The sequence below is a fragment of the Streptococcus infantis genome (assembly GCF_047460405.1).
Classification (GTDB): domain Bacteria; phylum Bacillota; class Bacilli; order Lactobacillales; family Streptococcaceae; genus Streptococcus; species Streptococcus infantis_Q.
Window position 1 is genome coordinate 1 of the sequence record NZ_JASHGH010000014.1, and the last position, 57,671, is coordinate 57,671.

General features: G+C 39.2%; 51 protein-coding genes, 8 tRNA genes and 1 pseudogene (1 of these 60 running past the window's edge). 52 read left to right on the top strand and 8 right to left on the bottom strand.

The window, feature by feature from the left end:
- Window positions 1–53: 53 nt before the first annotated feature.
- The 30 genes and pseudogenes from QM928_RS07055 (at window position 54) to QM928_RS07200 (ending at window position 25,467) form a co-directional block, all read left to right on the top strand.
- Window positions 54–126: transfer RNA gene (locus tag QM928_RS07055), tRNA-Phe, on the top strand.
- Between the two features lie 12 nt (window positions 127–138).
- Window positions 139–219: transfer RNA gene (locus tag QM928_RS07060), tRNA-Tyr, on the top strand.
- A gap of 11 nt (window positions 220–230) precedes the next feature.
- Window positions 231–301: transfer RNA gene (locus QM928_RS07065), tRNA-Trp, on the top strand.
- A gap of 13 nt (window positions 302–314) precedes the next feature.
- Window positions 315–387, top strand: a tRNA-His gene (locus QM928_RS07070).
- A gap of 13 nt (window positions 388–400) precedes the next feature.
- Window positions 401–472 (top strand) — tRNA-Gln (locus tag QM928_RS07075).
- A gap of 9 nt (window positions 473–481) precedes the next feature.
- Window positions 482–565, top strand: a tRNA-Leu gene (locus QM928_RS07080).
- A 155-nt stretch (window positions 566–720) separates the two neighbouring features.
- Entirely contained in the window at window positions 721–1,872 is a 1,152-nt protein-coding gene (gene nagA, locus QM928_RS07085) for an N-acetylglucosamine-6-phosphate deacetylase (RefSeq protein WP_414294904.1), read from the top strand.
- 139 nt (window positions 1,873–2,011) lie between these two features.
- Window positions 2,012–3,070, top strand: a complete 1,059-nt coding sequence (locus QM928_RS07090; protein ID WP_414294903.1) for a zinc-dependent alcohol dehydrogenase family protein — start codon at window positions 2,012–2,014, stop codon at window positions 3,068–3,070.
- A gap of 135 nt (window positions 3,071–3,205) precedes the next feature.
- Window positions 3,206–3,583: a DUF1033 family protein gene (locus tag QM928_RS07095; protein WP_414294902.1), complete on the top strand. Its 378-nt coding sequence runs from the start codon at window positions 3,206–3,208 to the stop codon at window positions 3,581–3,583.
- A gap of 57 nt (window positions 3,584–3,640) precedes the next feature.
- Window positions 3,641–4,579: a competence type IV pilus ATPase ComGA gene (gene comGA / locus QM928_RS07100; protein WP_414294901.1), complete on the top strand. Its 939-nt coding sequence runs from the start codon at window positions 3,641–3,643 to the stop codon at window positions 4,577–4,579.
- Window positions 4,503–5,546 carry a competence type IV pilus assembly protein ComGB gene (gene comGB, locus QM928_RS07105; RefSeq protein ID WP_414294900.1) on the top strand — a complete coding sequence of 348 codons (1,044 nt, stop codon included), beginning with the start codon at window positions 4,503–4,505 and terminating at the stop codon, window positions 5,544–5,546. Before comGA ends, comGB begins: the two co-directional genes overlap by 77 nt.
- Window positions 5,547–5,870 (top strand): competence type IV pilus major pilin ComGC, encoded by a 324-nt coding sequence (gene comGC, locus QM928_RS07110; RefSeq protein WP_320692970.1) that lies wholly within the window; start codon window positions 5,547–5,549, stop codon window positions 5,868–5,870.
- Window positions 5,833–6,267: a competence type IV pilus minor pilin ComGD gene (comGD, locus tag QM928_RS07115; protein WP_414294899.1), complete on the top strand. Its 435-nt coding sequence runs from the start codon at window positions 5,833–5,835 to the stop codon at window positions 6,265–6,267. Before comGC ends, comGD begins: the two co-directional genes overlap by 38 nt.
- On the top strand, window positions 6,230–6,532 hold the full coding sequence (comGE, locus tag QM928_RS07120; protein WP_414294898.1) for a competence type IV pilus minor pilin ComGE: 303 nt from the start codon (window positions 6,230–6,232) through the stop codon (window positions 6,530–6,532). Before comGD ends, comGE begins: the two co-directional genes overlap by 38 nt.
- Complete coding sequence (gene comGF, locus QM928_RS07125; protein WP_414294897.1) at window positions 6,495–6,956, top strand: competence type IV pilus minor pilin ComGF; 462 nt, start codon at window positions 6,495–6,497, stop codon at window positions 6,954–6,956. Before comGE ends, comGF begins: the two co-directional genes overlap by 38 nt.
- The gene (comGG, locus tag QM928_RS07130; RefSeq protein WP_414294896.1) at window positions 6,934–7,368 is read left to right on the top strand and encodes a competence type IV pilus minor pilin ComGG; all 435 of its coding nucleotides are present in this window, start codon (window positions 6,934–6,936) and stop codon (window positions 7,366–7,368) included. The genes comGF and comGG overlap by 23 nt, the downstream gene beginning before the upstream one ends.
- A gap of 109 nt (window positions 7,369–7,477) precedes the next feature.
- Entirely contained in the window at window positions 7,478–8,179 is a 702-nt protein-coding gene (locus tag QM928_RS07135) for a histidine phosphatase family protein (protein ID WP_414294895.1), read from the top strand.
- 190 nt (window positions 8,180–8,369) lie between these two features.
- Window positions 8,370–10,076 (top strand): ABC transporter ATP-binding protein, encoded by a 1,707-nt coding sequence (locus QM928_RS07140; protein WP_414294894.1) that lies wholly within the window; start codon window positions 8,370–8,372, stop codon window positions 10,074–10,076.
- A gap of 1 nt (window position 10,077) precedes the next feature.
- Window positions 10,078–11,844 carry an ABC transporter ATP-binding protein gene (locus QM928_RS07145; RefSeq protein ID WP_414294893.1) on the top strand — a complete coding sequence of 589 codons (1,767 nt, stop codon included), beginning with the start codon at window positions 10,078–10,080 and terminating at the stop codon, window positions 11,842–11,844.
- A gap of 288 nt (window positions 11,845–12,132) precedes the next feature.
- Window positions 12,133–12,822, top strand: coding sequence for a gamma-glutamyl-gamma-aminobutyrate hydrolase family protein (locus QM928_RS07150; protein WP_414294892.1), 690 nt, complete (start codon window positions 12,133–12,135; stop codon window positions 12,820–12,822).
- Window positions 12,823–12,990: 168 nt separating this feature from the next.
- The gene (locus QM928_RS07155) at window positions 12,991–14,340 is read left to right on the top strand and encodes a glucose-6-phosphate isomerase (RefSeq protein ID WP_000018248.1); all 1,350 of its coding nucleotides are present in this window, start codon (window positions 12,991–12,993) and stop codon (window positions 14,338–14,340) included.
- Between the two features lie 130 nt (window positions 14,341–14,470).
- Window positions 14,471–15,931 carry a glutamate--tRNA ligase gene (gltX, locus tag QM928_RS07160; protein ID WP_320694049.1) on the top strand — a complete coding sequence of 487 codons (1,461 nt, stop codon included), beginning with the start codon at window positions 14,471–14,473 and terminating at the stop codon, window positions 15,929–15,931.
- 550 nt (window positions 15,932–16,481) lie between these two features.
- Window positions 16,482–17,696 (top strand): pyridoxal phosphate-dependent aminotransferase, encoded by a 1,215-nt coding sequence (locus QM928_RS07165; protein WP_414294891.1) that lies wholly within the window; start codon window positions 16,482–16,484, stop codon window positions 17,694–17,696.
- Between the two features lie 397 nt (window positions 17,697–18,093).
- Window positions 18,094–18,534, top strand: a complete 441-nt coding sequence (locus QM928_RS07170; RefSeq protein WP_186823212.1) for a DUF2625 family protein — start codon at window positions 18,094–18,096, stop codon at window positions 18,532–18,534.
- Between the two features lie 504 nt (window positions 18,535–19,038).
- Window positions 19,039–19,932: pseudogene (locus tag QM928_RS07175) on the top strand (helix-turn-helix domain-containing protein); the annotation flags it as partial.
- A 61-nt stretch (window positions 19,933–19,993) separates the two neighbouring features.
- Window positions 19,994–20,527, top strand: a complete 534-nt coding sequence (locus tag QM928_RS07180; RefSeq protein ID WP_414285148.1) for an ABC transporter permease — start codon at window positions 19,994–19,996, stop codon at window positions 20,525–20,527.
- 71 nt (window positions 20,528–20,598) lie between these two features.
- Entirely contained in the window at window positions 20,599–21,063 is a 465-nt protein-coding gene (gene nrdI, locus QM928_RS07185) for a class Ib ribonucleoside-diphosphate reductase assembly flavoprotein NrdI (RefSeq protein WP_414273773.1), read from the top strand.
- A gap of 18 nt (window positions 21,064–21,081) precedes the next feature.
- A complete protein-coding gene (locus QM928_RS07190) occupies window positions 21,082–21,951 on the top strand; it encodes an Rgg/GadR/MutR family transcriptional regulator (protein ID WP_414273772.1) in 870 nt (289 codons plus the stop codon).
- A gap of 346 nt (window positions 21,952–22,297) precedes the next feature.
- Window positions 22,298–24,238 (top strand): kinase, encoded by a 1,941-nt coding sequence (locus QM928_RS07195; RefSeq protein ID WP_281335511.1) that lies wholly within the window; start codon window positions 22,298–22,300, stop codon window positions 24,236–24,238.
- Window positions 24,235–25,467 (top strand): transporter, encoded by a 1,233-nt coding sequence (locus tag QM928_RS07200; RefSeq protein ID WP_281335510.1) that lies wholly within the window; start codon window positions 24,235–24,237, stop codon window positions 25,465–25,467. The genes QM928_RS07195 and QM928_RS07200 overlap by 4 nt, the downstream gene beginning before the upstream one ends.
- Window positions 25,468–25,840: 373 nt before the next feature.
- Here QM928_RS07200 and QM928_RS07205 read toward each other — a convergent pair whose 3' ends face one another.
- Entirely contained in the window at window positions 25,841–26,089 is a 249-nt protein-coding gene (locus QM928_RS07205; RefSeq protein ID WP_414273771.1) for a MarR family transcriptional regulator, read from the bottom strand.
- Between the two features lie 399 nt (window positions 26,090–26,488).
- Window positions 26,489–28,180 (bottom strand): arginine--tRNA ligase, encoded by a 1,692-nt coding sequence (argS, locus tag QM928_RS07210; protein WP_414294890.1) that lies wholly within the window; start codon window positions 28,178–28,180, stop codon window positions 26,489–26,491.
- A gap of 143 nt (window positions 28,181–28,323) precedes the next feature.
- On the opposite strand from argS, the gene argR reads away from it, so the two are divergent.
- Entirely contained in the window at window positions 28,324–28,770 is a 447-nt protein-coding gene (gene argR / locus QM928_RS07215) for an arginine repressor (protein WP_001231485.1), read from the top strand.
- Between the two features lie 47 nt (window positions 28,771–28,817).
- On the top strand, window positions 28,818–31,352 hold the full coding sequence (gene mutS, locus QM928_RS07220; RefSeq protein WP_414294889.1) for a DNA mismatch repair protein MutS: 2,535 nt from the start codon (window positions 28,818–28,820) through the stop codon (window positions 31,350–31,352).
- A 40-nt stretch (window positions 31,353–31,392) separates the two neighbouring features.
- On the opposite strand, the gene QM928_RS07225 is transcribed toward mutS, so the two are convergent.
- Window positions 31,393–31,851 carry a DUF3021 domain-containing protein gene (locus QM928_RS07225; RefSeq protein ID WP_414294888.1) on the bottom strand — a complete coding sequence of 153 codons (459 nt, stop codon included), beginning with the start codon at window positions 31,849–31,851 and terminating at the stop codon, window positions 31,393–31,395.
- On the bottom strand, window positions 31,848–32,288 hold the full coding sequence (locus QM928_RS07230; protein ID WP_414294887.1) for a LytTR family DNA-binding domain-containing protein: 441 nt from the start codon (window positions 32,286–32,288) through the stop codon (window positions 31,848–31,850). Before QM928_RS07230 ends, QM928_RS07225 begins: the two co-directional genes overlap by 4 nt.
- 343 nt (window positions 32,289–32,631) lie before the next feature.
- Between QM928_RS07230 and rpsL the strand changes: the two genes are divergently transcribed.
- From rpsL to QM928_RS07310, 16 genes are all read left to right on the top strand, one after another.
- On the top strand, window positions 32,632–33,048 hold the full coding sequence (gene rpsL / locus QM928_RS07235; protein ID WP_001142333.1) for a 30S ribosomal protein S12: 417 nt from the start codon (window positions 32,632–32,634) through the stop codon (window positions 33,046–33,048).
- A 19-nt stretch (window positions 33,049–33,067) separates the two neighbouring features.
- The gene (gene rpsG / locus QM928_RS07240; RefSeq protein WP_000087876.1) at window positions 33,068–33,538 is read left to right on the top strand and encodes a 30S ribosomal protein S7; all 471 of its coding nucleotides are present in this window, start codon (window positions 33,068–33,070) and stop codon (window positions 33,536–33,538) included.
- 276 nt (window positions 33,539–33,814) lie between these two features.
- A complete protein-coding gene (gene fusA, locus QM928_RS07245) occupies window positions 33,815–35,896 on the top strand; it encodes an elongation factor G (RefSeq protein ID WP_414294886.1) in 2,082 nt (693 codons plus the stop codon).
- A gap of 113 nt (window positions 35,897–36,009) precedes the next feature.
- Window positions 36,010–40,404 carry a PolC-type DNA polymerase III gene (locus QM928_RS07250; RefSeq protein ID WP_414294885.1) on the top strand — a complete coding sequence of 1,465 codons (4,395 nt, stop codon included), beginning with the start codon at window positions 36,010–36,012 and terminating at the stop codon, window positions 40,402–40,404.
- Between the two features lie 75 nt (window positions 40,405–40,479).
- Entirely contained in the window at window positions 40,480–40,995 is a 516-nt protein-coding gene (locus QM928_RS07255; protein ID WP_414294884.1) for a DnaA ATPase domain-containing protein, read from the top strand.
- A gap of 15 nt (window positions 40,996–41,010) precedes the next feature.
- On the top strand, window positions 41,011–41,961 hold the full coding sequence (locus tag QM928_RS07260) for a helix-turn-helix transcriptional regulator (RefSeq protein WP_414294883.1): 951 nt from the start codon (window positions 41,011–41,013) through the stop codon (window positions 41,959–41,961).
- Window positions 41,962–42,355: 394 nt separating this feature from the next.
- A complete protein-coding gene (locus QM928_RS07265; protein WP_257375148.1) occupies window positions 42,356–42,478 on the top strand; it encodes a hypothetical protein in 123 nt (40 codons plus the stop codon).
- A 64-nt stretch (window positions 42,479–42,542) separates the two neighbouring features.
- Window positions 42,543–43,856, top strand: coding sequence for a DUF262 domain-containing protein (locus QM928_RS07270; protein WP_414294882.1), 1,314 nt, complete (start codon window positions 42,543–42,545; stop codon window positions 43,854–43,856).
- Window positions 43,850–45,727 (top strand): DUF262 domain-containing protein, encoded by a 1,878-nt coding sequence (locus QM928_RS07275; protein ID WP_414294881.1) that lies wholly within the window; start codon window positions 43,850–43,852, stop codon window positions 45,725–45,727. Before QM928_RS07270 ends, QM928_RS07275 begins: the two co-directional genes overlap by 7 nt.
- Window positions 45,728–45,854: 127 nt before the next feature.
- Window positions 45,855–47,096: an aminopeptidase gene (locus QM928_RS07280; protein ID WP_414294880.1), complete on the top strand. Its 1,242-nt coding sequence runs from the start codon at window positions 45,855–45,857 to the stop codon at window positions 47,094–47,096.
- A gap of 9 nt (window positions 47,097–47,105) precedes the next feature.
- Window positions 47,106–47,336, top strand: coding sequence for a GlsB/YeaQ/YmgE family stress response membrane protein (locus tag QM928_RS07285; RefSeq protein WP_049504434.1), 231 nt, complete (start codon window positions 47,106–47,108; stop codon window positions 47,334–47,336).
- A gap of 171 nt (window positions 47,337–47,507) precedes the next feature.
- Window positions 47,508–48,416: a LysR family transcriptional regulator gene (locus QM928_RS07290; protein ID WP_025171295.1), complete on the top strand. Its 909-nt coding sequence runs from the start codon at window positions 47,508–47,510 to the stop codon at window positions 48,414–48,416.
- Between the two features lie 39 nt (window positions 48,417–48,455).
- Window positions 48,456–49,484, top strand: coding sequence for a tRNA preQ1(34) S-adenosylmethionine ribosyltransferase-isomerase QueA (gene queA / locus QM928_RS07295; RefSeq protein ID WP_414294906.1), 1,029 nt, complete (start codon window positions 48,456–48,458; stop codon window positions 49,482–49,484).
- Between the two features lie 219 nt (window positions 49,485–49,703).
- A complete protein-coding gene (locus QM928_RS07300) occupies window positions 49,704–50,255 on the top strand; it encodes a DUF6287 domain-containing protein (RefSeq protein ID WP_414285161.1) in 552 nt (183 codons plus the stop codon).
- 513 nt (window positions 50,256–50,768) lie between these two features.
- Complete coding sequence (locus QM928_RS07305) at window positions 50,769–52,058, top strand: DUF308 domain-containing protein (protein WP_414294879.1); 1,290 nt, start codon at window positions 50,769–50,771, stop codon at window positions 52,056–52,058.
- A gap of 9 nt (window positions 52,059–52,067) precedes the next feature.
- Entirely contained in the window at window positions 52,068–53,156 is a 1,089-nt protein-coding gene (locus QM928_RS07310) for an AI-2E family transporter (protein WP_084881667.1), read from the top strand.
- A 140-nt stretch (window positions 53,157–53,296) separates the two neighbouring features.
- On the opposite strand, the gene QM928_RS07315 is transcribed toward QM928_RS07310, so the two are convergent.
- The 4 genes from QM928_RS07315 to QM928_RS07330 form a co-directional block, all read right to left on the bottom strand.
- Window positions 53,297–53,369: transfer RNA gene (locus QM928_RS07315), tRNA-Lys, on the bottom strand.
- 62 nt (window positions 53,370–53,431) lie between these two features.
- Complete coding sequence (locus QM928_RS07320) at window positions 53,432–53,947, bottom strand: DUF308 domain-containing protein (RefSeq protein ID WP_000672739.1); 516 nt, start codon at window positions 53,945–53,947, stop codon at window positions 53,432–53,434.
- A 354-nt stretch (window positions 53,948–54,301) separates the two neighbouring features.
- A tRNA-Lys gene (locus QM928_RS07325) sits at window positions 54,302–54,374 on the bottom strand.
- 264 nt (window positions 54,375–54,638) lie between these two features.
- Entirely contained in the window at window positions 54,639–55,910 is a 1,272-nt protein-coding gene (locus QM928_RS07330; protein WP_125442973.1) for a replication-associated recombination protein A, read from the bottom strand.
- Window positions 55,911–56,025: 115 nt separating this feature from the next.
- Here QM928_RS07330 and QM928_RS07335 point away from each other — a divergent pair, with 115 nt between their 5' ends.
- The 4 genes in view from QM928_RS07335 to QM928_RS07350 are tightly spaced (at most 55 nt apart) and all read left to right on the top strand, a layout consistent with a single transcriptional unit that may run on beyond the window.
- Window positions 56,026–56,496, top strand: coding sequence for a DUF3013 family protein (locus tag QM928_RS07335; protein ID WP_414294878.1), 471 nt, complete (start codon window positions 56,026–56,028; stop codon window positions 56,494–56,496).
- Window positions 56,497–56,551: 55 nt separating this feature from the next.
- Window positions 56,552–57,094 (top strand): hypothetical protein, encoded by a 543-nt coding sequence (locus QM928_RS07340; protein WP_414294877.1) that lies wholly within the window; start codon window positions 56,552–56,554, stop codon window positions 57,092–57,094.
- Between the two features lie 49 nt (window positions 57,095–57,143).
- On the top strand, window positions 57,144–57,578 hold the full coding sequence (locus QM928_RS07345) for an NUDIX hydrolase (RefSeq protein WP_414294876.1): 435 nt from the start codon (window positions 57,144–57,146) through the stop codon (window positions 57,576–57,578).
- On the top strand, window positions 57,575–57,671 hold the beginning of the coding sequence (locus tag QM928_RS07350) for a GNAT family N-acetyltransferase (RefSeq protein ID WP_414294875.1). 377 nt of this gene lie beyond the right edge of the window; only the first 97 of its 474 coding nucleotides appear in the window; it begins with the start codon at window positions 57,575–57,577; its stop codon lies beyond the right edge, outside the window. Before QM928_RS07345 ends, QM928_RS07350 begins: the two co-directional genes overlap by 4 nt.

Below are 57,671 nucleotides of genomic sequence, written 5' to 3' on the forward strand. Positions count from 1 at the left end.
TCGTCGGGCTCATAACCCGAAGGTCGTAGGTTCAAATCCTGCTCCCGCAATAAGGCTCGGTAGCTCAGTTGGTAGAGCAATGGATTGAAGCTCCATGTGTCGGCGGTTCGATTCCGTCTCGCGCCATTTAAATATTTTGGAAGGGTAGCGAAGAGGCTAAACGCGGCGGACTGTAAATCCGCTCCTTCGGGTTCGGGGGTTCGAATCCCTCCCCTTCCATAACCTTAACTACGGGCATAGTTTAAAGGTAGAACTAAGGTCTCCAAAACCTTCAGTGTGGGTTCAATTCCTACTGCCCGTGTTTTAAAATTATGGCGGGTGTGGTGAAGTGGTTAACACACCAGATTGTGGCTCTGGCATGCGTGGGTTCGATCCCCATCACTCGCCTATTTTATATTATTGGGGTATAGCCAAGCGGTAAGGCAAGGGACTTTGACTCCCTCATGCGTTGGTTCGAATCCAGCTACCCCAGTTACTATTTGCCGGCGTGGCGGAATTGGCAGACGCGCTGGACTCAAAATCCAGTGTCCGCAAGGACGTGCCGGTTCGACCCCGGCCGCCGGTATAGTTGAAAAGACAAGGTTTATAAGCCTTGTCTTTTTTCTTTATTTATAAAAATTTTAGTAAAAATAGGTCTATACCATTTACAAATTGTTTTGAAAGGTTTATAATGTAATTGACATAATAAATAGTAGATTATTTCTTAAGGGGGTTATCATTATGCCTAAGTATATTAAAGCTGATCAATTTTTCTATCCACATGGTATTCGTCGTGGAGGTTATTTGGAACTTATTGATGGCAAGTTTGGTAAGCATGTTGAAGAGATTTCTGGGGATGCTGAAATTTTAGATTATTCTGGTTATAGTATTGCACCTGGTCTCGTTGACACCCACATTCATGGTTTTGGTGGTGTCGATGTTATGGATAATAATATTGAAGGGACTCTTCATACGATGAGTGAAGGTCTTCTTAGTACAGGTGTTACTAGTTTCCTACCAACTACACTAACTTCATCATACGAACAATTGCTGGCTGTTACTGAAAACATTGGTGCACGCTATCAAGAAGCATCTGGTGCTAAGATTCGTGGTATTTATTTTGAAGGACCTTACTTCACCGAAGAATTTAAGGGGGCTCAAAATCCCGCCTATATGAAAGATCCACGTATGGATGAGTTCCGCGCTTGGCAGAAGGCTGCTAATGGTCTTCTTAATAAAATTGCTCTTGCACCTGAACGTGATGGAGTTGAGGACTTTGTACGTACTATTACTGGTGAAGGTGTAACTGTTGCTCTTGGTCACTCTAATGCTACATTTGATGAAGCTAAAAAAGCTGTTGATGCCGGGGCTAGTGTTTGGGTTCATGCTTATAATGGAATGCGTGGCTTAACACACCGCGAACTTGGTATGGTTGGTGCGATGTATGAGTTACCACACACTTATGCAGAATTGATTTGTGATGGTCATCACGTGGATCCTAAGGCTTGCGAAATTCTTCTTAAACAAAAAGGAACTGAAAATATTGCCCTTATCACTGACTGTATGACAGCAGGCGGTTTGCAAGATGGCGATTATATGTTAGGTGAATTTCCAGTTGTAGTTGCAAATGGGACTGCTCGCCTTAAATCTACAGGTAACTTGGCAGGTTCCATTCTCAAACTTAAAGATGGTTTGAAAAATGTCGTTGAGTGGGGACTTGCAAATCCTCATGAAGCAGTCATGATGGCTAGTCTAAACCCAGCTAAATCAGTTCATATCGATGACGTCTGTGGACAAATTCGTGAAGGCTACGATGCAGACTTTATCGTGTTAGATAAAGATTTGGAATTAGTAGCAACTTATCTAGACGGTGAAAAACGTTATCAAGCATAATTTCTAAAGAAGAAACTAGTTTAGTTTCTTCTTTTTTAAAATAAATTTGTTATTTCTTTCACAAATCACTTGATTTTTTCAATGAAAAGGCTTACGATTATGATATAAATAATACAAATAAAAAAGCGGAGGATTGCTTATGAAAGCTTATACTTACGTTAAACCAGGCCTTGCGTCATTTGTTGATGTAGACAAACCAGTTATTCGCAAGCCAACAGATGCTATTGTGCGTATCGTTAAGACTACTATTTGTGGTACAGACCTTCATATTATTAAAGGGGACGTTCCTGCTTGTAAGAGTGGAACTATCCTAGGACATGAAGGAATTGGTATTGTAGAGGAAGTCGGAGCAGGAGTTTTAAACTTCAAAAAGGGTGATAAGGTTTTGATTTCTTGCGTTTGTGCATGTGGCAAGTGTTACTATTGTAAAAAAGGAATCTATGCTCACTGTGAAGACGAAGGGGGTTGGATTTTTGGGCATTTGATCGACGGTATGCAAGCAGAATATCTTCGTGTGCCTCATGCTGATAATACTCTTTATCATACTCCATCTGACTTGTCTGATGAAGCCTTAGTTATGTTATCTGATATCTTGCCAACTGGCTATGAAATTGGTGTCTTAAAAGGGAAAGTTGAGCCTGGCTGTAGTGTAGCTATCGTTGGTTCAGGGCCAGTTGGGTTGGCAGCTCTTTTGACGGCACAATTCTATTCACCAGCTAAATTGATTATGGTGGACCTAGACGATAACCGTTTGGATACTGCAGTTTCTTTCGGTGCTACTCATAAGATTAATTCTTCAGACCCTGAAAAAGCAATACAAGAAATTTATGATTTGACAGATGGTCGAGGTGTAGATGTCGCTATTGAGGCGGTAGGAATTCCTGCAACGTTTGATCTCTGTCAAAAGATTATCGGTGTAGATGGAACAGTAGCCAACTGTGGTGTGCATGGTAAACCAGTTCAGTTTGATTTGGACACTCTTTGGATTCGTAACATTAACGTGACTACTGGATTGGTTTCTACCAATACAACTCCTCAGCTTTTGAAAGCTTTAGAAAGCCATAAAATTGAACCTGAAAAATTGGTAACTCATTATTTCAAACTTAGTGAAATAGAAAAGGCCTATGAAGTATTTAGTAAGGCCGCTGATCATCATGCGATTAAAGTAATTATTGAAAACGATATTTCAGAAAGTTAATCTTATCTTTGAATCCAGTTATTTTTTTTGAATAGCTGGATTTTTTGAAAAAGTTTTATAATTCGTGAAAATGAGCAAATTTCTTTCATTATTCTAAAAAATTCGCTATAATATACGGTACAAAGGAAGTAAGAAATGTATCGAGTTATAGAAATGTATGGAGATTTTGAACCGTGGTGGTTTATAGAAGGCTGGGAAGACGACGTCATTGCGAGCAAAAAATTTGATAACTATTATGACGCCTTGAAATATTATAAGTCTTGTTGGTTTGAGTTAGAAAAGGAGATTCCCCTTTACAAAAGTAGAGGAGACTTGATGACTATTTTTTGGGATCCAGAAGATAAACGCTGGTGTGAAGAATGCGATGAATTTCTTCAGCAATATCATTCTTTGGCTTTGTTGGAAGATGGTCAAGTTATTCCTGATGAAAAATTTAGACCTGGTTACGAAAAGCAGACTGGTTTAGAAATCCACCGTACTTGTCGCATAAAAAAAGAAGAAACAACTTTTTAATGAAGTTGTTTCTTCTTTTTTATATTTTCTTCGAATAATAAGAATGAGGAGGAAGATATGGTACAAACACTTGCACAAGAATTGATTACACTGGCCAAAAAACAAGGAGCTCAGGACATCTATTTTGTTCCTAAAGAAAAGATTTATGAGCTACATATGCGAGTTGGAGATGAGAGACATTTGATTAACACCTATGACTTTGAAAAGTTGGGGGCTGTCATAAGTCATTTTAAGTTCATCGCAGGGATGAACGTTGGAGAAAAACGCCGTAGTCAGCTTGGTTCCTGTGATTATCAGCATGGAGACAAGGTTTCTTCATTACGTTTATCGACGGTGGGAGATTATCGTGGTCATGAGAGTCTAGTAATCCGACTTTTGCATGATCAAGAACAAGAGTTGCGCTTCTGGTTTCAGGACCTTATAGAACTGGAAAAGGGCTTTAGGCAACGCGGGCTTTATCTTTTTGCAGGCCCCGTAGGAAGTGGTAAAACTACTTTGATGCATGAATTAGCCAAGTCATTGTTTAAGGGACAACAGGTCATGTCCATTGAAGATCCAGTAGAAATTAAGCAAGAAGAAATGCTACAATTACAGCTCAATGAAGCTATCGGACTTAGCTATGAGAACTTGATAAAACTTTCCCTACGACATCGTCCAGATCTTTTAATCATTGGAGAAATTCGAGATAGCGAAACAGCCCGCGCTGTTGTACGAGCTAGTCTGACAGGTGCAACGGTATTCTCGACAATCCATGCCAAGAGTGTTCGTGGGGTTTATGAGCGCCTCTTAGAACTTGGTGTCAGTGAAGATGAACTGGCAGTTGTTTTACAAGGTGTTTGTTACCAGAGACTAATCGCGGGAGGAGGAATTATTGATTTTGCAAATGGAAATTATCAAGAACACCAGGCAGAAAAGTGGAATGGACAAATTGACCAGCTTCTTAAAGAAAGACATATCACTGCCCTTCAAGCTGAAACGGAGAAAATTAGCTACTAGTAAGCAGAAGAAAATCATCACTCTCTTTAACAATTTATTTTCTAGTGGTTTTCATCTGGTAGAAATCATTTCCTTTCTAGATAGAAGTCTCTTGTTGGAAAAGGAATATGTATCGCAGATGCGTCTAGGACTCTCGCAGGGAAAATCCTTCTCGGAAATGATGGGGACTTTAGGTTTTTCAAGTTCGATTGTCACGCAACTTTCCTTGGCTGAAGCTCATGGGAATCTCCATTTGAGTTTAGGGAAAATTGAAGAGTATCTAGATAATCTTGCTAAGATCAAGAAAAAGTTAATCGAAGTTGCGACCTATCCAATCATTTTGTTAGCTTTCCTACTGCTCATTATGTTGGGGTTGCGAAACTATCTCTTGCCCCAACTGGATAGTAGTAACATAGCTACCTTAGTGATTAGTAATCTACCACAAATTTTTCTTGGGATTGTTCTAGCGTTAGGTCTAGCATCTTTAACGGGATTGGTCTTCTACAGAAAATCTAGGAAGATACAAGTCTTTTCTTTTCTAGCTAGAATCCCCTTTCTAGGTGTGTTTATTCAATATTATCTAACGGCCTATTATGCTCGGGAATGGGGCAATATGATTGGTCAAGGTCTGGAGCTATCACAGATTTTCCAGATGATGCAGGAGCAAGGCAGCCCCCTTTTTAAGGAAGTCGGACATGATTTATCCCTGTCCTTACAAAATGGGCATGAATTTTCTAAAGTTGTTCAAGATTATCCCTTCTTTAGAAGAGAATTGGGATTAATCATTGAATATGGAGAGGTTAAATCCAAGTTGGGAAGCGAATTGGAAATCTATGCGGAAAAAACGTGGGAGGCATTTTTTACTCGAGTTAATCGTACTATGAACTTAGTTCAACCACTGGTCTTTATTTTTGTAGCTCTGCTAATCGTTTTATTGTACGCAGCTATGTTGCTACCTATGTATCAAAATATGGAGGTAAATTTTTAGATGAAAAAAATGTTGATGAAATTAAAGAAAGCCAAGGCAAAAGCTTTTACACTGGTAGAAATGTTAGTCGTATTGCTCATCATTAGTGTTCTACTCTTACTGTTTGTTCCAAACCTAACTAAGCAAAAGGATGCAGTGAATGACAAGGGTAAAGCAGCAGTCGTCAAGGTGGTAGAAAGCCAAGCAGAACTCTATACTCTAGATAAAAATGAGGATGCTAGTCTAAGTAAACTAGAGGCAGATGGACGCATCACTGCTGAGCAAGCAAAAGCCTATAAGGAATACCATGCAAAACAAAAGACAAGTCAAACAGTTGCGGATTAGGGCTTTTACTATGTTAGAAAGTTTATTGGTCTTAGGGATAGTTAGTCTGTTAGCCTTGGGTTTGTCAAGTTCAGTTCAGTCCACTTTTGCGGCTGTGGAAGAGCAAATTTTCTTTATGGAGTTTGAGGAACTTTATCGGGAAACCCAGAAGCGAAGTCTGGCTAGTCAGCAGAAGATCAACTTGATTTTAGAAGAGAGAAGCATTAGTAATGGCTATCAGAAATTGGCCATCCCTAAAGGGATTCAGCTTCAGTCCAATCAGTCAATCACCTTTGATAAGGCAGGGGGGAGTTCATATCTGGTTAGCATCAGATTTCAAACAAGGAAAGAAGTAGTTCGCTACCAACTATATCTAGGAAATGGAAAGATTAAACGTATTCAAGAAGCAAAAAATTAAGGCGGTTATTTTACTGGAGGCAGTGATTTCACTAGCCATTTTTGCCAGTATTGCAACCCTCTTGCTGGGGCAGATTCAAGAAAGTAGAAAAATAGAAGCAGAACTTCTAAAACAGGAAGAAGTCTTGCGAGTGGCTCGTATGGTTTTGCAGACGGGACAAAAGCAGTTGACGGTTAATGGGCTTACGATTGATGTTGTCTCGAATGAGCGAGGTTTGGAGGTGTATCATGGAACTGAGAAATTACTGGCGATTCAAGACAAGTAGAGTCAGGGCTTTTACGCTTTTAGAATCCCTGGTTGCTCTTCTTGTTATCAGTGGAAGTTTGCTCCTCTTTCAAGCCATGAGTCAACTCTTGGTTTCAGAAGTTCGCTACCAGCAGAAAAGTGAGCAAAAAGAATGGCTCTTATTTGTGGATCAGCTGGAAGCAGAGTTGAATCGAACTCAATTTGAAAAAGTGGAGAATGATAGACTTTATCTCAAACAGGATGGGAAATCTATCTCTATGGGGAAATCAAGGTCAAATGATTTTCGGAAAACAGATGCCAGCGGACGTGGCTATCAACCTATGGTCTACGGTCTGAAATCAGCTCATATTTACCAAAATGGGCAAAATGTTCATTTTAATTTTCAGTTTGAAAAGGGACTTGAGAGGGAGTTTATCTATCGTGTGGAAAAAGAAAAAAGTTAGGGCTGGAGTTCTCCTTTACGCCGTTACTATTGCTGGAATTTTTAGTCTCTTGTTACAGTTTTATCTGAATCGACAAGTGGCTCATCATCAGGATTATGCACTGAATAAAGAAAAACTCCTTGCCTTTGCAATGGCTCAGCGAACCTATGAAATAGCTAGTTCTGAGAGTGGTCAGCAGTCATTTAATGCAGGAAAGGCAACTTATCGTAATGATCAAAAGGGTTTTACAGCGATTGTTGACACTGGGAAAAATCAATTTGAATTTCGTTTTCCACCTTTGAAAAGGACCGACGATAAGACGAAGAAAACAGAAAAAAAGTCAAAAGAAGAAAGCGAGAAGAAAAAAGAAGAGGTTAAAAAAGAGGCCACCGAGCCATCTAAAGTTGCTCCTTCTAAGAATGATAAGACATAGATTATCAGATTTGTAAAATCTAGTTTAAGTGGTGATGTTGGACTCAGTGGGTTAGGACAAGGTTTTTGTCTGAAATCATGCTATAATAGATACATATGGAGGACCAAAAATGGCAAGTGTAAAATTGTATCTAGTACGTCATGGGAAAACAATGTTTAATACGATTGGGCGTGCTCAAGGTTGGAGTGATACTCCACTGACAGCTGAAGGGGAACGAGGCATTCATGAATTGGGGATTGGCTTGCGTGAGTCAGGTTTAACCTTTGAACGTGCTTATTCAAGCGACTCTGGGCGGACTATTCAGACTATGGGAATTATCCTTGAGGAACTAGGTTTAACAGGGCAAATTCCTTATCGTATGGATAAGCGAATCCGTGAATGGTGCTTTGGTAGTTTTGATGGTGCTTATGATGGGGACTTATTTATGGGGATTATTCCTCGTATCTTTAATGTCGACCATGTGCATCGTTTGTCCTATGCTGAGCTAGCTGAAGGTCTGGTAGAAGTAGACACAGCAGGCTGGGCTGAAGGCTGGGAAAAACTAAGTGGTCGCATCTGGGAAGGTTTTGAAGCCATTGCTAAGGAAATGGAAGCTAATGGGGGAGGAAATGCTCTCGTAGTCAGCCATGGAATGACTATTGGAACCATTGTTTATTTAATTAACGGCATGCATCCGCATGGCCTTGATAATGGAAGTGTGACGATTCTTGAGTACGAAGATGGTCAGTTCTCAGTCAAGATTGTTGGGGACCGTAGCTACCGTGAAATTGGACAAGCTAAACTAGAGGAGCAAGCTAGTTCAGAGAAATAAAAATTCTGTTCTCAATTAGAAGATTTTTAAATGATTTTATAGAATGCTGATGTCGTGATTCACAAGCTTGCGAGAGCTGAGTGCTTTGACAATAGCATTCTTTTTTGTTAGAATAGCATCAACATGAAAGCATAAGAAGGGGCTGACAGAGTTGTCGTTCCCTTTTATCTATCTTATAAAGGGGGAAAATATGCTGTTTCAGAAAATAAAAGCCTATAGATGGCAGGCTCTAGCTTCCTTAATTATGACAGGTCTAATGGTAACGAGCTCACTCCTGCAACCACGTTATCTACAGGAAGTCTTAGAGGCACTGCTAATAGGTGATAATGAAGCTATTTATACTATCGGTTTTTGGTTAATCCTTGTTGCCTTGATTGGTTTGATTGCAGGTGGCATCAATGTTGTGTTAGCCGCCTACATTGCTCAAGGAGTTTCGTCAGACTTACGGGAAGATGCCTTTCGTAAGATTCAAACTTTTTCATATGCCAATATTGAGGAATTTAACGCAGGGAATCTTGTTGTGCGTATGACCAATGACATCAACCAGATTCAAAACGTAGTCATGATGACCTTCCAAATTCTCTTTCGACTACCACTTTTGTTTATCGGTTCCTTTATTCTAGCAGTTGTCACCCTACCTTCTCTATGGTGGGTGCTAGTTCTCATGGTCGTTCTTATTGTTGTCATAATGGGTTTTATGATGGGAGTGGTGGGACCACGCTTTTCAAAGTTCCAGACCTTACTAGAGCGTATCAATGCCATTGCTAAAGAAAATTTACGTGGTGTACGCGTGGTTAAGTCTTTTGTCAGAGAAAAAGATCAGTTTGATAAATTTACGCAGGTGTCAGATGAATTGTTGGGAGAAAACCTTTATATCGGTTATGCCTTTTCTGTTATGCAACCTGCAATGATGTTGATTTCTTACGGGGCTGTTTTTCTCTCAATCTGGCTTGTAGCAGGTATGGCAGAGTCAGATCCATCAGTCGTTGGTTCCATTGCTTCCTTCGTGAATTATCTGAGTCAGATTATCTTTACTATCGTTATGGTTGGATTTTTGGGGAATTCAGTTACTCGTGCCATGATTTCCTTCCGTCGTATTCGTGAAATCCTGGATACAGAACCGGCTATGACCTTCAAGGATGTGGAAGATGAAGAATTGGAAGGAAGTCTCAGTTTTGAAAATGTGACCTTCACCTATCCAAATGATGCAGAACCTATCCTAAAAGATGTATCCTTTGATATCGCAGCTGGTGAGATGGTTGGGGTTGTTGGAGCAACTGGTGCAGGGAAATCAACCTTGGCTCAGTTGATTCCACGATTATTTGATCCTCAGCAAGGTTCGATCAAGATTGGTGGAAAGGACATTCGGACAGTTAGTGAAGGGACGCTTCGTAAGACAGTTTCTATCGTCTTACAGAGAGCCATTCTTTTTAGTGGAACCATCGCAGATAACCTCAGACAAGGAAAGGGAGATGCGACAGTTTCAGAACTGGAACGCGCAGCTCGTATCGCCCAGGCCAGTGAATTTATTAGTCGTATGGACTTAGCCTTTGAAAGTCCGGTTGAAGAACGTGGGACCAACTTTTCTGGTGGACAAAAACAAAGAATGTCCATTGCGCGTGGGATTGTCAGCAATCCTAAAATCTTGATATTTGATGATTCTACTTCTGCCCTTGATGCCAAGTCAGAGCGCTTGGTTCAAGAGGCTCTTAACAAGGATTTGAAGGGGACGACTACGATTATCATCGCGCAAAAGATTAGCTCTGTTGTTCATGCTGATAAAATTTTAGTGCTTGACCAAGGTCGCTTGATTGGTCAAGGTAAACATGCTGACTTGGTTGCAACAAACCCAGTTTATCGTGAAATTTACGAAACGCAAAAAGGAAAGGAGGAGTAAGATGAAGACATTTGAATTTTTTTGGAACTATTTTAAAGTTTACAAGACCTCCTTTATCGTTGTCATTGCTATGATTATCATTGCAACGGTAGCCCAAGCCCTCTTTCCAGTATTTGCAGGTCAAACAGTCACAGAGCTGGCTAACTTGGTTATAGCCTATCAAAATGGTAACCCAGATATGGTTTGGCAAAGTCTCCTAGGACTCCTGCTCAATCTTGCCTATATTTTAATCGTTTTAGTAGTTTCTAGTCTTATCTATATGGTCTTGATGAGCCGCATTATTGCCGAATCTACAAATGAGATGCGTAAGGGACTTTTTGGCAAGCTTTCTCGCTTAACTGTTTCCTTCTTTGACCGCCATCAAGATGGGGATATCCTGTCACGTTTTACCAGTGATTTAGATAATATTCTCCAAGCTTTCAACGAAAGTTTAGTGTCTGTCATGACAAATATTGCCCTTTTTATTGGCTTGCTGATTGTTATGTTCGCAAAAAATGTCACCTTGGCTTTAATCACAATTGCCAGCACTCCAATAGCTGTTATCATGGTCTTCTTTATCTTAAAGCTAGCGCGAAAATACACCAATCTCCAACAAAAAGAAGTTGGGAAACTCAATGCTTATATGGATGAGAGTATCTCTGGACAAAAAGCCGTTATTGTTCAAGGTATCCAAGAAGATGTGATTGCAGGTTTTGTTGAGCAAAATGAGCGTGTTCGAAAGGCAACTTTCAAGGGAAGAATGTTCTCAGGAATTCTTTTCCCTGTTATGAACGGGATGAGTTTGGTCAATACAGCTATTGTTATTTTTGTAGGTTCAGCTATTTTACTAAATGATCAGAATATCGAGACAGCGACAGCTCTGGGTTTGATTGTCATGTTTACCCAGTTCTCGCAACAGTATTACCAGCCCATTATCCAATTAGCAGCGAGCTGGGGAAGCTTGCAACTGGCCTTTACAGGTGCGGACCGTATCCAAGAAATGTTTGATGCAGAAGAAGAAATTCGTCCTCAAGATGCTCCAGTCTTTAATGAATTAAAAGAAGGTGTAGAGATTCGTAAGGTGGACTTCTCCTACCTGCCAGGAAAACCCATTTTGAAAGATGTTAGCATTTCAGCTCCAAAAGGGAAAATGATTGCGGTTGTTGGTCCGACAGGTTCAGGGAAAACAACTATCATGAACTTAATCAATCGTTTTTATGATGTGGATGCAGGTAGTATCAGCTTTGATGGAACAGATATTCGCGAGTTTGATTTAGACAGTTTGCGAAGTAAGGTAGGAATTGTCCTACAGGATTCTGTTTTGTTTAGCGGAACTATTCGGGACAATATTCGATTCGGTGTACCGGATGCTAGTCAAGAGATGGTAGAAGCAGCTGCTAAGGCTACACACATCCATGACTACATCGAAAGCCTGCCAGATAAGTATGATACTTTGATTAATGATGACCAGAGCGTCTTCTCAACTGGCCAAAAACAGTTGATTTCCATCGCCCGTACCTTGATGACAGATCCACAGGTCTTAATTTTGGATGAGGCAACATCAAACGTGGATACTGTAACAGAGAGCAAGATTCAAAATGCCATGGAGGCAATTGTAGCAGGAAGAACTAGTTTTGTGATTGCCCATCGCTTGAAAACCATTCTCAATGCCGATCAGATCATTGTCCTTAAGGATGGTGAGGTTATCGAACAAGGAAATCACCATGAATTACTCAAGCTTGGAGGCTTCTACTCTGAACTTTATCACAATCAATTTGTCTTTGAATAATACTCTTCGAACATCTCTTCAAACCACGTCAGCGTCCCCATGCAGTATATGTGTTACTGACTTCGTCAGTTCTATCCACAACCTCAAAACTGTGTTTTGAGCAACCTGCGGCTAGCTTCCTAGTTTGCTCTTTGATTTTCATTGAGTATAAGCAAAAAAGTTGTCCTAATTTTGGGCAACTTTTTCTGATAAAAAAATTTTATCACGGACTTAAAAAATACATATTAGACAGGAGTGGGCAAGGATGATAAGATAAGATTATCAATAGAAAAGGAAAGGAAATCAGTGATGGCAAGAACAGTTGTTGGAGTAGCGGCAAACCTATGTCCTGTAGACGCGGAAGGAAAAAATATTCATTCATCAGTCTCTTGTAAATTTGCTGAGAGTATTCGTCAGGTTGGCGGACTTCCTTTGGTCATCCCAGTTGGTGATGAGTCTGTGGTCCATGACTATGTAGAAATGATTGATAAGCTTATCTTGACTGGGGGACAAAATGTTCATCCTCAGTTTTATGGTGAGGAAAAAACAATTGATAGCGACGACTATAACCTAACTCGCGACGAGTTTGAGCTAGCTCTTCTACAAGAAGCCTTGCGTCAGAATAAACCAATTTTAGCCATTTGCCGTGGAGTTCAGCTTGTCAACGTTGCCTTTGGTGGGACACTCAATCAGGATATTGAAGGTCATTGGCAAGGTCTACCTTTTGGGACTTCACATTCTATTGAGACAGTGGATGGCAGTGTAGTGTCTAAATTATTTGGTAAAGAAAGTCAGGTTAATTCAGTGCATCGTCAGAGCATTAAAGAACTGGCACCCAATTTCCGCGTGACGGCTGTGGATCCACGTGATCAAACTGTTGAAGCAATCGAATCTATCGACGAACACCGTATTATTGGTCTCCAGTGGCATCCAGAATTCTTGGTCAATGAAGAAGATGGCAACTTAGAATTATTTGAGTATTTATTGAATGAATTGTAACGACTAGAAAATTAGTCGTTTTTTATTCATTGTTTACGAATATTTATAGAATTGTATTTTTACGCAAACGTTTGAATTGTGATAAAAATTGGAAATTTTTAGTATAAAAACTTGAAAAAATTGTTAGTAAGCGTTATGATAGAAAAGAAGAAATTTTGGAGGAATACTATGTCACATATTAAATTTGATTATTCAAAAGTTTTAGACAAATTTGTTGCACCACATGAAGTGGAATACATGCAAGCACAAGTTACAGCAGCAGACGAATTGATCCGTAAAGGAACTGGTGCTGGGAGCGACTTCTTGGGTTGGTTGGACCTTCCTGAAAACTACGACCGCGAAGAATTTGACCGCATCTTGAAAGCTGCTGAACAAATCAAATCAGACAGCGACGTTTTGGTGGTTATCGGTATCGGTGGATCATACCTTGGAGCGAAAGCTGCGATTGATTTCTTGAACCACCACTTTGCGAACTTGCAAACAAAAGAAGAACGCAAAGCGCCACAAATCCTTTACGCTGGAAACTCAATCTCATCTACTTACCTTGCTGACTTGGTAGAGTACGTTGCAGATAAAGACTTCTCAGTAAACGTGATTTCTAAATCAGGTACAACAACTGAACCAGCCATCGCTTTCCGTGTCTTTAAAGAACTTTTGGTTAAGAAATACGGTCAAGAAGAAGCTAACAAACGTATCTACGCAACTACTGACCGCCAAAAAGGTGCTGTTAAGGTTGAAGCAGATGCTAACGGTTGGGAAACATTTGTGGTTCCAGATGATATCGGTGGACGCTTCTCAGTATTGACAGCAGTTGGTTTGCTTCCAATCGCAGCATCAGGTGCAGATATCAAAGCCCTTATGGAAGGTGCTAATGCTGCTCGTAAAGACTACACTTCAGACAAACTTTCAGAAAACGAAGCTTACCAATATGCTGCAGTGCGTAACATCCTTTACCGTAAAGGCTATGCAACTGAAATCTTGGTAAACTACGAGCCATCACTTCAATACTTCTCAGAATGGTGGAAACAATTGGCTGGTGAGTCAGAAGGAAAAGACCAAAAAGGTATCTACCCAACTTCAGCTAACTTCTCAACAGACTTGCACTCATTGGGTCAATTTATCCAAGAAGGAACTCGTATCATGTTTGAAACAGTTGTCCGCGTTGACAAACCTCGTAAGAACGTGATCATCCCTACTTTGGAAGAAGACCTTGACGGACTTGGTTACCTTCAAGGAAAAGATGTTGACTTTGTAAACAAAAAAGCGACTGACGGTGTTCTTCTTGCCCACACTGACGGTGACGTACCAAACATGTACGTGACTCTTCCTGAGCAAGATGCCTTCACTCTTGGTTACACAATCTACTTCTTCGAATTGGCCATCGCCCTTTCAGGTTACTTGAATGCCATCAACCCATTTGACCAACCAGGTGTTGAAGCTTACAAACGTAACATGTTTGCCCTTCTTGGTAAACCAGGATTTGAAGAATTGAGCAAAGAACTCAACGCTCGTCTATAATAGAGCTGAAAAGAGTGGTTTTACCACTCTTTTTGCTTTTTCTCGAAAAGAGAAATTGGACTCTGGCAAGACTTGTGATATAATATAGAGAGCAAAAAGGCAGACGCCTAGAGACTTTATAGGAGAAGATATGTCAAAAGATATTCGTGTGCGTTATGCACCAAGTCCAACAGGACTACTACACATCGGAAATGCCCGTACAGCATTGTTTAACTACCTTTACGCACGTCATCATGGTGGAACTTTTATCATCCGTATCGAAGATACTGACCGTAAGCGCCACGTCGAAGATGGAGAACGTTCACAGCTTGAAAACCTTCGTTGGTTGGGTATGGATTGGGATGAAAGTCCAGAAACTCATGAAAACTACCGCCAGTCTGAGCGTTTGGAACTCTATCAAAAATACATCGACCAACTCTTGGCTGAAGGAAAAGCCTACAAATCTTACGTTACAGAAGAAGAATTAGCAGCAGAACGTGAACGCCAAGAAGCAGCCGGTGAAACCCCTCGCTACATTAACGAATACCTTGGCATGAGCGAAGAAGAAAAAGCAGCTTACGTTGCAGAACGTGAAGCAGCGGGGATTATCCCGACTGTTCGTTTGGCTGTCAATGAGTCAGGTATCTACAAGTGGCATGATATGGTCAAAGGTGATATCGAATTTGAAGGTGGCAATATCGGTGGTGACTGGGTTATCCAAAAGAAAGATGGCTACCCAACTTACAACTTTGCCGTTGTCATCGACGACCACGATATGCAAATTTCTCACGTTATCCGTGGAGATGACCACATTGCCAATACACCAAAACAACTCATGGTCTATGAAGCGCTTGGTTGGGATGCACCTGAATTTGGTCACATGACCTTGATTATCAACTCTGAAACTGGTAAGAAGTTATCTAAACGTGATACGAACACCCTTCAGTTTATCGAAGATTACCGTAAGAAAGGGTACCTTCCAGAAGCAGTCTTTAACTTCATCGCTCTTCTTGGCTGGAATCCTGGTGGGGAAGATGAAATCTTCTCTCGTCAAGAACTCATCAACCTCTTTGATGAAAACCGTCTCAGCAAGTCTCCAGCAGCCTTCGACCAGAAGAAAATGGACTGGATGAGCAATGAGTACATTAAGAATGCGGATCTTGAGACTATCTTTGAAATGGCAAAACCATTCCTCGAAGAAGCAGGACGTTTGACAGACAAGGCTGAGAAATTGGTGGAGCTCTACAAACCACAAATGAAGTCAGTGGATGAAATCGTTCCATTGACGGATCTCTTCTTCTCAGACTTCCCAGAATTGACAGAAGCTGAGCGAGAAGTCATGGCTGGCGAAACTGTTCCGACTGTACTTGAAGCCTTTAAAGCCAAACTCGAAGCCATGTCAGACGATGAGTTTGTGGTAGAAAATATCTTCCCACAAATCAAAGCGGTCCAAAAGGAAACTGGTATCAAAGGGAAAAATCTCTTCATGCCAATCCGTATCGCCGTTTCAGGGGAGATGCATGGTCCCGAATTGCCAGATACCATCTACTTGCTTGGACGTGAAAAGTCCATCCAACACATCGAAAAAATGTTGGCAGAAATTGCAAAATAAGCTAAGTTTCGACTACTTTTAATTATAGTAATTGTAGGACTTAGTTCAGAGAGAATCAGATGGTTCTCTCTTTTTTGTTGCCAAAGTAGAATCATATTCAATTAAATGTTTAGGTGGCACTTTAAAAAAGAGTTCCTTTTATATGTACTTATTTGAAAATGCAAAAAGTTTTGGTGTATAATATTAAGTGACAGGGCAAGGGAAAGAAGTCAGTGATATGGTAAAATTCTTTACAAACAGACTCGAATTAGCCCAGACATCGTCTATGTTGTTTGTTGAGTCGACTTATTTTTTCTTTGCGTTTTGCTGATCACAGGAAGAAATTCGTGCGTTCATGCAACTATCATCCATAACGATGCCTTCGTTTTCGATTCGTAGTTGATATGCAACTGTGTATCTACTCTTTCTTTTCCAGAGAATAGAAAGGAATCGACCTTGCTCTGTTTACCTTGCGTTAAGCAAGGTTTTTTTGTGGAATGCTATCGCGAAATTTACGATTTTTCTATCAAGTGGTATAATATTAAGTATCCTGATGAATTGAGGAACTCAAATGAAAGAATTTAACAAATCAATCAAATTAGAGCATGTGGCTTACGACATTCGTGGTCCAGTCCTTGAGGAAGCCATGCGTATGCGAGCAAATGGGGAAAAAATCCTCCGTTTGAATACAGGAAACCCAGCTGAATTTGGCTTTACAGCACCAGATGAGGTCATCCATGATTTGATTATGAATGCGCGTGATAGTGAAGGTTATTCGGACTCAAAAGGTATCTTTTCAGCCCGTAAAGCAATTATGCAATATTGCCAATTGAAAAAATTCCCTAATGTAGGCATCGATGATATCTACCTTGGCAATGGTGTGAGTGAGTTGATTGTCATGTCCATGCAAGGTCTCTTGGACAATGGCGATGAAGTCTTGGTTCCTATGCCTGACTATCCTCTCTGGACAGCTGCAGTTAGCTTGGCTGGAGGAAATGCCGTTCACTACGTCTGTGATGAAGAAGCTGAATGGTATCCTGACTTAGATGATATCAATTCTAAGATTAGTTCAAATACTAAGGCTATCGTTTTGATCAATCCAAATAACCCAACTGGAGCCCTCTATCCTAAGGAACTCTTGTTAGATATTATTGAGATTGCTCGTCAAAATGACTTAATTATCTTTGCGGATGAAATCTACGACCGTATGGTTATGGATGGCAATGTTCATACACCGGTAGCTAGTTTGGCTCCAGACCTTTTCTGTGTTAGCATGAATGGTCTGTCTAAATCGCACCGTATCGCTGGTTTCCGTGTGGGTTGGATGGTCTTGTCTGGACCTAAACATCATGTAAAGGGCTATATTGAAGGTCTCAACATGCTTTCAAACATGCGCCTTTGTTCCAACGTCTTGGCTCAACAGGTTGTTCAAACTTCACTCGGTGGTCACCAATCGGTGGACGAATTGCTCTTGCCAGGTGGTCGTATCTACGAGCAAAGAAATTTCATTTATAATGCCATTCAAGATATTCCTGGTTTGTCAGCGGTTAAACCTAAAGCGGGTCTTTATATCTTCCCTAAAATTGATCGCAATATGTATCGTATCGATGATGATGAACAGTTTGTTCTTGATTTCTTGAAGCAAGAAAAAGTACTTTTGGTTCACGGACGAGGCTTTAACTGGAAAGAGCCAGATCACTTCCGTATCGTTTATCTGCCACGTGTAGATGAGTTAGCCCAAATCCAAGAAAAGATGACCCGTTTCTTGAAGCAGTATCGTAGATAAGAACGATCTAGGTTTCGAGTACAATCAGCAAATTTTATCTCAGAGAAATCAAATGTTTTGATGATTTTAACATTGTTTCTCTGAGTTTTTTCATATTTTAAAAAAATGTATTGATTATCTGCAATATCCTAAGAAGTTTGAATTTGTTGATTTAGATAATGAAGTATCTGCGATTGAGCTTCTTTAATGTTATGTATATAAATAAAAATGAAGCAAGAGTGAAAAATTGAATGGGATAGGGTAGATGAATAAAATGTTAACTACGAAAAAGATTATTGCGGAATTTGAGGAAAGTTCTAATGATATTAAATTCCTTGAATTTAACAAAAAACTAACGGATAGTATATAAAGACCACAAGAACTGAAGTTTATCTTAGAACATTTTTCTTATGTAACTGTGAATGGTTATTTAAAAATCTTGGGGAATGATTCAGAGAATGGCTTCAGCTACTGTAATAAATTGTTTTCAAAATGTTATAATTCGAATCGTTGTTTGATAGCTTATGATATCTTGGGTGGTCTATTTGCAATAAATATTGAAAAATTAAATGCAATAGAATATTTCGCTCCCGATACATTAGAATGGGAGGATTTGGAGATAGATTATAAGGACTTTTTATATTGGGTGACGACAAATCAGTTAGACATATTTTATCAAGAGCTGATAGTATCAGATTTGTTCACATTAGATTTATCGCTTGAATCAAATGAAGTTGTTTTGACCTATCCTTTTATTTGGTCAATGGAGTACACTCCATCAGGTGCAGCTAGAAAAATAGTCCCTTTTAAAGAATTGTTAGAAATGAATGCTGATTTTTATAGACAGTTAAGGATGTGATAAATAAAGGGGACAATGCATGAAAAAGATATTTGAAATTAGTACATACAGTAAAATAGTATTAAATGGGGAATAATCATTAATGTAAACTGTTATTATTAAAGACTTCCATAGCAAAAAGTTTTTTTGTATAAATGTGTATTACGAATGTGTGACTGATAGACAAATATTAAAATATATGATAAACAAAAATAGAAAAAAATTAAAAGGAGAATCCTTATGTCAGTAATTTCATCAGTGGGCCTCACCTATTGCTTGACAAAAGAAAAAAGCAAATAATGTAGATAACAAATCTCACAATGAAATGAGGTCGGGCAAAAAGTCTTTAAAATAAAAGAAAAGTATATTATCAGATGTTTCAAAACCTTGATTTAACAAGATTATTGAATTTTAAAATTTCGATGTATTGCAATAAAAATTAACCGAAAAACTACATTCTTTGTGAAATAAATTAGATGCTTGGATATATAGAAAACGCTCTAGTCAAAATTTCATGAGCCCGAAATATTGAGTCAGCAACTCGATGAAGAAGCCTTCAAGACTCATCTCAGCCAAAAAGAAAATTGGTGGATTGGACTTTCAAAAGAAAAACAAGGGAATTTTGTCATTCCTTACTACGTCCTAGGTCAAGACTGGCAGATTGTCCTTGCTGATCAGGAATTTGAGGGATTGTTGGTCATGCCTTTTGAAGTACCTTATCAATCCAACTTTGAAAAATGGAAGCGTGATGTTGAAAAGACTCTCTTTTATGGTTCGGTCAATTTAGATCAGTCTGAAAGTCTCTTTTCTTACTACGAACCTATCTATCGGGTGATTATTCAAGGAAATCTCCAGCAAATTATTGATGAATTGACCTTGCTTGAGAAGATCGTCCTTGAAAACACACCGAGGGTTTCCATTACCAAGCAGCTCTTTACCCAGTTTGTCATGGATGTTTTCCATCTTTTTGAACATTTGAAAGCAGACGATATGACAGATATTGTCAAGAACATCCATGCCATTACAACTTTTGAGGACTTAGTCGCTTATACCAAGGAGACCTTGACTTCCTTTTTTGGTCAATACCGCATGAATGAAAATGTAGTCAGCGTACTTGAAGTTATTGGTAGAGACTACAAAAAAGAGCTTTCCCTCAAGGATATCAGCAAGGATCTCTTTATCAATTCCGTTTATTTGGGTCAGCTAATCAAGAAGGAAACCAATTCCACCTTTGCGGAGCTTCTCAATAAGCAACGCATCAAGGCTGCCCAGCAACTCTTGCTATCTACAAATGATAGTATTGAGGATATTTGCTATACGGTTGGATACAGTAATGTAGGTTATTTCTATAAGGTTTTTCGAAAACTGTGTGGGAAGTCTCCTAAAGCCTACCGTAAACAGGTGGAAACGAACTTGTAACAGTTGTTCTCCTTCGTAAAATATGCTATAATAATTAAAAAATTATGAGGAGGTTACTTTTATGAAAAAGAAACCAATCTATCTTTGGGTATTGCTGATTTTATCAGCCTTACTCTCAGCAATGTCACTATTTGGAATCATATCTCCAGTACCTACTGCGGAGGGTATGAGCAATTTAGAAACATCAGCATCAGGTGTTAATGCTACTTATGCTAAGGAGCTCGTTGCTTACACCATTAAGGTATCGGAGCATGGTCATTCTGTCTTCAGCATTCTCTTGGTTGTCTTATCTGTTATTCTAGTTGTTGTGGCTTTGGTTTTCCTTATTCGTAAAAACATCCAATTGGCTAACTACACTTATCTTGCTTATGTCTTCGTTGCCATCGTTGGTTCTATCTACAACTTTATCGGCGTTCAGGATGCGGTTTCACTTTTTACAGACCCTAACATCCGTATGGGAGCGGAGCTTGGTGCCAAAGGTTCTGCTATTTTGGGGATCGTACTCAATGTTATCTTCCTAGCAATCGTCTTCTATAAGATGTGGCGTCAGCAAAAAGAATTAACAGAAGCTCAAGAAGAGGAAGAAATTGCCTAAGAGTTGACAAAGCATAACTATCAAGATACAATCTTGGTAGTTATTTTTTATGATTCAAAAAGGAGGAGAAAATGAAAAAAATTTCCTTAGTCTATATCAGTCTGAGCGGAAATACGGAGAGTTTCGTAACACGATTGAAGGCTTACCTATTAGAACAGTATGGGAACATTGAAGTGGAAAAGATCCATATTAAAGATTTGGTCAAGGAGGGGGAAAATTTCTTTGAGATGTCCAATCCATATGTGGCTTTCCTACCGACTTATCTAGAAGGTGGCAATGGTGTTGATAACGGAGATGTGGAGATTTTGACCACTCCAGTAGGGGATTTTATCGCCTATGGTGACAATGCCAGCAAGTGTTTTGGTGTTGTAGGATCCGGTAATCGTAACTTTAACAATCAATACTGTTTGACGGCTAAACAATACAGCCAACGCTTTGGTTTCCCTGTTCTAGCTGACTTTGAGATGCGTGGAATGCTGGGAGATATTAAAAAGGTTGCAGGGATTATTGCGGACTTGTATGAGTTAGATAGTTAAGAAGTGTGAGGAGTCAATATGCAAAATATGGGAGAGATTTTTAAAGAGTTACGAAAGAGTCGGAATATATCCTTACAAGAGGCGACGGGAGGAGAGTTTACTTATTCCATGTTGAGCAAATTTGAACGAGGGGAGGCTGATTTATCATCTGTGAAATTAATTACTGCTTTAGATCATATTCATTCTGATTTGAATGAATTTATGTATTTGGTACGTGGTTTTGCTCAGAAAAAGAATTTGACTTTTACAGAAAATCTTTGGAACACATATGAAAAAGAAGGTCTTGCTTCTCTTCAAGCATTGTACGAAAGGACATCTAAAAAGTATGCCTCAAGTGCTGAAAAAAGCTATCTTTTACAAATGATTCGTATCAAAAGTGTTCTGGTATTTTTTGATTTAGAAGCAACAGCAACTGATGAAGAGTTGGATTTTCTTTATGACTATTTTTTTACTATTGATATTTGGGGAAATTACGAATTAGAACTATTTTCAACCATTTCTACCTTGTTTCCTCTTCCGCTCTATTTTAAATATGCTAGGGAGATGCTACAAAAAACAGATTTATTAGGTTCTTTACCGGATAATAAAGTTAGTATTGATACGATTTTAATTAATGGACTATTTAAAGCAGTAGAGGAAAAAGATAAGTTAAAGGCAGATTATTTCATCTTTCAGATTGAAAAGCGAGATTTACCAGAGCAAGAAGCCTATCTTAAAATTATTTATATGATTGCCAAAGGTTATTACGATACTATTTTTACATTATCGGATAAAGGGGGTGTAAGAATTAAGAGAGGTATTGAGATTTTGAAGGATTTAGAATACGTAGATGGTGCGACATACTATGAAAACTACTTTTTAAATCAATTTTCATGCAAGGAGTTGTAATATATTCTTATGGTGTTAGCTGACAAAAAATAAATTCGATTCTTAATGTTGCATATTTAATAGTTTCTAGAATATAATTTATCTATTTTGAAGAAAAATATATTACAAAAAAGTGGGGACTCCCGCTTTTTTTGTTATACTTGATTCATAAAATAAAGGAGGTAACAGAAATGACAAAATTTGCAATGATTGCATCAACACATGCAGAACCAGTCAAAGAATTTGTAGCAACATACAAGTGCACAGTTCATAAAGGATAATGAACTAAGGTATAGATTGGTAGTGTTTTATAAGGAGTATGGACTTGTATATCATACTCCTTTATCTATTTGTAAAAAGGTGAACTATGGATAGAACGGATTTTACATATTGTAATGAAAATTTATATGAATTGGAAGAGTTTGGTTTTAAAATTCATATTTCTGCCACTATAAATAATTATAAACAAGTATTTGATGTAGTTAGTGAGTTGTTAGAGCAAGAAGGAGCTATGTACAAGTATTTGTCTGACTTTAATAAAATTTATAAAAATTTTTCTGAAACTGAATCATTGGCGGAATCAGGGAAGTTTATAACAATTTATCCAAGGAATAGAGAGAATTGTATAAAGTTACTTGAAAAGATTTATCAAAAATTACCTTGTAATTTACAAGGCATTTATATACTAAGCGATAGAAACTATAAAAATTCTAATAATATTTTCTACAGATTTGGATGCAACATAGTTAATGAAAATAATTTAATTGATGGTTTTCCAACTATGTATGGACCAGATGGTGAAATTTGGCAAGATTATCAAAAAGTCTATTTTGATTTACCTAAATGGATTGAAGATATTCAAGAGCCTCAGAGATTTATAGATACGTATATGTCTGATAATTATGAAATAAATTCTATTCTAAAAAGTAGCAATGGTGGTAATATTTATTTGGCTAATCAAAAGGAATCTACTGAGAGAGTCATTATAAAGGAATGTCGAAACCATATATTGTCCCATGAGAATATAGAAAGAAGAAAATTAAGAGAAAAAGAGTGGATTATATCTAGTAAATTTATTAAATACAGTCCTAAGCCATTGGAAAAAATTAATGAGTGGACAAATGGATATTTTATATATGAATTCATAGATGGAGTTGCATTAAAAGATTTTGTAGATGATTATAATTTATATTCCTACTCTAAAAACGACATCACTAAAAATTATTTTAAATTTCTTACTCTTTTAAAAATTTTCGAAAAACTAATAGAATTAGTCGGATACTTTCATCAAGAAAATATTGTTTTGAATGATATTCATCCAGACAATATTATAATTACAAATATGTTGGAACTATACTTTGTTGACTTAGAAAATTCTTATTTATCAAATGAGAGTCCATTAGTAGGAATCTACAACGATATCTGTCTAGAAAAATGGAATTATATAGAAGGTAAAAAAGCAGATTGTTATAAAATCGCAAATTTGATATTATTTTTACTAGGTAGATTACAGTTAAAAGGAGAAAGAGACTCTAAAATTGATAACATCAAAGAATTACTGCTTCAAAAAGGTATTGATACTAATATAGATATTCTGATAAAATATTTATTCAGTGATGAACCAGATATATTTACTTCTAAAAAAATATTTTCAAATATATATGTTAGAAAAAATAAAGAAAAAAAAATTGATGCTTGGATAAATACTGAATTATTGCCACTAAGCAATCAAGAATTTTTTAATCTATTAGAATCAAGAGTAATCTTCTCTGTAACTACAAATACAACATCTGCTGAAATATTAACCTTATTTAATAACTTTCGTGATTTTGGATTAGAAGGTTTATCTGGTTTTTTAATTTTCTTACATAATATTTCTTTTGATAAAAAAATTATAAACAAAGGTGTTGAGATTGTACTATCAAATACGTTAGATATAGACGGTAAAAAATTTTTAAAAAATTCTTCAACAACGGCCTCTCCGTATTTATTGGATGGAACATCGGGTATTATTCGAATGTTACTATACATCGATCCATTTGAGTACAAGGATATTATTTTGGATTTGAGTTCGAGCTTGTTGGTTGAATATGCTCAGTTTTCTGGATATTGGGGAGGGATGATTGGCCTTGCAGATACTTTATTAGCAGTTTGTAAATATTTTCCTAATGATGATTTTATTTTAATAGCAAAAGAACTACTAATAAGTGGGTTTATTCTGCAAAGGGTTGCGCTCCGAAATTTAGAAGAATCTCCTCAAATCATAAATATGTATAAAATTTTAAACTATAGGAGCGATCTGTTATGAGACTATTTTTAAAACATCATCTATTTAGAATACTTACTTTATCAAGGTTTTTAAGTTCAAGTGGAGCATATATTTATAATTTGGTGTTTGTCGTCTATGCTGCTAGTTTGCCATTTAAAAGTCTAGCTGTATTTGTGGCAAATATGATTACGATTTTGCCATTCTTATTTACTTTTTATGTGGGAATTAAGGCTGATCAGACTCAAAATAAAGCAAGGATGATTATTTGGGTTGGATGCTTGCAAAGTATTTTATTTCTCTTGATTGCGATAGTAATTCGTGATTCTAATTTTTTTACTTTTGCCTTTATTTGTTTAATGAATATATGTTCAGATGTCTTATCAGATTATACAGCGGGATTACGTATGCCGATTATTCAGTATAATATTTCAGAAGATAAACTCTATGAAGCCTACTCCTTTACTCAATTTGTATCTTATTTATCAAATCTAGGAGGTCAAGCTCTGGGGGTATGGATACTCACTACAAGTCAACAAAATTTTTCTTTAGTTGCAATTGTGAACTCAGGTTTCTTTCTGTTATCTTCTCTGATTTTGTTAAAAAATAGAAAAGAACTGACACATTTGTCTATAACTGTGGAGACTCAACCAATTAATTTAGTCCAACAAATGAAAACAATCTATGCAGATATGGACTATGTGTTTAGAAAAAAGGAAAGTAAATCCTTATTCAAAATTGTACTTGTTATTCTAATTATGAACACTTTAGGAGGTGCTATTGGAGGTATTTATCATTTTTACTTATTAGACCATGATATCTATCATCTCAGTTATGCCCAAGCTCTTTTTTTGATTGAAGGTGTCAGCTTAGGGGGAGCTATTATTGGAAGTTTAACTCCTAATGATTATTTTGGGAAATTATCTTTTTCAAATTTGTTATCCCTTAATGCTCTCCTATTTGTATTACTTGCTATTGCCAATATTTTAGATTTTCCTCCTCTGGTCGGTATTATTTGCTTAGCCTTTGTTATGTATTTTATGTCGAAATCAATGCCTAAATTAGATACTCTGTTACTGTCTAATTTGAGTTCAGACGTATTAGCTAGAAGTAATAACTTCTTGAGTATGATTTTTTCCTTAACATTACCTTTTGGAATGTCTCTATTTTCCTTTTTAGCTTTACAAGATATCAGGATTTGCTGGTGGGTATTTATAGCTGGTAGTGTGATAGGTCTGATTTTGTCATTGGAGACCAATCGAAATGAGTAAACTACAGAGATCATTTTTAAAGTATATAAAACGAAAACCAAGCTTCAAGGATATTATGCTATGCAGTGCTTTGCTACTCTTAGAGTTCGCTCTGTTGCAGTTCTCCAAGAAATTTCTTGATGAAAGTTTGTCAGCATACGGAACCATGGCATCACTAGGGATTGTTATACTGGTGGGAATCTTAGTTCTCAGGAAAAAATGAGAGTGGGACAGAAATCGGTAATTCGTTAGAATTCGATTTCGTCGTCCCACCTCCGCACAGTTGAGTAGGGCTGTAAAAGCTGATGAAATCAGCGTAGTAAAGCTCACTCAACCACTGCGTCTTGCTCGACTATCCAAAGACAATTGAGAGGCTAGGACTTTTGTCCTAGCCTCATTTTCTGATGTCTTCCACAATTTCCTTTGAAATCATAATTCCCAAACGATATCCCTTATTGATGTAGTCGATGACATCGTTGATGTTTTCTGTTGTTTTAATTTTTTCCTTGATAGTAGCTCGAAAAGTTTCATCCTTTAAAAGCTGTTCTTGTAGAAGGCCTTGTAGTTTTTCCTTTTCGTATTTGTTAATGAGAAAAAGAATGACAAGACTGATGACAACTAAAATATAAGCATATTGGCTCATAAAGTCTCTCCCTCTGTGATAAAGAAGTTAATAACAAGAGAAAAGCGAAAAAGATTTTTCGCTTTTCAAGTAATGACACTATAAAATCAGGCAGACGATAGCATAGCTAAAAAAGTGGTTGTTCTGCCCCTGACTCTAGTACCAAACCAAGATCCGTAATCTAAACAAATCGATGTTATTTTTTTAGATGAATTAGTGAAGCGCCTAGCCGAATCCCTTATAGGATTTGGCGTTAGTTACTTAGATTGCTTTACAATAAAGTGATTAAAAGTCTACGACATGAGCCTAACCAAATCGATATTATTTGGTTAGGTGAATTAGTGAAGCGTTTAGGCAATTCGCCATATAGCGATTGCCGTCAAGAGACTAGGAACTTTAGTTCCAGTCTCTTGTAACGATTTACATCTTCTCCGGCGCCTCAACACCGAGCAGACGAAGTGCTTCTTTGAGGACAACTGCAGTTGCATAGCTAAGGGCTAAACGACTGTCGCGTTCTGGACTTTCATCCAAGATACGAGTGTGAGCGTAATATTTGTTAAAGGCTTGCGCTAAGCTAATTGCAAATTTAGCAATGATAGAAGGTTCAAAGTTATCCGCCGCACGGTTGATAATACGTGGGAAATCTTGGATGAGTTTAATAATTTCCCAACTTTCAGCGTCGTTCAAGCTATAGTTGGCGGCTGTTTCTGGTTTGAAATCGGCTTTGCGCAAGATAGATTGGATACGAGCATAGGCGTATTGAACATAAGGACCAGTCTCGCCTTCAAAGGATACCATGGCTTCAAGGTCGAAGTCGTATCCATTTGTACGGTCAGTTTTAAGGTCATAGAATTTAATGGCTCCAACTCCAACAGCATGAGCAACCTGGTCTTTATTTTCAAGTTCAGGATTTTTGGCTTCGATTTGGGCTTTGGCACGACTGACAGCCTCTGCAACTGTAGGCTCTAGCAAGATGACATTCCCTTTACGAGTAGAGAGCTTCTTCCCTTCTTTTGTAACCAAACCAAAAGGAACGTGAGTAATGTCGTCACTCCAGTCGTAGCCCATTTCTTGCAAGACAGCTTTGAGCTGTTTAAAGTGGGCAGATTGCTCTTGACCAACGACGTAGATAGATTTGGCGAATTGGTATTCGTTTTTACGGTAAAGAGCTGCAGCCAAGTCACGTGTGATGTAAAGAGTTGCACCATCAGATTTCTTGATAAGAGCTGGGTGTTCAATTCCATATTTTTCAAGATTCACAACTTGGGCTCCTTCTGACTCAACAAGAAGTCCTTTTTCAGAAAGGATGTCTACAACTGCATCCATCTTGTCATTGTAAAAGGCTTCCCCGTTGTAGCTGTCGAATTCAACCTTCAATTCATTGTAAAGGCGGTTAAATTCCACCAAACTTTCATCACGGAACCATTGCCAAAGTGCGAGAGCTTCCTCGTCTCCATTTTCAAGTTTACGGAACCATTCGCGTGCTTCTTCATCCAAGCTAGGGTCATTTTCAGCTTCAGCATTGATGCGAACGTAGAGTTTAAGAAGTTCATCAATCGGATGAGCTTTTACAGCTTCTTCGTCGCCCCATTTTTTGTAGGCAACAATCAGCATTCCAAACTGTTTACCCCAGTCTCCCAAATGGTTGACCTTGACCGTTTGATAACCGATTTTTTGGAAAATATGTGACAAGCTATCTCCGATAACAGTTGAGCGCAGGTGACCAATAGAGAATGGTTTAGCAATATTGGGACTAGACATGTCGATAACAACATTTTCTTGTTTACCAATAGTTTGGTCAGCATAGTGTTCTTTTTCAGTGATAACAGCTTGTAATACCTGAGCAGAAATGGCATTTTTATCAAGGAAGAAGTTAACATAAGGTCCAGTAGCGACGACTTTTTCAAAGGCTTGGCTATTGATTTTTTCAGCGATATCTGCTGCAATCATTTGTGGAGCTTTTCTCTCAACTTTTGCTAGAGTAAAGGCAGGGAAGGCGATGTCTCCCATATCAGAGTTTTTGGGTTGTTCTAGTAAATTTAAAATAGCCTCTTGATCCAGGCTGTCAATGACGCTAGCCAATTCGCTAGCGATCAATTGTTTTGTATTCATTATAAACTCCTTTGGACTTTTCTTCTATTTTATCATAATTTTGAGGAATGATAAGAATTTTTTTTGAAATATTCAGTTTTTTTGGTATAATGTTCTTATTAAATAGTTGTAAAATGTTATAAATATTCACTAGAGGGGATGTTATGAGAAAAAGAGAACGTCATCAGTTGATCAAGCAGATGATCACTGAGGAAAAATTAGGGACTCAAAAAGAGATCCAGGATCGGTTGGAAGCACGCAATGTTTTTGTGACGCAAACGACCTTGTCGCGTGACCTTCGCGAACTGGGCTTGACCAAGGTTAAGAAAAATGATAAGGTCTACTATGTACTAGCAAATGAGACAGAGAAGATTGACCTGGTTGAGTTTTTGTCCCATCATTTGGAAGGTGTAGCAAGAGCTGAGTTTACCTTAGTTTTGCACACTAAATTGGGTGAAGCCGCAGTTTTAGCCAATGTTGTCGATGCCAACAAGGATGAATGGATTTTAGGAACAGTTGCGGGTGCCAATACTCTCTTGGTAATCTGCCGAGATCAGCATGTTGCTAAACTCATGGAAGATCGTTTGTTAGATTTGATGAAGGATAGATAAGGTCTTGGGAGTCTCTCTCAAGACTATTTTTAACAAGGAGAGAATGGATGATGACAGAAAAATTATCACCTGGCATGCAACAGTATGTGGATATAAAAAAACAATATCCAGATGCTTTTTTGCTCTTTCGTATGGGTGATTTTTATGAGTTATTTTACGAAGATGCAGTCAATGCTGCCCAGATACTAGAAATATCACTAACCAGTCGCAATAAGAATGCTGACAATCCTATTCCCATGGCTGGAGTTCCTTATCACTCAGCACAACAGTATATTGATGTCCTAGTGGAGCGTGGCTACAAGGTTGCCATTGCTGAGCAGATGGAGGATCCTAAGCAGGCAGTAGGGGTTGTTAAGCGCGAGGTTGTGCAGGTGATTACCCCTGGTACGGTCGTCGATAGTAGTAAGCCAGATAGCCAAAACAACTTTTTGGTGGCTATCGACCGTGACGGTCAGCAATTTGGTTTGGCATACACGGATCTGGTGACGGGTGATTTTTATGTGACAGGCTTATTGGATTTTACCCTGGTCTGTGGTGAAATCCGGAATCTCAAGGCCAGAGAAGTTGTCATTGGCTATCCCTTAACTGAAGAGGAAGAACAGATTCTCAGCCGTCAAATGAATTTGGTGCTTTCTTATGAGCAAGAATTATTTGAAGACATACATCTGCTGGATCCACGCTTGGCGCCTATTGAACAAGCTGCCAGCAGTAAGCTTCTTAAGTATGTTCATCGGACTCAGATGAGAGAACTGAACCATTTGAAGCCAGTTATCCGTTATGAAATTAAGGATTTCTTGCAGATGGATTATGCAACCAAGGCTAGTTTAGATCTAGTAGAAAATGCTCGTTCTGGCAAGAAACAAGGGAGTCTTTTCTGGTTGTTAGATGAAACCAAGACTGCCATGGGGATGCGACTCCTACGTTCTTGGATCCACCGTCCCTTGATTGACAAGGATCGTATCCTTGAACGTCAGGAGGTTGTACAGGTCTTTTTAGATTATTTCTTTGAACGTAGTGATTTGACAGAAAGCCTAAAGGGAGTCTACGATATCGAGCGTCTGGCTAGTCGTGTGTCTTTTGGGAAAAGCAATCCCAAAGATCTCTTGCAATTAGCGACTACCTTGGGAAGTGTTCCACGAATTCGAGCAATTTTAGAAGGAATGGAGCAACCAGCTCTTGCCTATCTGATTGAACAATTAGATCCTATTCCTGAGTTGGAAAATCTCATTAGTGCAGCCATTGCTCCAGAGGCACCTCATGTCATTACCGAAGGCGGTATTATTCAGACTGGCTTTGACGAGACCTTGGACAAGTATCGTCGGGTACTGAGAGAAGGGACCAGCTGGATTGCTGAGATTGAGGCCAAGGAAAGAGAAAATTCTGGCATTAATACGCTCAAGATTGACTACAATAAAAAAGACGGCTACTATTTCCATGTGACCAATTCTCAGCTTGGTAACGTACCAGCCCACTTTTTCCGTAAGGCTACGCTAAAAAACTCTGAACGTTTTGGGACAGAGGAGTTGGCTCGTATCGAGGGAGAAATGTTAGAGGCGCGTGAGAAATCAGCAAACTTAGAGTATGAAATTTTTATGCGGATCCGTGAGGAGGTTGGCAAGTATATCCAACGCCTGCAAGCCCTAGCCCAAGGAATCGCTACTGTCGATGTCTTGCAAGGTTTGGCAGTAGTAGCAGAAAATCAGCACTTGATTCGACCAGAGTTCGGAGAGGATTCACGAATTGACATCCAAAAGGGACGTCATGCTGTTGTTGAAAAGGTCATGGGAGCCCAAACCTATATTCCCAACAGCATCCAAATGGATGAAGATACTAGCATCCAACTGATTACAGGACCTAACATGAGCGGGAAGTCAACCTATATGCGCCAGCTAGCTATGACAGCAGTCATGGCACAGATGGGATCTTATGTTCCAGCTGAGAGTGCTAGTCTTCCTATTTTTGATGCTATCTTCACTCGTATTGGGGCAGCGGATGACTTGGTGTCAGGTCAGTCAACCTTTATGGTCGAGATGATGGAAGCTAATAATGCTATTGCACATGCGACTGAGAATTCTCTCATTCTCTTTGATGAGCTTGGACGCGGAACGGCAACTTATGATGGCATGGCCTTGGCCCAGGCAATTATCGAGTATATCCATGAACATATCGGAGCCAAGACTCTCTTTGCAACTCACTACCATGAATTGACTAGCTTAGAATCTAGCCTGGAACATCTGGTTAATGTCCACGTGGCTACGCTTGAGCAAAATGGACAGGTTACCTTCCTTCACAAGATCGAAGCAGGACCAGCAGACAAATCATACGGTATTCACGTAGCTAAGATTGCAGGATTACCGACAGATTTGCTAGTAAGGGCAGATGCAATATTAACTCAATTAGAGAATCAAGGTCAGGAAAGTCCTGCTCCAATGAAACAAACACATGCAGTTTCTGAACAAATTTCCCTATTTGACTCGGCGGAAGAAAATCCTATTCTAGCAGAATTGGCTAAAGTAGATGTGTACAATATGACACCGATGCAAGCCATGAACCTCTTGTTAGAATGGAAGCAAAAATTATAAGCAAAAACCCACTCAGTCCTGTGAGTGGGTTTCTGTTGTATTATTTCTTCTGAGCCAATAATTGGTTGATGTGGGCAACCTTCTTTGATTCTCTTTTATAGAGAATCGCCCAGATGATGAGATAGACGATGGCAAACTCTGGGATGAGTTGAAGGATGAAAGTCCAGCGAAGTGGAAACCAACCTGCCAGAATTGCTAGAGGAACAAAACCTAATAGCATGAGGAAGAAGTGAGTGACAGTCGCACGAAGAAGGCTCCAGTCTTTGGCAAAGAGACGGCTACCAAAACTAAAGAGGACTCCGATAGCTGCCCAGATAATCGTAGAGTAGAGCAAGACCAGAGAACCATGGGCTTGATGCTCTCTCATGAATTGACCAACGGGAGATTCAGGGCTGAGAGGTGCGTAGTTGCTTGGTGAATAGATAAAAGAAAAGATAATGGATAGGATGAGGCCGATGAGGATACCAGTTGTGGCATCGTGGAATACTTGTTTTTTCATAGTTCTAATTTCTCCTTTATGGTTTTGAGGTAACGGCGAGATGAGTAGGTGAAACTGTCATTTTTTAGATAGATTTCAATCAAGCCGTTAGAGGTTAGTTTTAGATGACTAATAGCATCAATGTTGACAATTTCAGATTGGGAAATCTGGATAAAGGAAGTAGGCAAAATGTCAACTGCTTGGTAGAGACGGATATCAAGAGCATATGTCTGCTGATCAGTCTCGGCTAAGACCTTTCGATTTTCAATATAGATTCGTTGAATCTTACTAATCTGAATCAAGTAGACCTGGTCTTGGAATTTTCCTTTAAGAGTTTCTTTTTGATCCAGTGATTGAACAAAGTCTTGAACTTTTTGAACTCTAGGGGACAAAGATGGTGCTTCTATGATGATTTGTTCTTCTGCATATTGTTGATCAATGTCAAGTCTGACTTTCATATTTTCTCCTTTGTAAAGCTGTAATAGAGATCTCTTACTTACAAATCTATTAAACACCATTTTCTTGGCAATTACAAGAAGCTTTGTCTATGTGGTCGGTTGAAGAGCCTATCTGGTAGGTGACCGTTTTCATAGAATTTTTAGAGTAAAGAAGTCAAAAAATAAGAAGAAATATATTGACAAAAATAGAAAAAACGTGGTACAATAATAGACGGTACTTTTTACTTTTGGTCTCTCAAGAGTGTACAGGGACGTGCTGACAAATGTTGCAAAAGTACACACAGATGATAGCTGTCACCAAGTGTATCATCACCAAAAATAAAAAAAACACAGGAGAATGTAGATGCCTACAATTAACCAATTGGTTCGCAAACCGCGTAAATCAAAAGTAGAAAAATCTAAATCACCAGCTTTGAACGTTGGTTACAACAGTCATAAAAAAGTTCAAACAAACGTTTCTTCACCACAAAAACGTGGTGTTGCAACTCGTGTTGGAACAATGACACCTAAAAAACCTAACTCTGCCCTTCGTAAATTTGCTCGTGTACGTTTGAGCAACCTTATCGAAGTTACTGCCTACATCCCAGGTATCGGACACAACTTGCAAGAGCACAGCGTGGTGCTTCTTCGCGGTGGACGTGTAAAAGACCTTCCAGGGGTACGTTACCATATCGTCCGTGGTGCACTTGATACTGCAGGTGTTAACGATCGTAAACAAGGCCGTTCTAAATACGGTACTAAACGTCCGAAAAAAGCATAAGGAAAGGGGATAAAGAGAAATGAGTCGTAAAAATAGAGCTCCAAAACGTGACGTATTGCCAGATCCGCTTTACAATTCACAATTAGTTACTCGTCTTATCAACCGCGTTATGCTTGACGGTAAACGTGGTACAGCTGCTTCAATCGTTTACGGTGCTTTTGAACAAATCAAAGAAGTTACTGGTAACGATGCACTTGAAGTATTTGAAACAGCTATGGAAAACATCATGCCTGTACTTGAAGTACGTGCACGTCGTGTTGGTGGTTCTAACTACCAAGTCCCAGTTGAAGTTCGTCCAGAACGTCGTACAACACTTGGACTTCGTTGGTTGGTAACAATCGCTCGCCTTCGTGGTGAACACACAATGCAAGACCGTCTTGCAAAAGAAATCTTGGATGCTGCTAACAACACTGGTGCAGCAGTTAAGAAACGTGAAGACACTCACCGTATGGCTGAAGCTAACCGTGCCTTCGCACACTTCCGTTGGTAAAATCATGATGCTGGGAACGGCAAGGATGCAAAGTGAAAATAGGAAACTAACGCAGTATTCGATGAATACAAGGAAGTTTATCTTTTTCACACAGCATCCCGTTCCGGCTCAAATCGGCTAATTAACTTTAGCCCTTGTTCAACTCAACTTAACATCTCGCAAGTTGAAACCAACAATAACATGAAAACATTGAGAACGGGTGGGTCCTGCCTATCCGTTTTTATTAAATCGTGTTATAATAGAATAGAAATAAAAAATATAGGAGAAACAAACCTCATGGCACGCGAATTTTCACTCGAAAAAACTCGTAATATCGGTATCATGGCTCACGTCGATGCTGGTAAAACAACTACAACTGAGCGTATCCTTTACTACACTGGTAAAATCCACAAAATCGGTGAAACTCACGAAGGTGCGTCACAAATGGACTGGATGGAGCAAGAGCAAGAACGTGGTATCACTATCACATCTGCTGCGACAACAGCTCAATGGAACAACCACCGCGTAAACATCATCGACACACCAGGACACGTGGACTTCACAATCGAAGTACAACGTTCTCTTCGTGTATTGGACGGTGCGGTTACAGTTCTTGACTCACAATCAGGTGTTGAGCCTCAAACTGAAACAGTTTGGCGTCAAGCAACTGAGTACGGAGTTCCACGTATCGTATTTGCCAACAAAATGGACAAAATCGGTGCTGACTTCCTTTACTCAGTAAGCACACTTCACGACCGTCTTCAAGCAAACGCACACCCAATCCAATTGCCAATCGGTGCTGAAGATGACTTCCGCGGTATCATCGACTTGATCAAGATGAAAGCTGAAATCTATACTAATGACCTTGGTACAGATATCCTTGAAGAAGATATTCCAGCTGAATACCTTGACCAAGCTCAAGAATACCGTGAAAAATTGGTTGAAGCAGTCGCTGAAACTGATGAAGACTTGATGATGAAATACCTCGAAGGTGAAGAAATCACTAACGAAGAATTGAAAGCTGGTATCCGTAAAGCGACTATCAACGTTGAATTCTTCCCAGTATTGTGTGGTTCTGCCTTTAAGAACAAGGGTGTTCAATTGATGCTTGATGCGGTTATCGACTACCTTCCAAGCCCACTTGATATCCCAGCGATCAAAGGTATCAACCCAGATACAGATGAAGAAGAAACTCGTCCAGCATCTGATGAAGAGCCATTTGCAGCTCTTGCCTTCAAGATCATGACTGACCCATTCGTAGGTCGTTTGACATTCTTCCGTGTTTACTCAGGTGTTCTTCAATCAGGTTCTTACGTATTGAATACTTCTAAAGGTAAACGTGAACGTATCGGACGTATCCTTCAAATGCACGCTAACAGCCGTCAAGAAATCGACACTGTTTACTCAGGTGATATCGCTGCTGCTGTTGGTTTGAAAGATACTACAACTGGTGACTCATTGACAGATGAAAAAGCTAAAATCATCCTTGAGTCAATCAACGTTCCAGAACCAGTTATCCAATTGATGGTTGAGCCAAAATCTAAAGCTGACCAAGATAAGATGGGTATCGCCCTTCAAAAATTGGCTGAAGAAGATCCAACATTCCGCGTTGAAACTAACGTTGAAACTGGTGAAACAGTTATCTCTGGTATGGGTGAACTTCACCTTGATGTCCTTGTTGACCGTATGCGTCGTGAGTTCAAAGTTGAAGCGAACGTAGGTGCTCCTCAAGTATCTTACCGTGAAACATTCCGCGCTTCTACTCAAGCACGTGGATTCTTCAAACGTCAGTCTGGTGGTAAAGGTCAATTCGGTGATGTTTGGATTGAATTTACTCCAAACGAAGAAGGAAAAGGATTCGAATTCGAAAACGCAATCGTCGGTGGTGTGGTTCCTCGTGAATTTATCCCAGCGGTTGAAAAAGGTTTGGTAGAATCTATGGCTAACGGTGTTCTTGCAGGTTACCCAATGGTTGACGTTAAAGCTAAGCTTTACGATGGTTCATACCACGATGTCGACTCATCTGAAACTGCCTTCAAGATCGCTGCATCTCTTGCACTTAAAGAAGCTGCTAAGACTGCACAACCAGCTATCCTTGAACCAATGATGCTTGTAACAATCACTGTTCCAGAAGAAAACCTTGGTGATGTTATGGGTCACGTAACTGCTCGTCGCGGACGTGTAGATGGTATGGAAGCACACGGTAACAGCCAAATCGTTCGTGCTTACGTTCCACTTGCTGAAATGTTCGGTTACGCAACAGTTCTTCGTTCTGCATCACAAGGACGTGGTACATTCATGATGGTATTCGACCACTACGAAGATGTACCTAAGTCAGTACAAGAAGAAATCATTAAGAAAAACAAAGGTGAAGAATAATTCACCGTCACTTTAAAAGAAGTCACTTTGTGGCTTCTTTTTCTGTTTGGTAGAAATAGGAAAAAGTGCCTCAAATATGGTAAAATAGAAGGAGTATATTGTGAGGAAAATGGATGTCAACCACTTTTGAAATTTTAATGAATCAGTTGGGAATACCCGCTGAAATGAGAAATCATGAGGCCTTCTCTCAAGCTGAAATAGAACAAGTTATTGTTCATAAACGAAGCAAAGTTTGGGAGTTTCGTTTTGTTTTTGAAAATATCTTGCCTTTTGAACTTTTTCTAGAGTTGAAAAGGGGCTTGAAAGAAGAATTCTCAAAAACTGGAAATCAGGCTAGTTTTGAGATAAAAACGAGAAATCAGGAATTTTCTAGAGAACTTTTACAAGCCTACTATCGAGAGGCTTTTTCGGATGGACCTTGCGCCAGTCAAGGTTTTCGTTCCATGTATCAAAATTTTCAGGTGCGTTTTGAAAATGATCAGTTGATTATTGAAGCCTCTGAGGCAGCAGATACAGAGCATTTTAGAAAAAATCATCTGCCAAATCTTAGCAAACAGCTGGAATTTTTTGGTTTTCCTAAACTTTCTTGCATCTTAGAAAAAAATGAAGATCTCACAAGGGAAGAACAAGAAGCCTTTCAGACGGAAAATCAAATGATTATTCAAGCAGCCAATGAAGAAACTCTTCGGGCTATGGAACAGTTAGAACAGATGGCACCGCCTCCTCCAGTTGAGGACAAACCTGTCTTTGATTTTCAAGCCAAGAAGGCAGCTGCTAAGCCTAAACTTGACAAGGCAGAGATTACTCCTATGATTGAGGTTAATACTGAGGAAAATCGTCTGGTTTTTGAAGGAGTTGTCTTTGATGTCGAGCAGAAGGTGACTAGAACAGGTCGTGTTTTGATTAACTTCAAGATGACAGACTACACTTCTAGCTTCTCCATGCAAAAATGGGTCAAAAACGAAGAAGAAGCTCTGAAGTTTGACATGATCAAGAAAAATTCCTGGCTCCGTGTTCGTGGGAATGTTGAGGTCAATAATTTCACGCGAGACTTGACCATGAATGTACAGGATGTTCAGGAAGTCGTCCACTATGTGCGTAAAGACTTGATGCCAGAGGGTGAGCGTCGCGTTGAGTTTCATGCCCATACTAACATGTCGACTATGGATGCTCTGCCTGAGGTCGAAGAAATCGTTGGTACAGCAGCCAAATGGGGTCACAAAGCGGTTGCTATTACAGATCATGGCAATGTTCAATCCTTCCCTCATGGCTATAAAGCTGCCAAGAAAGCTGGGATCCAGCTCATTTATGGAATGGAAGCCAATATCGTTGAGGACCGGGTTCCTATCGTTTATAACGAAGTTGAGATGAACCTTTCTGAAGCTACCTATGTAGTCTTTGACGTGGAGACAACAGGACTTTCAGCTATCTATAATGACTTGATTCAGGTGGCAGCTTCCAAGATGTATAAGGGCAATATCATTGCTGAATTTGATGAATTTATCAATCCTGGGCACCCCTTATCAGCCTTTACAACCGAATTGACAGGGATTACCGATGACCATGTGAAAAATGCTAAACCCTTGGTTCAAGTTCTGAAAGAATTCCAAGAATTCTGTAAAGATACCGTTCTTGTAGCCCATAATGCAAGCTTTGACGTTGGTTTTATGAATGCCAACTATGAGCGTCACGGTCTTCCAAAAATTAGTCAACCAGTCATCGATACGCTAGAGTTTGCAAGAAATCTTTATCCTGAATACAAACGCCATGGTCTAGGGCCTTTGACTAAGCGTTTTGGTGTTGCCCTAGAACACCACCACATGGCCAACTATGATGCGGAAGCAACTGGCCGTCTGCTCTTTATCTTTATTAAGGAAGTAGCAGAAAAGCATGGTGTGACAGATTTGGCACGATTAAACCTTGATTTAATCAGTCCAGATTCTTATAAAAAAGCTCGCGTCAAGCATGCAACTATCTATGTGAAAAATCAGGTGGGCTTGAAAAATATCTTTAAGCTGGTATCTCTGTCAAATACCCAGTATTTTGAAGGAGTACCACGGATTCCACGTACGGTACTGGATGCTCATCGAGAAGGTTTAATCTTGGGTTCTGCTTGTACAGAAGGGGAAGTCTTTGATGCAGTCGTATCACAAGGTGTTGATGCAGCGGTCGAAGTGGCTAAATACTACGACTTTATCGAGGTGATGCCTCCGGCAATCTATGCACCTCTGATTGCCAAAGAGCAGGTCAAGGACATGGAGGAGCTCCACACCATTATTAAGAGTTTGATAGAGGTTGCAGATCGTCTCGGCAAGCCAGCTCTTGCGACAGGAAATGTCCACTATCTCGAACCTGAGGATGAAATTTATCGAGAAATCATCGTGCGAAGTCTAGGTCAGGGAGCTATGATTAACCGAACTATCGGCCATGGAGAAGCTGCCCAACCAGCTCCGCTACCAAAGGCACACTTTAGAACAACTAATGAAATGTTGGATGAATTTGCCTTTCTAGGGGAAGACTTGGCTCGTAAGATTGTCATTGAAAATACCAATTCTTTAGCAGAAATCTTTGAGCCTGTTGAGGTCGTTAAAGGTGACTTGTATACACCTTTCATTGACCAAGCCGAAGAAACAGTTGCTGAATTAACCTATAAAAAAGCCTTCGAAATCTATGGAAACCCACTCCCAGATATCGTTGATTTGCGGATTGAAAAGGAATTGACCTCTATCTTGGGGAATGGATTTGCCGTGATTTATCTGGCTTCACAGATGCTGGTGCACCGTTCCAACGAACGGGGTTACTTGGTTGGTTCCCGTGGGTCTGTTGGATCTAGTTTCGTTGCGACCATGATTGGGATTACCGAGGTCAACCCTCTCTCTCCTCACTATGTCTGTGGTCAGTGTCAGTACAGTGAGTTTATCACGGATGGTTCCTACGGTTCAGGTTTTGATATGCCAGATAAAGACTGTCCTAACTGTGGGCACAAGCTCAGTAAAAATGGACAGGATATTCCTTTCGAGACCTTCCTTGGTTTTGATGGGGACAAGGTACCTGATATCGATTTGAACTTCTCTGGGGAGGACCAGCCGAGTGCCCACTTGGATGTTCGTGATATCTTTGGAGAAGAGTATGCTTTCCGTGCAGGAACAGTTGGTACGGTAGCAGCTAAGACAGCCTATGGATTTGTCAAGGGTTACGAGCGTGACTATGGCAAGTTCTACCGTGAAGCCGAAGTAGAGCGGCTAGCCCAAGGAGCTGCAGGTGTTAAACGGACGACCGGTCAGCACCCAGGGGGAATCGTTGTTATTCCAAACTATATGGATGTTTATGACTTTACCCCTGTGCAGTATCCTGCAGATGATGTGACTGCTGAATGGCAGACCACTCACTTTAACTTCCACGATATCGATGAGAACGTCCTCAAGCTCGATGTCCTTGGTCATGATGATCCAACCATGATTCGAAAACTTCAGGACTTGTCGGGAATTGATCCAAATGATATCCCTATGGATGATCCAGGTGTCATGGCTCTCTTCTCGGGAACGGATATTTTGGGAGTGACGCCTGAACAAATCGGTACTTCAACTGGTATGCTTGGTATTCCAGAATTTGGAACTAACTTTGTTCGGGGAATGGTCGATGAAACTCATCCGACGACCTTTGCGGAGTTGCTCCAGCTTTCTGGTCTGTCTCACGGTACCGACGTATGGTTGGGAAATGCTCAAGACTTGATTAAGGCTGGAATTGCGGACCTGTCAACCGTTATCGGATGTCGGGATGACATCATGGTTTATCTCATGCATGCTGGTCTAGATCCTAAGATGGCCTTTACCATCATGGAGCGTGTACGTAAGGGATTGTGGCTCAAAATCTCTGAAGAAGAGCGCAACGGTTATATCGAAGCTATGAAGGCCAACAATGTACCTGAATGGTACATCGAATCTTGTGGGAAAATCAAGTATATGTTCCCTAAAGCCCACGCGGCTGCCTATGTTATGATGGCCTTGCGTGTAGCCTACTTCAAGGTTCACCATCCGATTTATTATTACTGTGCATACTTCTCCATCCGTGCCAAGGCCTTTGATATCAAGACCATGGGGGCAGGCTTGGATGCTATCAAACGCAAGATGCAAGAAATTGCTGAAAAGCGCAAGAACAATGAAGCTTCTAACGTAGAAATTGACCTCTATACAACGCTTGAAATCGTTAATGAGATGTGGGAACGTGGCTTCAAATTTGGCAAGTTGGACCTCTATCGCAGTGATGCGACTGAATTCATCATCGATGGAGACACCCTCACCCCACCATTTGTCGCTATGGATGGTCTAGGTGAGAACGTTGCCAAGCAATTGGTGCGAGCTCGTCAAGAAGGTGAGTTCCTCTCTAAAACCGAACTACGCAAGCGTGGTGGGCTCTCATCAACCTTGGTTGAAAAGATGGATGAAATGGGCATTCTCGGCAATATGCCAGAGGACAACCAGTTGAGTCTGTTTGATGATTTGTTTTAAATAAAAATTAACAGACGGACAAATATTGTCCATCTGTTTTGTTATACTTATACTATAAAAAAGAAAGAGGTTTAAATGATGAACAATACAGGCTTAAATAACAAATATCAATTTGAAAATTTTGTAGAAAAAGATGGTAATGATTTAGCAAAGAAAGGAGCCTTAGCAGTAGTTGAGAACCTAGGATTAAAATATAATCCCCAATATAATCCCCTTTATATTTATGGGGAATCAGGTTCAGGAAAAACACATCTCCTGCAAGCAATTGGTAATAAGGTTCTTGAAAATAATCCAGAAAAACGAGTAAAATACATTTCTGCCGTAAACTTATTGGAAAATGAGCTAGAAATACAAAAAGTTAGAAATGAGGAGTTTGATCTCCTAATCGTAGATGATATTCAGGTATTGGGAGAAAAGGATATTCTTATTCAAGAAAAATTTTTTAATCTTTTTAATTCTCAACATTTTAAGAATAAACAAATGGTTTTCTCTAGTGACACTGAACCAGATCAATTGGAAAATGTACCTTCTAGTTTGATTGTGCGTTTTAAATGGGGGATGACAGCGTGTCTAACATCGCTTGAAGATTAACAAAAAGGACATTAGATGAATGATCAAGAGAGACTACTAACAATCTTTTTACGCTTACAGTTTGGGACTCCGTTAGGAAAAAAGCAATTAGCCCAGGAATTTGAGGTTAGTGAAAAGACGATACAGAGAGATTTTTCGCTACTCCGTGATATTTTATCCAGTCATCCCGATTTTAGTGGAGAATTGTTTTATAGTCGTAAAACGAATAAGTATAGCCTATCAAGTAAGTCAGTTTTTAATAAAGAGGATATTCTCGTTATTTCAAAGATTTTATTGGAAAATCGAGCACTGAATAAACCAGAAATTGATAGCTTACTAAAAAATTTACTTGCCTTAGTTCCTCGTGATGACCAGAAAGAAATTGAGCAGATCATTGGCAGTGAAAAACTTAACTATACTCCCTTAACGGATCAGCAAGATAGAGTAGAGAAAATTTGGGATTTATCGGAAGCTATTTTGCATGAACAGGTTCTAGATATTATCTATCAAAACCCGTATTCTGAGTCTTCTAAGAAGCAGACTGTTTTGCCAGTCTCTCTTTATTATGATAGTCATTATTTCTATCTGGTTGTATACCAGTTGAAATATGAGACTTATATTACTTTAAGAGTAGACCGTATCCAGTCCTGGTCTCATAGTGATATAGAGAAACCCTCTATTTCTTATCGAGATAAATTTAGAGATGGAGACATTCGTAACGAGAGAGTAGACGCTTTTATCGGGAAGAAAATCAGTATTGAGATCGAGTTCTTGTACGATCCTACTATTGTGATGGATCAATTCCCAAATGCAAAAATAGTTGGGAAAAATGGTAGCTGGACTCATTTTAAGTTTGAAAGTCAGCATACACCGGGTCTTAAACGCTGGTTGCTGGGACAAGGGGAAGCAGTTACTGTTTTGTCTCCTTGGATTTTAGTAGAGGATATGAAGCGGACCGTTCAAGAAATGATAGATAAATATAGATGAGGATAAAATGAGTATTCAATTTACTTCTAAAAAAGTTGGAGAACTATGGATAAATGATTTTTATTCAAACGTTATCAATCTTAAATGAACAAAAGTCATAATTACAAGATGCAGTAACTGATTGATTTAATTGTTCATTTTCTAAGTTCGGAAGAATGTTACACTATCTTTTCAGAAGTAGGACAGAACGAAATTTGCTAAAAATCGTACTATTTTACTCCTGTAATTATATACTGGTATTCTCAAATATAGAAAATTTATTGTAGTTGGTCTTAAATTGAGAAAAATAATATTATGTTCTACATAGACAATATTGATTTTACAATTTTTATATGCTATACTACCTCTAATGATTAATATATAATTAATAAAGAAGTAGAAAGGTGATGGAGATATGACTGAATGGATTGTTATTGATCAGTTTGGCAACATGATTGCACAAGGATTTTGGACAAAGGAAGCAGCAGAACAGTATTCAAAAAATATTCCTAATACAAGTGTTATTCAAAAGAATTAGCCACTCTTAACTACAGATTCATATGAATTTGTAGTTTTTTTAAAATACTATAAAGGCGGATAAAATGAGTATTCAATTTACTTCTAAAAAAGTTGGAGAACTATTGAAAGAAGAGGATTTGCGGATTCCTTCTTATCAAAGACCTTATAAATGGAACAGAAAGCATATCCGTAATCTTTTTTATGATCTACGAGATGCTATGGGGAAAAAGGAATATCAGATAGGCTCCGTTATCTTGCATGAAAATGATGGACACTTAGATATTGTCGATGGACAGCAACGGCTAATTTCAATTTCTTTGTTTCTTCATTTATTAGATGATTTAGAGAATTATAAGGGTGCTAATCAACTGTTGAGTGCTGCTGAATTTGGAGAGATATCTTGCTATCATGCGAGTGAAAATTATAATGAGTGGAAAAATTTGACTCAATTAGTTGGGGAAAATCAGGCAAAAGATATTTGCAACTTTTTATTGGAAAACTGTGCTGTATCTGTGATTACTATGCCCCAAGAACGATTATCAGAAGCCTTTCAGCTATTTGATTCTCAGAATAATCGTGGAAAATCTCTAGAACCTCATGATTTGCTCAAAGCCTATCATCTTCGCAAGCAAGATTCAGAAGATGAAAAGATTGTTGAAAAGTGGGAGCAATTTGTAGAAGATAAAGATTTAAGTCTCAAAGAGTTGTTTGATAAACATCTTTTTCGTATGAGACGTTGGTCGCGAGGAGAGACAGGATTGACAAACAAGCGTTATGGATCTTATCTCCGTTTTACAGAGGATTTTATTGATGATTTTAAAGGCGTTGATTTGAATCAGAAGTTTCCATACCTAGAATTGTATCGTCATATTGAAAAATTTCCTCTTTCGATTACTATGCCAATCATTGACGGAAGTAAATTTTTTGAGTATATTGAATCTGCTCATGAAACTATTAAAGATCATAAAGATTTTTTAAATGAAAGGTTAGGATTTTCTGATGAGCCTGAAGAGGGAGAAAAAAATGTAGCTTACCCAGAAGGCATGTTGAACATTTACAATAGCTCAAAGGGACGCTATCTCAAATGCTACAATCTGTTTCTAAATATTTGCTCTCTTTTTGCAGAGAGATTTGGAAAAGATGAGCTATCAAAGGAGATAATAGAGACCTTGTTTATTTGGTCTTATTACCCTCGAGTTAAGTCTAAAGCTATATATGATGCAACGGTAGGGAAATACGCCGCTGGTGGAAGTTTTAGACAAAAAGAGGCTCAAAAGCTATTTCAACTTTTATCCCATGCTGTGACTCCTAATGATTTCATGGTCAAGATAGATAGAGAATTATTTGAAAATTATACTGTGGAACAAATTATAGAAGAGGAAAAAGATAAATGGTAGAAACACATATAAGCTTATCTGTTAATCGTTTGTTAAATGAAGATACCTATGCTATTCCTCTTTATCAGAGAAATTTTGCCTGGACTTATGATGAAATTGAGCAGTTATTGAACGACGTAGCAGATGCTTTTCAAGAAAATAGAGACAATTACTATATTGGAACATTAGTCGTTAATAAAGAGAATGACATTTTCAAAATCATAGATGGGCAACAACGGACAACAGCCCTTAATTTGATTGCCTTAGTTTTGAAGCATGAGTTTGGTTTTGATAGATTGAAAGCTGTCAATCTTACCTTTCCAGCTAGGAAGAAATCAAATGAGAATATTCAAAAACTATTTACTAAGCAAAAAATCTCTGAGGACGATGAAAATGAATTAACTAGAGGTTATGGGCATGCTAAAGATGCATTGAAAAAAGTGCTAGAAGAGCGCCAGCTTAATCCACAGTCTTTCGTTGATTATCTTTTTGAGAATGTCATCATTTTTCGGAGTATACTTCCTGAAGATTTAGATTTGAATCTTTATTTCGAACGTTTCAACTCTCGAGGAGAACAACTAGAGGCTCATGAGATTCTCAAGGCGCAAATGATGGCTAAATTCGGTACAGATCAAGAAATGGCTCAAAAGTTTGCAAGAATTTGGGATGCCTGTGCAGAGTTTGATAAGCCAGTATCAAGTCAATTTAAGATGCGACGGAAGAGAGCAGATGATTTTCAAGAACGCGAACGTATTTTTGGATGGCATTTTACAAATTACTCATTTCATAATATTTATGATGATATTGATTTTTATCAAAATGAAAGAAGAAAGTTATCAGATATATTAGGAAAAAAGATAAATGAAAAAAATATAGAAGTAGAAAAAGATTTTGGTGATTATACCCAAGTTATCGATTTTCCAACCTTCCTACTCCATGTATTGGCAATTTGGGAAGGTAAGGATACCAATGAGGTTCAGTTAGACGACAAGAAACTTTTAGCTCTATTTGATATAAAAAATAAAAATAAGACTTGGATTATTGAATTCAGTGAATTTCTTCTTAAAATAAAACATATTTTTGATAATTACATCGTTAGAAATTCAAATATGGATTCTTCAAGCAGAAATAAGGATGAATGGTTTTTGCAGAAGGGGACTTATTATGAATATCAACCTAATGGAAAAGCGAAAGAGCATTACATAGTTGAAGAACGCTTTACTAAGAATACATTTTCAGATTCGGAAATTAACAAAAATATTATTCTTCTTCAATCTATGTTTGCTGTGACCTTTACTGCTAATCGTGATAGTCGTTGGTTATATGAGATTTTACAATTTCTCTTCAGACATATTGAAGAACTAAATGATCAAGAATTTGGTGCTCATTTTAAAGAATTTCTTGAAAAAATGGCAGTGAGATATGCTGAGGAAAGATTGTTTACCGAAGATAAAAGTATCAAAAAATATGGGGCAATTCCTGTTTATGCTTTTAATTTTGTAGATTATGTTTTATGGAAAAATCGTGAAGAATTGAAGAAAGATTACGATATTGAGTTTGGAGATTTTAAATTTGCTTATCGTCGCTCAATAGAGCATTGGTATCCTCAGAATCCAAATGGACATGATGGAGAGAGACAATTACCTGCTGAGTTTTTACATTCTTTTGGTAACCTTTGTATTATTACCGATAGTCAGAACTCCCGGTTTGGAAATTCCTATCCAGAGGCTAAATTAGAACAATGGGAAAGAGAAGGGATATTCCATCGTCAGAGCTTAAAATTACAGATGATGGCAGAAATAACTTCTAAAAACAATAGATGGGATATTTGTGAGATTCAATCTATGGAAAAAGAAGTGGAAAGATATGTACACGACTTTTGTGATAGTTAAATAAAAACAAGCTTTATTAGGCTTGTTTTTAAATTTACATCATATGTGATATACTAGTAAGGGAAGAATTTTGAGTAAGACAAATATGCTCAAAGATTTGAAATAAAAATAGAAAAGAGAAAACAGAATGGTTTTACCAAATTTTAAAGAAAATCTAGAAAAATACGCTAAGCTTTTGGTTGCAAACGGAGTGAACGTGCAACCTGGTCACACTTTGGCTCTCTCAATCGATGTGGAGCAACGTGAGTTGGCTCACTTGATCGTTAAAGAAGCCTATGCACTTGGAGCGCACGAAGTTATCGTTCAATGGGCAGATGACTTTGTAAACCGTGAGAAATTCCTTCACGCGCCGATGGAGCGTTTGGACAATGTACCAGAATACAAGATTGCTGAGATGAACTACCTTCTTGAAAACAAAGCAAGTCGTCTCGGTGTTCGTTCTTCTGACCCAGGTGCCTTGAACGGAGTGGATGGGGAAAAGCTCTCAGCTTCTGCAAAAGCTATGGGAATTGCCATGAAGCCAATGCGTATCGCAACTCAATCTAACAAGGTTAGCTGGACTGTAGCAGCTGCTGCTGGACTAGAGTGGGCTAAGAAGGTCTTTCCAAATGCTGCAAGCGACGAAGAAGCAGTCGATCTCCTTTGGGACCAAATCTTCAAAACTTGCCGTATCTACGAAGAAGATCCAGTTAAAGCTTGGGAAAAACATGCTGCTATCCTCAAGAGCAAGGCGGAAATGCTGAATAAAGAGCAATTCTCAGCTCTTCACTACACTGCTCCTGGAACTGATTTGACACTTGGCTTGCCTAAGAACCACGTTTGGGAATCTGCCGGAGCGATCAATGCTCAAGGCGAAGGATTCTTGCCAAATATGCCAACAGAAGAAGTCTTTACAGCTCCTGATTTCCGTCGTGCAGATGGTTATGTCACTTCTACAAAACCTCTTAGCTACAATGGAAATATTATCGAAGGCATCAAGGTGACCTTTGAAAATGGTCAAATCGTTGATATCACTGCTGAGAAGGGTGATCAAGTTATGAAGGACCTTGTCTTTAAGAATGCTGGTGCGCGTGCCTTGGGTGAGTGTGCCTTGGTACCAGATCCAAGTCCAATTTCTCAGTCAGGGATTACCTTCTTTAACACTCTTTTCGATGAAAATGCTTCTAACCACTTGGCTATTGGTGCAGCTTACGCAACTAGCGTTGTTGGTGGAGCAGAGATGAGTGAAGAAGAGCTTGAAGCTGCAGGACTTAACCGTTCTGATGTTCACGTTGACTTTATGATTGGTTCGAGCCAAATGGATATCGATGGTATCCGTGAGGATGGAACACGCGTACCCCTCTTTCGCAATGGAGATTGGGCAATTTAAGGAGAAACTATGATTGGAAGTATGTTTGTCGGGCTTTTAATCGGACTACTAGCAGGAGCTATCACCAATCGTGGCGAACGCATGGGCTGCTTCGGGAAAATGTTTCTCGGCTGGATTGGTGCCTTTTTAGGACAATTAATCTTTGGTTCTTGGGGACCAAGCCTAAGCGGTACAGCCATTATCCCATCAGTTCTCGGGGCTATGATTCTGCTAGCCATTTTTTGGGAAAGAGGAAGCTAAGTTTCGATTAAAAAGCTTGTATAATAATAAAGATTAAAGGAGGTTGGAATTGTTTCAACCTCTTTTTAAAGTGCTAGATAAAGTCATTTGAAAGCACTCATCTAAGCTTAGCCATAGACCTTTCAGTGACTGGTTCTTTTTATATTGCCTCAAGTATGGTACAATAAAAGCATGAGAATTCAACAATTACACTATATTATCAAAATCGTAGAGACTGGTTCGATGAATGAGGCTGCCAAGCAACTCTTTATTACACAACCTAGTCTTTCAAATGCAGTTCGTGACCTAGAAAATGAGATGGGGATTGAGATTTTTATCCGCAATCCTAAAGGAATCACCCTTACACGTGATGGGATGGAGTTTCTATCCTATGCCCGTCAGGTTGTCGAGCAAACTCAACTTCTAGAAGAACGCTATAAGAACCCAATCGCTCATCGCGAGCTTTTTAGTGTGTCTTCACAACACTATGCCTTTGTAGTTAATGCCTTTGTTTCCTTGCTCAAGAAAAGCGATATGGAAAAGTACGAGCTTTTTTTGCGTGAAACCAGAACCTGGGAGATCATCGACGACGTCAAGAACTTCCGAAGTGAAGTGGGAGTTCTCTTTTTAAATAGCTATAACCGGGACGTTCTTTCGAAGATGTTGGATGATAACCATCTGGTTGCCCACCATCTCTTTACAGCCCAACCCCATATCTTTGTCAGCAAGACCAACCCTCTTGCCAAAAAAGACAAGGTGCAGTTGGCAGACCTAGAAGACTTCCCTTACTTGAGCTATGACCAAGGAACCCATAATTCCTTCTATTTCTCAGAAGAGATTTTGTCACAAGAACACCACAAGAAATCCATCGTGGTTAGTGACCGTGCGACCTTGTTCAATCTCTTGATTGGTTTGGACGGCTATACCATCGCGACAGGTATCCTCAATAGTAATCTTAATGGAGACAATATTGTTTCCATTCCTCTAGATATTGATGATCCCATTGAACTGGTTTATATCCAGCATGAGAAAACTAGCTTGTCCAAGATGGGTGAACGTTTCATCGAGTACCTACTTGAAGAAGTTCGTTTTGATAGCTAATCGTAACTACATTAGAAAAGAAAAGGAAATATGACTACAATGAATACCAATGATTTTGATTTTCACTTGCCTGAGGAGTTGATTGCTCAGACTCCTTTGGAAAAGCGCGATGCCTCTAAACTCTTGATGGTCAATCGCAAAACAGGTGAATTTCAAGATCGCCACTTTCACTCTATTATCGAAATGTTAGAGCCAGGTGATGCGCTGGTTATGAATGATACCCGTGTCTTACCAGCTCGACTTCATGGTCAAAAGGAAGAAACAGGGGGCCATGTTGAACTCTTGCTCTTGAAAAATACAGCAGGAGACGAATGGGAAGTCTTGGCAAAACCTGCTAAACGTCTCAAGGTCGGCGCCCGTGTTGTCTTTGGTGATGGTCGACTAAGCGCAGTTGTGACTGAGGAATTAACCCATGGTGGCCGTATTGTCCGTTTTGAGTATGAAGGAATTTTCCTAGAAGTACTTGAAAGTCTTGGAGAAATGCCCTTGCCTCCTTATATCCATGAAAAGTTGGATGACCGTGAACGTTACCAGACAGTCTATGCCAAGGAGAGTGGATCAGCAGCAGCCCCGACTGCAGGTCTCCATTTTACCAAGGAATTACTGGAAGAAATCCAGCAAAAAGGGGTTCGCCTAGTCTATCTGACCTTGCACGTTGGACTTGGGACCTTTAGACCTGTTTCAGTAGATAATTTGGATGAACACGAGATGCACTCAGAGTTTTACCAATTGTCTGAGGAAGCTGCAGCGACCTTGCGACAGGTCAAGGAAAATGGTGGCCGTGTCATTGCTGTGGGGACAACCTCTATCCGTACACTAGAGACTATCGGAAGCAAGTTTGACGGCCAAATCCAGGCCGATTCTGGCTGGACCAATATCTTTATCAAGCCTGGCTATGATTGGAAAGTGGTGGATGCTTTTTCTACTAATTTCCACTTGCCTAAATCAACATTGGTTATGCTCGTTTCTGCCTTTGCAGGCCGTGAATTGGTCCTCGAAGCCTATCAGCATGCTATCGATGAAAAATACCGTTTCTTTAGCTTTGGCGATGCCATGTTTATCTATTAAAGCTATTAAAAAATCAAAGAAGATATAAAGAGAGACTGATTCATTCTTGGATCAGTTTTTTGCTTGATCTTACACAAAGTTACCAAAATAACTATTGAATTATAGACAAATAAATGATACACTGAAAACTACAGGTTAGCCGTCAAAAATATATGTAATTTCGGACTAGCCATTTTAGATTCAGACTAAACTGGGTCATCATTTCAAAAGGAGATTTTTATGAAAAACAAAACATTGCGTTACACTAGTCTTTCAGCTCTTGCTTTGCTGGCGGTCTTAACATTAGCTGCTTGTGGAGGAAATGCTGAAAAAACTACAGCATCTTCAAGCAAAGAGGCTTCATCCTCTAAAGTAACTAAGGAGTCATCAAGTAAAACAGAAGCTAGTCAAAAAGAGGAGCAGAAGTCTGAGACAAGTTCTTCAAGCGCTACAGCTACTCAAACTGAGACAAAGGCGGAAAATCAAAAAGATTATTCTAAATTCCTTGGAACTTGGGAGAATTATGCTGGAACAACTGCTACAGTCACAGCGGATGGAATCGTGACCATTCAAAGCTCAAAAGGCACCTTTAAATATGAGATGGACAAAGTAGAGGAGAAGGACGGTTACTATTTGACAGGAATTCATCTTGTTGGTGGTGGAGAAGGAGCACGCCTTATCTTTACCCCAGCAGGCGTAGCAAATGAATTAACTGGTACGGATGGTAGCCAAGACGTCTTGGCAATCGGCCAATCACCAAGCGACAAAGATAGTCATTTTTACCGAAATTAAGAATGAAAAAAGAAAAAGTGAGCCAAATCGACGGCTCGCTTTTTGAGTGGTGAAAAGTATGGATGAGATTGATTTGACAAGTAAAAAAGCCTTGATTCCAAGACTTTTTCCTGTTGTTTAGATGCCCCTGCATAATTTTTGAAGAGTTTTCATGTTGAAAATAATCAAAACTATTGAAATAAGTAAAAAGTTGAACTATAGGGAATATTGTGTCATAATAGGTAATAGATGAATAATTAATAGATTGGAAATAATGCTTTCTTACCTTAACAAGTTGAATTGGTTATACATTTTTTCGTCGCAATTGTGTCTATCTCTCGAGTTTAGCTAGTTTTTATAAGCTCTGGCTTCTAATCAATATAACAAATTTTAGAAGTGCATAAGACAAGATGGTGACATTACTACAGTCATTTCTAGTCACCATATGTTGCTGGCACAGGCTGTTTGTAGTGTTGGCTATTTACTAGTCAGTTTAATCGGAGTGTTTAATTTTTATTGTTGAAAGGTTTTTATATGGCGAAAATTCTATCTTTAGGTCTGACAGGTAAGAAATTACTTGCTCAGGGGTTCTTGTTTGTTCTGCTAGGTCTCATCTTGATGGTCACGGGGACTTGGTTGCCAGTAAAGGTTATTCGACTGGTTCTGTTTTTAGCTTGGATAGCAACGGTCTTAGATTTAGTATTACGTATTTTCAAAAAAAGTCAGTCAACGGACACCTTGGGAGTTGCACTGGTTAAATTGTTAGTGCTGGGATATTTGCTTGGCTCCAATCTTGCGACGGATGTGCCGATTTATATTTTGGCTCTTGTGATTGGAGTTTATCAGATTTTTCATGCTAGTATTAACCTTGTCACCTATGTTCTCTACCGCAAAAACAAAATTCGACCTCGTTTTCGTCTCTTACTAGATGGACTCGTACTAGTTTTTCTTGGTGGGACTAGTCTTTTGTCCTCTACAGGAAATTCTGTCTTTCAACTCTTTGTATTAGGGGCTTATTTTTTCCTTTATGGTCTGTCCAATATCCGTGATGGTTTCTTGTTTGAGGAGGAAATTGGGAAAAACCATCTCAAACGTCGCATTAGAATTAGCTTACCTATTGTCCTAGCCGCTCTCATCCCTGCAAGAACTTTAGCAAAAATCAACAAATTCATGCAGGAAAATGCTGATGAGAGAGAGGATATCCATCTTGGAATAGTGAAGTCTGGTAAGACAGCAGAGCTAGAAATTTTTGTTCATACAGCTGAGACCTCCCTGTTTTCAGCTATTGGTCATGTGGATATCTGCTATCAAGGCCGTGTTATTTCTTATGGCAACTATGATCCGTCTTCTGAGACCTTATTTGGCATGGTAGGAGATGGTGTCTTATATTTCTGTGATCGTGACAAGTACATTGACCTATGTAAACGTGAGAGTCAAAAAACGCTTTTTGGTTATGGGATAGATTTGACGCCTGAAATGGAAAAAGCAGTTCAGAAAAAGTTGGCTGAATTGAAACAACTGACGATTCCATGGGAGCCAAGTGCAGATAAAATCATGACAGGTGATGGTAAGGAAGACTACACCTACGCTTATAAAATCAGACATGAGACAGATGGGGAACTTTATAAATTTATCAAATCTAAGTTTAAATCCTACTTTGTCTTATCTACAAACTGTGTGCTCTTGGCTGATACCATAGTCGGTCAGGCTGGCACCGATATCCTCTCACCCAAAGGATTTATCGCTCCAGGAACTTACCAAGCCTACCTTAATCGAGAGTTTGAAAAACCAAATAGTATAGTCGTATCTAAACATGTTTATTAAGGAGAATTTATGAACTTAGTAAAAAAATACACCCCGTTAATACTTTTTATAGGGCTGGTTGCTCTTGTAATTCTGAATGCATCGAGCTTTATATCAGGAGCAATCTCTTTCTTTGACGTGACTTCAACCTTGATTTATGGTGCTGTTATTGCTTTTGTGCTTAATGTTCCTATGAAAAAAATTGAACAGTACTTAGTTAAATTGAAGGTAAAGGCAGAGTTGCGTCGTCCGATTGCCATGGTACTTGTTTTCCTAGCTCTTATCTTAATCGTGATTGCTCTTTTGGTTTTGGTGCTGCCAACCCTAGCCCAGACTATTAGTCAGCTGGGAACAGTCCTTTCAACAGTCCTTACTCAACTTGGGAAATTGCTAGGCAGCTCGGAATTTGTAACCAAAGACATGTTGTCAACTATCGTATCAGGCATACAGGGACAGTCTAGCTCTATTAGCCAAGCTTTGATAGGTTTTTTATCAGGTCTGACTAGTAATATCGGCAATATTTTTTCAAGTTTGATGAATGCCTTTTTGATTATAGTCTTCACCTTTTTATTTTTATCCAGTAAGGAACATTTGGCAGCGATGACGAGTCGACTTCTAAAAGTTTTTCTTCCAGAGAAGGTGGTGATAAAGTTGACTTACATTGGACAAGTAGCACTAGAGACTTATGACCAATTTTTGATGAGTCAGCTGATTGAAGCAGTTATCATAGGAGTTATGATAGCGGTTGGTTACAGCGTGTTTGGGATACCCTATGGAGTAATGACAGGTATCTTTGCAGGAGTGCTATCGTTCATTCCTTATGTAGGGCCTATGATTGCTTGTGTTGTGGGAGCGATTTTTATCTTCACAGTGAGTCCTACTCAAGCCTTACTTTCTCTTCTTCTATATCAAGTTATACAGCTGATTGAAGGAAACCTTATTTATCCTAGAGTTGTAGGTCAGTCTATTGGTTTGCCAGCTATTTTCACGCTTGCGGCTGCTAGTATTGGAGGCAATCTCTTTGGCTTACTTGGGATGATATTCTTTACACCGATATTTGCTGTTATCTATCGATTGGTTAAGGAATTTGTCGTTGCAAAGGAAAATCAGGTAGATTAAGCAAAACTAAATTTAATAAGATATACTGAGAAGAGAGTGAGAGATTCTCTTCTCTTTTATTTTTAAATACTTTTCTACAAAAAGCTATTAGACGTTAAAAAAAGCCTTGGTTTCAAGGCTTATTTCTGTTGATTTAGATGTGCCCCCTGCAGGGCTCGAACCTGCGCCCCATAGCTTAAGAGTCTACTGCTCTACCAACTGAGCTAAGGAGGCAACAGAAAAAGCTGAGAATGTAACTTCCCAGCTATTTTAATATGCCCAAAATGGCAGCTAGATTATTTACGAAAGGCATCAAGGATATAGGTGAAACCAACAATTAAAAATGCAAAGGCAACGACATAAACGACAAAGACACTTGTAGCTACTGGATTGAACAAAATCACTAGACCTAGTAAAAATGCAAGCAACGCTATCCACATGATATGGTTGCCAATAATAGGGAAAATCAATCCCAGACGATTGCCTTTAAAGAAAGCTATAATGGCTTCTACAATTAACCAAATTCCTAAAATAGTTGGAATGACAACTGGCAGCGTCACAAAGCCATAGGCAACGAGGTAAAGAGCTAAGAGAAGATTAACAATCCCTTGGAAAAGATGAGCTGGTGAGCGAAGCTCTTTTGGTACAGAGAAATAGCCTAAAATAGCTGCTATAGAAGAAACCAGTAAACCAAATGCAATCCACCAGCTGTAAGCAACAAGATTAGCTACTGGGTTTGTAAATAGGAAAAGTCCTAAAAGGACAAAAACAACTCCTGCAAGGAATAGCAGTAAACGATTAGAAAATTTCATTTCAATACCCCCTATATAGTATAGTATAGTTTGATAATAAAAATATTATACACCTTTTTAGAGGAAATATCAATAAACTAAATGGAAAATTTGGAAGTTTCAGTCTGATTCATGAAAAGAAAATCAGTTTTTATTATTTTGAAAATAAAAAGAGAAGATAAAATTTGTCTTCTCTACATGAAAATATTGTATGGCATCAAAGCAAAAGTAACTGGCTTTACACTATTTGTAAAGATGTAATTTGATTCAAAAAGAAAAGATAGATTTAAAATGTGGGACAAATGATGGGGTAAATCAGTTATAGACAAGCAAAAAAAGCCTTGATTTACAAGGCTTTTTCCTGTTGTATTTAGATGCCCCCTACAGGGATCGAACCTGTGACCCACGGATTAAGAGTCCGCTGCTCTGCCAGCTGAGCTAAGGAGGCAAAGAAAAAAGCTGTATTGGTGCCGAAACTTCACGGTTTGTATTGAACCCGCGCAATTAAGCAGGTGGGCAACTCGCTCTAACTGAAGCTGTTTCCGTGTGAGACGGCCTACATGCTGTTAGAAGACTTTTGTTTCCCTAATAATACAAAAAATAGTCGGTCAACACTTAAGTGTGAAGTCGTACACCACAGCGTTTCTATGTTTATATAATACCACTTTTTCAAAAAAAATCAAGAGGAAAGTGCAATTTTTTGAAAAGGATTTCAGATTTTTCGCAAACGGTCGATAGCTTCCTTTCTTTGAGCCAAAGCCCGTTCATATTTACCAGTATCTTCTGCTTGGAAATAGTGATGATTACGAATTTTTTCTGGTAGATAGTCTTGCTTGACCCAATTTCCAGGGTAGTTGTGTGGATAGAGATAGTCTTGGGCATTCCCCAGTTCCTTGCTTCCACTGTAGTGCCCATCACGCAGGTGTCGCGGAATAGGCAAGTGCCCTGATGTTTTGAGGTCAGCAAGTGCCTTATCCATAGCCACATAAGCTGAGTTGGATTTCGGAGAAAGGGCCAAATCAATCACGACATTGGCAATGAGAATACGGGCTTCTGGGAAACCAATCTTCTGGGCAGCATCCAGAGCAGTCACGGTGTGAATCTGGGCTTCAGGATTGGCCAAACCGATATCTTCATAAGCGATAACAGTCAAACGACGAGCGAGACTTGGCAAATCACCAGCCTCAATCAAGCGGGCAGCATAGTGAAGACTGGCATCAACATCTGAGCCACGGATAGACTTTTGCAGGGCTGAGAGGACATCGTAGTGGCCATCTCCATCCTTATCCATAGTGATGTAGCTTCGCTGCAGGCTATTTTCCATGATGTCTAGAGTGATATGGCGGATGCCCTTGTCATTTTCGGGAGTAGAAAGAACAGCCAAGTCAAGTGAGTTGAAGGCAGAGCGAAGGTCTCCGTTTGTAGAGGTAGCAATGAAATCCAGCGCATCCTCATCTAGTTCTACTGGAAAATCAAAACCACGTTCAGGGTTATTTAGAGCTATCTGCAGGGCCTCTTTGACGTCTTGGTTAGACAGAGGTTCCAACTCAAAAATCTGAACACGACTGCGAATGGCAGGAGTGACAGAAAAGAAAGGATTTTCAGTTGTAGCCCCAATCATGATGACTAGTCCACTTTCCAAGAGAGGAAGGAGAAAGTCTTGCTTGGTTTTATCTAGTCTATGAATCTCGTCTAGTAATAGGACGAGACCACCTGAAAATTTAGCCTCTTCCGCGATTTCTTGCAGTCGCTTTTTACTATCAACTGTCGCATTGAAAGTTCGAAAGGCATACTTTGTTGTTCCAGCGATGGCAGAGGCAATACTGGTCTTGCCGATGCCTGGAGGTCCGTAGAGAATCATGGAAGACAGACGGTTGGCTTCCACCATGCGACGGATGATTTTTCCAGGTCCGACCAGATGCTCCTGACCGATGACCTGGTCTATGGTTTTAGGGCGCATGCGAAGCGCGAGATTGTCTGGCATAGCAGTCCTTTCTAGCGTGGATTTTCTGATGTATATGTGGTAAGATGGTAGTATCTATTTTAGCATATTTCCGAGCAATCGGGGCGATTAAAGAGTCGCATAGAAAGAGGACAAAATGGCAACATATGGATTTTTAGATGTTTTAGAGGAAGAGTTGGAGAAGAATTTTCCCTTTGACTTTGAGATTAGTTGGGACAAGCGCAACCACGCGGTTGAAGTGAGTTTTCTGCTAGAGGTGCAAAATGCCGCAGGAGTGGAGATGCTGGATGAGGACGGAGAGGTGTCGTCAGACGATATCCTTTTTGAAGAAGCGGTGCTTTTTTACAACCCTGCTAAGTCAACAGTCAATGCAGAAGACTATTTGGCAGTTATCCCTTACCTGCCTAAGAAAGGTTTTTCTCGTGAATTCTTAGCTTATTTTGCCCTATTTCTCAAGGATACTGCCGAGGTTGGACTAGATGCTCTCATGGACTTTTTGGAAGACCCAGAAGCAGAAGAATTTGTCATGGAATGGAACCAAGAAGTCTTTGAAGAAGGAAAAGCAGGCTTGGAAGAGGGAGAGTTTTATCCTTATCCGAGATATTAGAAAAGATTTTAAGTGGACATTTTTGAATAATTAATTCAAGGAGAAGGGGGAGACTATGCTAGAAAAAGTCAAACAGTTTTTCAGGAGAAGGTCTGCAAAAACTGAGCCGTCAGTTGATATTCTTCCCCGAAATCGCTTTGCGGATCTAGATTTCGAGCGAGTATTGAAGTCAGGAACTCGTTGTTGTGTTGATGAAGATGGGCACTATGTTGAGGATGGTAAAATCACATTATTTGAATTTTCTATAGACTTTGCAGAATTTGAGTTTACAGGTGATTTCAAAATTGAGGAGGAAGATCAGTTTAAGCAACTATTACCTCGTTTGAATAGTTTTGACAATGCCATTCAGTCCCATTTGGAAAGCGAGTCGCAACAACCTATCCCTCAGTTTGCCAAGAATCTCGGCTATACTCAGAAGAGGTGGGAGAAAACCTTTTACTTCCATCCTTGGATATTAAGCTTTGATGAAAATCCTCCTAATCTTCGCTATGTTGCAGATTATGTAAATGATGAGTTTACGGTTTATTTTGCTAAAAAACATGGCAGATGGCAGGCGTACTGGGATGCAGAGTGCCAAAAGGTGATTGAAGAAAGCTAGCTAGGGGTTTTCTATAGAGTAGTAGTTATGATAAGAAAAGGTCATCATCATGGAATTATTGGATAAACACTTGGATTTTACTGGCTGCAAAATTGCTCTATTTTGTGGAGAAGAGCTACTGACCATCTTACGTGATGACAAGGACAATATCCCTTGTCCCAACATGTGGGAGTTGCCGGGTGGGGGCCGTGAAGGGGACGAGAGCCCTTTTGAGTGCGCAGCGCGTGAAGTTTATGAGGAACTGGGAATTCATTTAGATGAAGACTGTCTGCTTTGGAGCAAGGTCTATCCCAGCATGCTCTATGAATGTCGGCAGTCTGTCTTTATGGTCGGTCAGCTAAGTCAGGATCAGTTTGATAGTATCACCTTTGGAGATGAAGGACAGGCTTACAAACTGATGAGCATTGAGGAATTTCTCACTTCTAAACAGGCAGTACCTCAGCTCCAGGGGAGATTGAGGGATTATTTGGAGGAAAGTTTATGATAAGACTTGAGAGAGCAGGAGCAGAAGATTTAGAAACGATTATTGCCATTCAAAGAGCTAGTTTTAAAGCAGTTTATGACAAATACCAAGATG

Coding starts and splice junctions, on each gene's coding strand:
- QM928_RS07275 (WP_414294881.1), top strand. CDS start 43,850: ATGGTAGAAACACATATAAGCTTATCTGTTAATCGTTTGTTAAATGAA.
- QM928_RS07145 (WP_414294893.1), top strand. CDS start 10,078: ATGAAGACATTTGAATTTTTTTGGAACTATTTTAAAGTTTACAAGACC.
- QM928_RS07305 (WP_414294879.1), top strand. CDS start 50,769: ATGGCGAAAATTCTATCTTTAGGTCTGACAGGTAAGAAATTACTTGCT.
- nrdI (WP_414273773.1), top strand. CDS start 20,599: ATGAAAAAAATTTCCTTAGTCTATATCAGTCTGAGCGGAAATACGGAG.
- queA (WP_414294906.1), top strand. CDS start 48,456: ATGAATACCAATGATTTTGATTTTCACTTGCCTGAGGAGTTGATTGCT.
- rpsG (WP_000087876.1), top strand. CDS start 33,068: ATGAGTCGTAAAAATAGAGCTCCAAAACGTGACGTATTGCCAGATCCG.
- QM928_RS07255 (WP_414294884.1), top strand. CDS start 40,480: ATGATGAACAATACAGGCTTAAATAACAAATATCAATTTGAAAATTTT.
- QM928_RS07320 (WP_000672739.1), bottom strand. CDS start 53,947: ATGAAATTTTCTAATCGTTTACTGCTATTCCTTGCAGGAGTTGTTTTT.
- QM928_RS07260 (WP_414294883.1), top strand. CDS start 41,011: ATGAATGATCAAGAGAGACTACTAACAATCTTTTTACGCTTACAGTTT.
- argR (WP_001231485.1), top strand. CDS start 28,324: ATGAGAAAAAGAGAACGTCATCAGTTGATCAAGCAGATGATCACTGAG.
- QM928_RS07290 (WP_025171295.1), top strand. CDS start 47,508: ATGAGAATTCAACAATTACACTATATTATCAAAATCGTAGAGACTGGT.
- QM928_RS07330 (WP_125442973.1), bottom strand. CDS start 55,910: ATGCCAGACAATCTCGCGCTTCGCATGCGCCCTAAAACCATAGACCAG.
- fusA (WP_414294886.1), top strand. CDS start 33,815: ATGGCACGCGAATTTTCACTCGAAAAAACTCGTAATATCGGTATCATG.
- rpsL (WP_001142333.1), top strand. CDS start 32,632: ATGCCTACAATTAACCAATTGGTTCGCAAACCGCGTAAATCAAAAGTA.
- QM928_RS07095 (WP_414294902.1), top strand. CDS start 3,206: ATGTATCGAGTTATAGAAATGTATGGAGATTTTGAACCGTGGTGGTTT.
- QM928_RS07225 (WP_414294888.1), bottom strand. CDS start 31,851: ATGAAAAAACAAGTATTCCACGATGCCACAACTGGTATCCTCATCGGC.
- QM928_RS07345 (WP_414294876.1), top strand. CDS start 57,144: ATGGAATTATTGGATAAACACTTGGATTTTACTGGCTGCAAAATTGCT.
- QM928_RS07335 (WP_414294878.1), top strand. CDS start 56,026: ATGGCAACATATGGATTTTTAGATGTTTTAGAGGAAGAGTTGGAGAAG.
- comGE (WP_414294898.1), top strand. CDS start 6,230: ATGGAAAGATTAAACGTATTCAAGAAGCAAAAAATTAAGGCGGTTATT.
- QM928_RS07200 (WP_281335510.1), top strand. CDS start 24,235: ATGAGACTATTTTTAAAACATCATCTATTTAGAATACTTACTTTATCA.
- comGD (WP_414294899.1), top strand. CDS start 5,833: ATGCAAAACAAAAGACAAGTCAAACAGTTGCGGATTAGGGCTTTTACT.
- QM928_RS07340 (WP_414294877.1), top strand. CDS start 56,552: ATGCTAGAAAAAGTCAAACAGTTTTTCAGGAGAAGGTCTGCAAAAACT.
- QM928_RS07310 (WP_084881667.1), top strand. CDS start 52,068: ATGAACTTAGTAAAAAAATACACCCCGTTAATACTTTTTATAGGGCTG.
- QM928_RS07270 (WP_414294882.1), top strand. CDS start 42,543: ATGAGTATTCAATTTACTTCTAAAAAAGTTGGAGAACTATTGAAAGAA.
- QM928_RS07280 (WP_414294880.1), top strand. CDS start 45,855: ATGGTTTTACCAAATTTTAAAGAAAATCTAGAAAAATACGCTAAGCTT.
- QM928_RS07230 (WP_414294887.1), bottom strand. CDS start 32,288: ATGAAAGTCAGACTTGACATTGATCAACAATATGCAGAAGAACAAATC.
- comGA (WP_414294901.1), top strand. CDS start 3,641: ATGGTACAAACACTTGCACAAGAATTGATTACACTGGCCAAAAAACAA.
- QM928_RS07150 (WP_414294892.1), top strand. CDS start 12,133: ATGGCAAGAACAGTTGTTGGAGTAGCGGCAAACCTATGTCCTGTAGAC.
- QM928_RS07265 (WP_257375148.1), top strand. CDS start 42,356: ATGACTGAATGGATTGTTATTGATCAGTTTGGCAACATGATTGCACAA.
- mutS (WP_414294889.1), top strand. CDS start 28,818: ATGATGACAGAAAAATTATCACCTGGCATGCAACAGTATGTGGATATA.
- QM928_RS07195 (WP_281335511.1), top strand. CDS start 22,298: ATGGATAGAACGGATTTTACATATTGTAATGAAAATTTATATGAATTG.
- QM928_RS07250 (WP_414294885.1), top strand. CDS start 36,010: ATGTCAACCACTTTTGAAATTTTAATGAATCAGTTGGGAATACCCGCT.
- gltX (WP_320694049.1), top strand. CDS start 14,471: ATGTCAAAAGATATTCGTGTGCGTTATGCACCAAGTCCAACAGGACTA.
- QM928_RS07135 (WP_414294895.1), top strand. CDS start 7,478: ATGGCAAGTGTAAAATTGTATCTAGTACGTCATGGGAAAACAATGTTT.
- nagA (WP_414294904.1), top strand. CDS start 721: ATGCCTAAGTATATTAAAGCTGATCAATTTTTCTATCCACATGGTATT.
- QM928_RS07190 (WP_414273772.1), top strand. CDS start 21,082: ATGCAAAATATGGGAGAGATTTTTAAAGAGTTACGAAAGAGTCGGAAT.
- QM928_RS07300 (WP_414285161.1), top strand. CDS start 49,704: ATGAAAAACAAAACATTGCGTTACACTAGTCTTTCAGCTCTTGCTTTG.
- QM928_RS07155 (WP_000018248.1), top strand. CDS start 12,991: ATGTCACATATTAAATTTGATTATTCAAAAGTTTTAGACAAATTTGTT.
- QM928_RS07090 (WP_414294903.1), top strand. CDS start 2,012: ATGAAAGCTTATACTTACGTTAAACCAGGCCTTGCGTCATTTGTTGAT.
- QM928_RS07205 (WP_414273771.1), bottom strand. CDS start 26,089: ATGAGCCAATATGCTTATATTTTAGTTGTCATCAGTCTTGTCATTCTT.
- QM928_RS07180 (WP_414285148.1), top strand. CDS start 19,994: ATGAAAAAGAAACCAATCTATCTTTGGGTATTGCTGATTTTATCAGCC.
- comGB (WP_414294900.1), top strand. CDS start 4,503: ATGGACAAATTGACCAGCTTCTTAAAGAAAGACATATCACTGCCCTTC.
- QM928_RS07285 (WP_049504434.1), top strand. CDS start 47,106: ATGATTGGAAGTATGTTTGTCGGGCTTTTAATCGGACTACTAGCAGGA.
- comGF (WP_414294897.1), top strand. CDS start 6,495: ATGGAACTGAGAAATTACTGGCGATTCAAGACAAGTAGAGTCAGGGCT.
- QM928_RS07140 (WP_414294894.1), top strand. CDS start 8,370: ATGCTGTTTCAGAAAATAAAAGCCTATAGATGGCAGGCTCTAGCTTCC.
- comGC (WP_320692970.1), top strand. CDS start 5,547: ATGAAAAAAATGTTGATGAAATTAAAGAAAGCCAAGGCAAAAGCTTTT.
- QM928_RS07165 (WP_414294891.1), top strand. CDS start 16,482: ATGAAAGAATTTAACAAATCAATCAAATTAGAGCATGTGGCTTACGAC.
- argS (WP_414294890.1), bottom strand. CDS start 28,180: ATGAATACAAAACAATTGATCGCTAGCGAATTGGCTAGCGTCATTGAC.